Raw genomic sequence first — 44,800 nt, forward strand, 5'->3', positions numbered from 1 at the left:
GCAGACGTTACCCGTGGCGTTGCAGGACACCCGCAAACCGGATGAAGAACCGGTGGATCACTGGCTGCGCATGGCGATGTCCGTGCGTCATGCCGACGTCGGCACCATGGAGTCCTATCTGCTTTTCCATTCCGCCTTCTGGGGCGGCAGCGATGAACAGCAGATGTTAATTATCGACAGCCCGCTGTGTGCGGAATTCAGCGAAGAAGAACGTAATCAGTTTCGCGCCAACGCCCTGTGCGATGCGCTCTCCGGGGATATCGCCGACCGCGATTCGCCCCGCGCCCTTGAGTTACAACAGCGTCTGGCCGGACTCCTGGCGCAGTCTCTTGATCCGGCCAAGCGTATCCGCCTGTTGGATCTGGCCGGAATTTGCGTGGCCTACTGGCAGGATGACGATCAGGCAGGTTTAGCCGTCTATCAGGAACTATTTGCCGTCAGCCCGCAGGCCATGCCGGGAGATTTCGCCACGATGTTTATTTCCCGTGCGGTGCTGGCGAACGGCCACGAAGAAGGCATGCCGGTGCTGACGGCGCTGCTGACCCGCGCCCTCAGCCAGGCGACTCACCCGACGCTGGTGGCCTTTGCCGCCGCCGCGCTCGGATACGGTTTATACGGCTTACCGGCAAAACCGGAACTGTGCGCAGGGCTGATGGATCACGCCTGGTCGCTGATGCAGCAATCCGGCGACGATCGCTTCGCAAAAGATCTGGTGACGCTGGCACACGATATGGCGATCAATGACGATCTGGATGCAGCGCATTTCCTGATGACCGAAATGGCGCGTCACGGCAGCGCCATCCACTGTTATGAGCTGTATTTTTTCTATCGCAACACCTGGCATCAGGACGTCCCCGCGCAGTATCACAACGACAGCAACGCCATGGATTGTGTGCTGAGCGCAGCACGTTCCGGCATGGTTCCGGCGATGTTCACCTGCGCAAACGCCCTGCGCGAAGGCCTCGGTGGTGAACCCGATTACGAGCAGGCAATGCAGTGGTATCAGCGTGCGATGGATGCGGGGCATTTATCTGCCGCCTACTGGCGCGCGAGTTGTGCCCTTGATAACGGTTCAGACGCACAAAAACGTCAGGCGGCCGAGCAGTGGTTGCCGGAGATTTTGCACAACGCAGACCATCCCGATCGCGCCGAAGCGGCCTATACCCTCGGCATGGCGTGGCTGACCGGCACCGGCGTTAAGAAAAATCGTTACATCGCCGGTAAATTTATGGAGTTTGTACTGGAGCTGAATCCTGAATCTGAAGCGGCTAAGCAGGTGCATGATGAGCTTAACGGCTCACTCAGATCGCGGATGAACCTGTGGCAGGATAAGCGGAAAGTTGAAGGTAATGATCCGACACAGGGGTTCAGGGATCTGTTGAAAGAATCGTGAACATTTCGGTTTCTCAATTGCAGTGCTCACCTGACTTTTCGCGCCGAAACCGAGCAGAGAGGAAAGTGCTTTTCCTCTCTGCACTCTCCTCGCTTTTTAAACACGCGGTGTCGCTCAAAATTGACTCAAAACCGTGAACGTTTCGGTTTCTCAATTGCAGTGCTCGCCTGGCTTTTCGCGCCGAAACCGAGCAGAGAGGAAAGTGCTTTTCCTCTCTGCACTCTCCTCGCTTTTTTTAAACACGCGCTGCCGCTGGGTCGATGGACATGATCTGATACTCCCCAATGTGGCGCAAAATCTTGCCGCTGCGCGGTTCCCTCCCCGCGGGATTCGAGCCCTGCGTCTCGAACCCCCGGTCGGCCAGATTTTTGAGCGCGCCATCTAACTCTCAAAAAAAACCAATCTGAGAAGATGAGGTGACGACCTGAAAACTCCTGACTGCTTTTGATTTTCAAAGAATCAAAAAGGGTGAGGTTGCGACCTAAAAATCCCCAGCCGCGCTCAAAAATCACGCCGAAGGAGTGGTGGAAAACCGCGCGTGTTTTTGCGCGGGTTGGAACCCGACGGGAGGGGACTGCGCAGCAGCGGGATTTTGCGGCAATAGCGGAGGGTGCTGAAACATAGCCAGCGAGCGGCAGCGCGCAGTGAAAGAGCCTGGGGGTCTTGGGGGTGGCGGCGATAAGCCACCCCCAAGTCGGTGTGGGCCGACGCCCACGACCTTGACCTTGAACTTGATTAAACCAACACCTTATACATCACACTCGTGGATTCCAGAATTCCCGTAGTGGACATCGCGTAATGCGGAATTGTGCCGCTCAGCTCAAAACCGAGATCTTCATATAAGGTCTGCGCCGGGCTGCCGGTAACGGTATCGAGCACCAGCAGCGTTTTTCCTTCCACCCGCGCCAGCGCTTCTGCCCAGGCCATCAGCTGGCGGGCAATGCCCCGGCGACGTCCGTCGGGATGCACCATCAGTTTGACGATATCGCCCCGATGTGCGCCGTTGGCAGGCTGATCAACCACCAGCTGCACCGTCCCGACAATGATCCCGTCAAGCCGCGCCACCAGCAAACGCCGCTCCCCAAGCTCAAAAGCGGGTAACAGCTTTTGCCAAAACGCCTGCGCCTGCACAAACCCAAACGGCAGCACGAAACCGATACTCGCCCCCAGCGCGACGGATTGCATCAGCGTATCGGCTAACGCCTCCAGATCGGCCACCGTCAATGCACCGCCCTGCACTTCACTGATCACTACTTCACTGACACTTTGCATAGAGTTAAGCCTTATTTCTGACAGAGTTTAAGGACGGGTGATAACGATGGCATAACGCGCATCGGCCGGGCCCGGAACATAAAAAGAGGAGGAGCCATGAAGATGAAAACGCAGACAGTCGCCCGGTTCGAGCCGGTAACTGCGCGTATCCAGTGTGAAATCAAGCAGCCCTTCCAGCATCCAGATGTGCTGCTCAAGACCCGCAACCGGCGGTGAATCGTAGACAATCGTGGCACCGGCTTTAAGATGCCCGGCAATCAGCTCGGCGCGAAATCCCGGCGCCGGTGCAGACACAGAACGGCGCTCAAAGCCGGTTTCGCGGTCATGCCAGACCGGTTGCTGTGCGGCGCGGATAAGTTCTGGCGGATTATCTTCCAGCGCCATCAGCAGCCGTGAGGTGGTCAGCCCGTAGGCCGCACTCAGTTTACCCAGCACAGACGCCGTCGGGCTGGTTTCTGACCGCTCCACCCTTGAAAGCGTTGCCCGGCTGATCCCCGTGCGCTGCGCCAGAGACTCCAGCGACCAGCCCTGTGCGATGCGTAATTCCGCCAGCCGTTCTGCCAGCCGCAGATCGTGACTTTCCTGCCCGTTCTCCATTTCATTACCCCGCCTGATTTCTCAATACAGGGAAATTATCTCTTATCAGGGAAACAGGCAAGTTAATATAATGTAATCCGTTAGTATTAGGTAAGTTGTACAAAAATAATAAAGTTGTACAACTTTGCGACGAGACGCTAGAGTTAACATTAGTTTTATGAATATTTGGGCCAACACATGTCACTTTACAGCATCGGCGAGGTTGCTCGCATTTGTGGTATCAACCCGGTCACGCTTCGCGCATGGCAGCGCCGTTATGGCCTGCTCAAACCGCAGCGTACCGAAGGCGGCCATCGGCTGTTTAATGATGAAGATCTCGACACCATCCGCACCATTTTAGGCTGGATTGAACGGGGTATCCCGGTCGGTCAGGTGAAATCCCTGCTGGAAGGCAAAGTTGAGGCGGTGTCAGGCGACTGGTCGGAATCCGAGCACCGTTTGCTGACGGCCCTGCAAAGAGGCCAGAGCCAGAAAGTGCGTCAGGTGATAACCGAACTCGGGCGCGAATATCCCGCTGCGGCGCTGGTGAACAATGTATTTCGCCCGCTACGCGCCCGGCTCAATCCCGGCGATCACCGCCTGCGCACCCTGCGCAGTCTGTTCGATGGCCTGGTGATCGAACATGCGGTGATGTGCATGAATGCCGCCCGTAAACGTCCTGGGGTGCGGGCTGCGCTGCTGGGCTGGGGCGCAATCGATACCACCGAATTGTGGCTCGAAGCCATCGTGCGGTGTGAAGAAGGGATGCAGGTGGAGGTTCTGCCCGGTCATCTCGAAGACCCGCATCTGGAAAACGTGCTGTGCGATGAAGTCTACCTGTGGGCGGAAGGAAAACTGACGCAAATTCAGCGTTTACGCATGGCGCAGTGGGTCGATCAGGGGCTGACGATTTACCTGCTTGGCAGCGCATCGGTGCTGCTGGCGGCTGAGACAGGAAGTCACGAAGAGGCTGAAATCTGCGCAGTTGCCGATGATGAGACGGTTGTTCCGATACACAAATTAAAGGAAAAATAATGATTAAACATTTTCCTGAACCCCCTCTTTCAGCCGATGTCCTGACGCGACTGTGTGAATTCTACCGTCATCTGGACATGAGCCTGCTGCCCCAGCTTTCGCGCATTTATCACCCGCACGTGGTGTTTATCGATCCGGTCTCCCATTACGACGGCGTAGATGCCCTTGAGCGATACTTCGCACAACTGCTCAAAAAAGTGAATTACTGCCGCTTTGATATTCAGCCTCCGCTGATTCAGGGCGAAGAGGCGTCGCTGTTCTGGCGCATGGAGTATTCCCACCCTTCACTGAAAAAAGGTCAGGCGATGTCTCTTAACGGTGCAAGCCATTTACGCCTTGCCGAAAACCGCATCATTTATCAGCGCGATTATTACGATCTCGGTGCCATGATTTACGAGCACGTCCCGATGCTCGGCGGTGCCGTTCGCGCCATCAAAGCCAGGTTGAAATAATGCGCCGCGTACTGATCACCGGTGCCAGTTCGGGTATCGGTCAGCAACTGGCGCAGGATTACGCTGATGAAGGCTGGGAAGTCACGGCCTGCGGCCGCGATGGCGGCAAACTCGACGCCGTTGCCGGGCACAGCCCGCTTATCGTCCCGCTGAGTTTTGATATCACCGATCTGGCACAAACGCGTCAGGCACTTCAGGGCGTGCAGGCCGATCTGGTGATCCTCTGCGCCGGTACCTGTGAATACCTGGATAACGGCGTGGTGGAAGCCGAAAAAGTCGCACGGGTCATCAACACTAATTTCATGGGCCCGGTGAACTGCCTCGATGCCCTGCTGCCCGGTTTAGCGCCCGGCAGCCGCGTGGCGCTGGTCGGTTCAACCGCCTCCTTGCTGCCGTTCCCCCGCGCCGAAGCCTATGGCGCCTCCAAAGCGGCGCTGGCGTATCTCGCCCGTTCGCTGTCGGTCGATCTGATGTCGCGCAATATCCACATCTCGCTGATCCAGCCGGGCTTTGTCGATACGCCGCTGACCTCACGCAATGACTTTCCGATGCCGATGATGGTCACCGTCAGTCAGGCGTCGGCGCACATCCGTAAAAAGCTGGCGCACGGAGCCAGTGAAATTGCCTTCCCGCCACTTTTTGCCCATTTACTGAAGGCGGCCGCATTGCTGCCGGTGGGCGTGCAAAAATGGTTAAGCCGAAAAATGGTGAGATAAGATGACAACAAAAGTGGCGATCGTCGGCAGCGGTATTTCCGGCCTCAGCTGTGCGTGGTTACTGGCGCAGCGTCAGCCTGACTGTGAAATTACTGTGTATGAATCCGCGGCGACGCTGGGCGGGCACACCGCCACGCAGGACGTGGTGTGCGACGGCAAAGAGTACGCCATCGACACCGGTTTTATTGTCTACAACACCCGCACCTATCCTCATTTTATTGCCCTGCTGAAAGAGCTGGGCATTGAAGGCCAGACCACCGAAATGAGTTTTTCGGTGCGAAACCCGGTGAGCGGGCTGGAGTATAACGGCCACTCGCTGAACAGCCTTTTTGCCCAACGGCGTAACCTGTTTAAGCCACAGTTCTGGCGGTTTATCCTCGAAATTCTGCGCTTTAATAAACTGTGCAAGGCGCGCCTGCTCAATGCGCATAACGATGAAGATACGCTGGCTGACTTGCTGGATCAGAACGGCTTTACCCCGTTTTTCGCCCTGCACTACGTGCTGCCCATGGGCGCGGCGATCTGGTCCTCTTCCCTGAACGACATGGCGAATTTTCCGCTGTCGATGTTCCTGCGCTTTTTCGACAATCACGGCCTGCTGGACGTGGCTAACCGCCCGCAGTGGATGGTGGTGCCGGGCGGCTCGCGGGAATATATCCGCCGGATGCACGAAAAATTACCGCGCAGCGTGACCCTCAGAACCCATACGCCGGTGACTGCCATCACCCGCAGCACTTACGATGTGACGCTGCACTCCGCACGCGGCGAAGAAACCTATGATCAGGTGATTTTTGCCTGCCATTCCGATCAGGCGCTGGCGATTTTAGGCGACAGCGCCACGGCGGATGAACGTGCCATACTCAGTTCGCTGCCGTACCAGGCCAACGACGTGATTTTGCACACCGACACCCATCTGTTGCCGCGTGAAAAGCGTGCGTGGGCGAGCTGGAATTATCAGTTACCTAATTCGCTGAAATCCTCCACCCGTGCCGATATGCGCGATACCAGCCCGGCGCACACCCGCCGCGCCAGCGTGACCTACAACATGAATATTTTGCAGGGTCTGGATGCGCCACACACTTTCTGCGTCTCGCTCAATCCGCTGACGCCGATTGATGAAAGCAAGGTGCTTTTCCGCACCACCTACATGCACCCTGTGCTGAATCTGGAAAGTCACCACGCGCAGCAACAGCGTTTTCGCATTAACGGCCAGCACCGCACCTGGTTTTGCGGCGCGTACTGGTACAACGGATTTCATGAAGACGGTGTCAACAGCGCCCGCGATGTGGTCGCGCAACTGGATTTGCAACTCAGCCGTGAAGCAGAACAACGGACGTCTGAGCAGGCCGCGTCATGAACAGCACGCTGTACGTCGGCACGGTGCGCCATCGCCGGTTTACGCCGGTCGATCACCGCTTCGACTACGACATTTTCATGCCGCTGATCGACCTTGACGAGCTGGATCAACTCCCCGCCGTGGGCATCCGCCTTGAGCGGTTTTCAGCGGCGAGCTTTCGCCGCAAAGATTATCTCGGCGGCGGCGACATCAAAACCAAAGCACAGGACCGGATTGCCGAACTGACCGGAGAACGCCCGGATGGCCGGGTGATGTTGCTGTGCCAGTTGTGCTATTTCGGCTGCTATTTCAATCCGGTCAATTTTTACTACCTGTATGATAAGGCAGGTATTTTGCGCTGGATGCTGGCCGAAGTACGCAATACGCCCTGGAACGAACGCCACACCTACGCCGTGCTCCCTGACGGCTCGCAACCGGTGCCGAAAGCCTTTCATGTGTCGCCCTTTAATCCGATGGACATGGTCTATCACTGGCGTCTGACACCACCCGGAAAAGAGTTACACATCACTATCGAAAATCACCGCAAAGAACGTGAATTCGATGCTGCCCTGTCCCTCAGGGCGCTGCCGCTGACCCGCGAGGCGCTGCGTAAGCAACTGTGGCGACTGCCCCTGATGACCGCGAAAACCGCCCTGACCATTTACTGGCAGGCGGTAAAACTGTGGCTGAAACGGGCACCTGTTTATTCTCATCCTCCTGTTGATAAGGACTGATCATGAGCCAACCCGAAGTGCAACTCGCCCGCGAAGGGGCGACGAACCGGCGCAGCAAGGCTGCACGCGCACTGATCCTCGGCGTGTTAAAACAGCTGCATGGTGCCGGTCTGACCCTGCGGGAAGCCGGCGAGAATTCGCTGTTTTTTGGTGACCCGACGGCGCCGCTGCAAGGGGAAATCGAAGTACATAACCTGCGCGCCTACCGCCGTGTTTTGCTCGGCGGCAGCATTGCGGCGGGAGAAAGTTATATTGACGGCGACTGGACGACGCCCAATCTGACCACCGTGCTGCAACTGCTGGCGGAAAACCTCAAACTGGTTGATAAGCTCGAGGCCCGCCTGAGCTGGGTCACCGCGCCGGTAAACAGCCTGATCCACTTTTTCCGCCGCAACAGTCCGTCGCAGGCACGCAAAAACATTTCAGCCCATTACGATCTGGGCAACGATTTTTACCAGGGTTTTCTCGATGAGAAAATGCTCTATTCGTCAGCCTGGTATCAGGAACCGCAGATGACGCTGGAACAGGCGCAGGAAGCAAAAATGCGTCGCCTGTGCGATCAGCTGCACCTGCATGCAGGGGATCACCTGCTGGAAATCGGTACCGGCTGGGGAGCCATGGCGGAATTCGCCGCCCGTGAATATGGCTGTCAGGTCACCACCACCACGATTTCCCGCGAGCAGTACGACTATGCCTGTGAGCGCATCGAAAAGGCCGGACTGACCGGTCGCGTCACCGTGCTGTTTGAAGACTATCGCGCGCTGCGCGGGCAGTTCGACAAACTGGTGTCGATAGAGATGATCGAAGCGGTCGGCAAACGCTACCTCAAAACCTTTTTCAAACGCTGCAACGCCCTGCTCAAGCCGAACGGCCGCATGGCCATTCAGGCGATCACCATTGCCGATCAGCGTTATGCCTCTTACAGCCGCAACGTCGATTTCATTCAGCGTTACGTGTTTCCCGGCGGTTTTTTACCTTCCATCACCGCCATGAACGACACCATGACCCGCTGCACCGGCCTGGTGGTACGCGATCTGTTCGACATTGGTTTCGACTATGCCCGCACGCTGCATGAATGGCGTGAACGCGTACAACGTTACTGGAATGCCCAGCTGGACGGCACGCAGGACGAACGTTTCCGCCGCCTGTGGCTGTTTTATCTGTGCTACTGCGAGGCCGGATTCCGCGCCCGCACCATCAGCACCGTGCAGCTTATCGCCGAGCGGCGCGCATGAGCACCCTGCGCTTCTGGCTGCTGACGCTGGGCTTTGATGCCTGGTGGACGCTGGCCGTGTGGGGGCGCGAACGCGTTATTGTTTTTCTGCTGATCAGCAGCTTTCTGATGCTGGCCTTTACACCGTCCCGCCGCCGGTTATGGGTGGCGGTGGCCTGCACGCTGGGCATTATTCTTGATTCTGTCTGGTGCATTCTCGGGCTGTTTGAGTTCACCGGTTCGACCGGCGTACCGCCTTGGATGATGGCGCTGTGGCTGGGTTTCAGCGCGTGGTGGTTGTGGCTTCTGGGCTATTTACAGTTCGCCTGGTACTGGCTGATCCCGCTCGGCGCGGTCAGCGGCCCGCTGGCGTATTTCATCGGTATGCGTCTGGGGGCGATGGAACTTCTCGCCTCTCCCGCTCACGTCTGGTTGCTGATGGCAGCGGGCTGGGCGGTGTTCCTGCCGCTTATCAGCCTGCCGGTTTTACTGCACAGGAGAAGACCATGAGACGTATGTTAACGGCCGCACTGGCACTGATGCTTTCCTTCTCTGCATTTGCCTCCACGCCCTGGGCGCAGTGGCAACAGGTTGGCCGCGCCACCTTAACCTGGGGGCCGTTCGAGGTTTATCACTCCTCATTACTGACACCGGGGGGGAAATATGAGGCGCAAAAATGGCCGCAGGCACTGGTTATTGATTATCTGCGCAGCATTGATCGCGAGGAGCTGACCAAAGCCACTGAAGAACAGTGGCAAAAACTGGGCATCGACAGTGAGGCGCAAAAAAATGGCTGGCTGGAAGCCGTTGAAAAGACCTGGCCGGATGTCAGTAATGGCAGCCAGATCGTCTTTCTCGCCACTGAAAAAGGCGGTCAGTTTTACAGCCGCGCCCCCAACAGCGTGATGACAGCGCCCGTCGGCGACACCTTCAGCCCGGCGTTTCGCGATGCATTTCTGGCGATCTGGCTCTCTCCCGCCACGCAGTATCCTGATTTACGCAGCAAGCTCATCGGCGCATCGGCGTCAGATTAAGGTTCATCCGACCGGAGGTTTTATGACAGTTTCCCACTCTGTTCTGCGCAAAGGTTTTCTCGGTCTGATGACAGCCTGCGTGCTGTTACTCACCAGTTGCAGCGCCGACATCAAAGATTACGCACAGACACAACCGAAGCTGGATATTTTCACTTATTTCAGCGGGGACAGCCTGGCTTACGGCATGGTGCAGGATTACACGCATAAACAAACGCGGCGTTTTGCGGTGAAAATTCGCGGCGATGTGGTTGCCGACACGCTGACGCTGCATGAAGATTTTGTCTATGACGATGGCGAGAAACAGACCCGCGTCTGGCACATCCGCAAACTGGCCGACGGCACCTACACCGGCACCGCGGGCGACATCATCGGCACCGCAAAAGGCCAGTCGGCGGGCAATGCGTTTAACTGGAACTACGTGATGGACGTCAAATCAGGCGGCAGCACCTACCGCCTGACGTTCGATGACTGGATTTACCAGCAGGATCAACAGCACCTGTTTAACGTCACCTCGCTGAAAAAATTCGGCGTAGAAGTGGCGCGGGTGACGTTGTTCTTTGAGAAGAAATAGGTCTGCCTCCTCCCCTGCAAAGGGGAGGAGTAAAACACATCGGCTTTCGGTTAAACCTTCACTTCCTTAATGACCGATTTCTTTCGCCCGAAGACAAATTTCCCCAGCGTGACCAGCAGCACCGCGCACAGGATAATCCCCAGCGCGACCCATTCGACCGGTGACAGGGATTCACCGGCGAAACCAATGCCGAGCAGAACGGCGACGATCGGGTTGACGTAGGCGTAGCTGGTGGCGAGGGCCGGACGTACGGTTTTTAGCAGGAACATGTATGCACTGATGGCGATCATCGAGCCGAACACAATCAGATAACCGAGCGCCAGAAAGCCGTGCAGCGAAGGCGTGGCGGCCAGGTGCTCGCCGTTTAACTGGCTGGCGATCAGCAACACCACGCCGGCGACAATCATCTCCGCCGCACCGGCCATCAGGCCTGCTGGCAGCGGCAGACGCGAACTCCACACTGAACCGAATGCCCAGCTTATCGAAGCCAGCAGAATCAGCGCCGCGCCCCACGGATTGCCCCCCAGATTGCTGCCGGTATTGAGCAGCACAATCCCGAACAGGCCAATGCCCACGCCGGTCCATTCCAGACGGCTGTTCGGCATCCCCCACAGGCGGCTAAAGCACAGCGTAAACAGGGGCACGGTCGCCACCATTACCGCCGCAATGCCGGACGGCACCTGCATATGTTCCGCGACGGTCACCAGACCATTGCCCACCGAGAGCAGCAAAATACCCACCGCACCGGCGGCCAGCCACTGTTTCAGACCGGGGAACTTATGCCCGCGCAGCAGCAGAAAAGTGAACATCACGCAGCCGGCGAGAAAGAAACGCAGCCCGGCCATCATCAGCGGCGGCCAGCTTTCCACACCGACGCGGATCACAAAATAGGTAGAACCCCAGATAAAATACAGCGCAAACAAAGCAGCGATTAACGGCAGCAAGGAACGGGAGACTGAAGGCATAGGAATAACTTATTAGCGTGATAACGAAGGCAGACAGTTAACGCTATTGCCCTGATTAACGGCAAGGAAATCTGTGCGATCGCATCAAAATGTTGCTAAAAAGTTTCTGCATATGACAAAACATGCGCTGAGATCAGCGATAAAGTAATCGCCGCATGAATAGTGTGTTGCAGGGGTAACGAAACAATTTATAATTCCCGACTCATTTTCTGAGGTACTGCACATGAACTCGCTTGGCAAAAAATTATTTATCGCATTGTTTGGTCTGATGGCAATTGGCGCGATCGGTGGCGTGATGGTTGCAGGCTACGCCGTGGTTATTCAGGATGACGCCAAACCGGTCAGCGATAACGATGCCCCGTCCGTGGTGCCTGCGCCACCCTCTGCGTCAGCGAACTGATTCGTCTGCTGACCGCTGCTGCCAGCGGTGTAACCAGCGGCTCCAGCGTTCAAACAGCATATCCACGCAAATCGCCAGAAGCGCGACGATCGCCGCACCCTGCAACACATAAGCGGTGTTGAAGCCGCTCAGCCCAATGATGATCGGTGAACCAAGGCTCGATGTGCCGACCGTCGAGGCAATCGCCGCCGTGCCGATATTGATGATAACCGAAGTCCGGATCCCGGCGATGATCACCGGCGCCGCCAGCGGAATCTCCACTTTACGCAACATCTGCCAGCGGCTCATGCCGACACCCTGGGCAATTTCCCGCGCCGAGGCAGACACGGATTCAATACCGGCAATGGTTCCCTGCAATATCGGCAGCAAGCCGTAAAGGACCAGCGCGATAATCGCCGGTTTTTCGCTGAACCCCATCACCGGTACCGCCACGGCCAGCACCGCCACCGGCGGAAAGGTCTGCCCCATCGCCACCAACGTCTCCACCAAAGATCGAAATTCTTTTCCCGCCGGGCGCGTAACGCCAACCCCCGCCGCCACGCCGATCACCACCGCAATCAGGCTGGATATGCCGACCAGCATCAGATGCGCGGCCACCAGCGAGGCAAAACTTTCCTGCTGATAAACCGGCCGGCTCAGTTGCGGAAACATCCAGTGGAACACCCCGCCGAGCGAGGTCATGCCGAAAATCAGCGCCAGCAATAAAGCGAACAACCAGGGTAAAGGATCGGTGATAACCCGCCGTAAACCTCGTTTCATGCCTCACTCCTTTGCGCGGTGAGATCGGCAAAATGCAACACGCCGACCGGTTGCCCCTGCTCATCCACCACCGGCAGCTGCGCAGCCTGCTGCGCAACAAACGCAGACAACGCCTGACTCAGGCTCATCGACGCCCGCAGCGGTTTCTGGCTGCCGGTATAGTGCTCGCCGTGGCGGGTGCGCGAACTGACATCCTGCAACGACAGCAGACGAATGCCCATGTCGCTGCCGCCAAAGAAATCGCGCACGAACGGCGTCGCCGGTTTGGTCAGCAACTCCAGCGGCGTTCCCTGCTGCACCACCTGCCCGTCGTTAAGCAGCACAATGCGGTCGGCCAGCGTCAGCGCTTCATCAATATCATGTGTCACCAGCACAATGGTGCGGTGGGTCATTTTATGGATGCGCGCCACTTCTTCCTGCAACGTGGCGCGGGTCACCGGGTCAAGCGCGCCGAAAGGTTCATCCATCAGCAACACTTCCGGGTCAGACGCCAGCGCACGCGCCACGCCGACGCGCTGTTGTTGCCCGCCGGAAAGCTGATGCGGATAACGCTGACGAAACTGTTTCGGATCGAGATTGAGCAGCGACAATAATTCGGTCACGCGGTCGCGGATTTTCGCCTTCGGCCATTTCAGCAGTTGCGGCACCGTGGCGATATTCTCCTCGACCGTCCAGTGCGGGAACAGGCCAATCGACTGGATCGCATAGCCCATCCGGCGGCGCAGATCCTGCGCGCGGAATTTTTCTATCGGTTCACCGGCAAATAAAATTTCCCCCCGGTCGTGCTCCACCAGCCGGTTAATCATTTTCAGCGTGGTGGATTTTCCGGAACCGGACGTACCGATCAGCACCGTGAATTCGCCTTTGGCCATTTCCAGCGTGAGATCGCGCACGACCGCTTTTCCGGCAAAGTGTTTGCTAACCTGCTTGAAATGAATCATCTGCGTGAAGTTTCCAAAAGTGAGACTGCGAATTTAAACAGGCTGTCGACGACCACCGCCATCAGCACCGCCGGGATGACGCCAAGCAGCACCAGATCCAGTGCACTGCTGAGTAATCCCTGGAACATAATGGCACCGAGGCCACCCGCGCCGATAAGCGCGGCGACCATCGCCATACCCACCGTTTGCACCGCAACAATGCGGATGCCGGTGAGGATGACCGGCAAAGCAATGGGCAGTTGTACGCGGAAAAAAATCTGAACGCGGTTCATGCCCATGCCGCGCGCCGACTCGATCACCGCTTCCGGCACCGAATCCAGCCCGGCGATCACGCCGCGCACCAGCGGCAGCAGCGAATACAACACCAGCGCGATAATCGCCGGTGCCAGCCCGATACCGCTGATGCCATGTTCCGCCAGCCACGGCAGCGCTTTCGCAAGCCCGGCCAGTGGCGCAAGCAGCAGGCCAAACAGGGCGATCGACGGCACGGTCTGAATGATATTGAGCACCGACAGCACAGCGCCGCGCCAGCGCGGTGAGCGGTGGCAGAACAAACCAACCGGCAGGCCGATCAGCACCGCAGGCAGCAGCGTGCCGGACAAAATGCCCAGATGCTGCCACAAGGCGTCGTTAAACACGTCGGAGCGGTTATCGTATTCTTTTAACAGAGAAAGTTCGGCCAGCTGGCCGTACGCCAGCAGCAACACTACCGGCAATATCATCTGGACGTTGAGCACAATCCGCAGGCTGTGGTTGCGGGTAAACCGGGAGATGGCGTCAGAGGCGATCAGCAGACACAGCGCCGAGGCAGCCCAGAAACCGCCGCCGAGCGACGTGCGCGCAATGCTGTCCTCATCGCCACCGGTCAGTTGCACTGCGCTGTGTCCGGCCAGCCACACCAGCGCCGCCAGCAGAATTTCCGCCAGCAACATTACCAGCAGGTGATGTTTTCCGTATAACGTGAGGAAGGCCGCCACCAGCAGCAACAGCGCGGGCAGCAAAATCAGCGTGGAGGTGCCGTGCAGCAGCGTCACTAGTGAAATGCCCTGCCCCGACACCAGCCGGTTCGGCGCATGGCTGAGAAATGCCAGGCCATAACCGGCCAGCAAAAGCAGCAAAACCAGCGTCAGCAGCACGCGGTTTTTGACGAATGAATGATGAGTCAAAACAGTACCTGAGTCCGGAGAGCACGACCCGCAGGCCGTGCTCTGGGCGTCACTGCCCGATTATTTTTTAACGAAACCCTTTTCCTGCAAATACTTCGCCGCGACTTTCTTCGCATCCAGCCCGCCGACCGCGATTTTCGCATTCAGCGTTTGCAGCGTTTTAGTATCCAGCGAAGCGAAGACCGGTTTCAGCAGCGCCGGAATGTTCGGATGGGCTTTCAGCGCGGCCTCACGGATGATCGGCGCAGGTGCATAAATCGGCTGAACGCCTTTCGGATCTTCCAGCGTTTGCAGGCCGAGTGCGGCCACCGGGCCGTCAGTACCGTAAGCCATCGCCGCATTCACACCGGAGGTTTTTTCCGCTGCGGCTTTGATAGTGACCGCCGTATCGCCGCCCGCCAGTGACAGCAGCTGTGCCTGATTCAGCTTGAAGCCGTAGGCATTTTCAAACGCCGGTAACGCATCAGGACGTTCGATAAATTCTGCCGACGCCGCCAGTTTAAAATCGCCGCCGGAGCTGATGTATTTACCCAGATCAGCCAGTGATTTCAGGCCATGCGCACTCGCCAGATCGTTACGCACCGCGATGGTCCAGGTATTGTTCGCCGGGGACGGATCCAGCCAGACGATTTTATTCTGGTCGTAATCGAGCTTTTTCACTTTGTCGAAACCGGCCTGCGCATTTTTCCACGCCGGGTCTTTTTCGTCCGAGAAGAAGAAAGCACCGTTACCGGTGTATTCCGGGTAGATATCAATTTCACCGGCAGAAATCGCGCCGCGCACCACTTTGGTCGTACCCAGTTGCAGCTTGTTGGTGGTCTTGATGCCGTTAGCTTCCAGCACCTGAATAATGATGTTGCCGAGCAGCGATCCTTCGGTATCAATTTTCGACCCCACGCGCACCGTCTCATCCGCCGCATGTGCGGTGAAACTCATTGCCGACAGCGCCAGCAATGCTGCGGTCATTCCCCGCATCCGCCCTGTTCTTGCAGTCATGGTAAGTCCTCTTTTTGATTTTTTGGGTTTATGTCGCCGGGCGACGGTCTGGCAAATTAGCTTTCATCAGTGAAAACAGCGTGCTGACAAGGATAGTTCAATTTTGGGTAAGGGGTCTGATGGTGAGGTATAAAAGCAGGGCGCAACCGGCCTGGGAAATGCGTATTGCTGCACAGCTAATCTGCGAAATGGATAATGCCGGTGGGCACAGCGTGCAGAAGGCGGAAGACGAACTGATGAGGGGTTTTAAGCGCAGGCTTAGATCGCTTTGTTTTAAGTTATAGCCATTTGATGTGATGTCTCAGGTAATCAGGACTTGTGAGCGGCATCACGTCGCCTCTATGCTGGTTTTTTTGTCAAAAAGCGTAAACAAAATCATGTCTGATTCTATTGCGGCCTCTCCCGCCGCCTCTTCAGGGTACTCCGGCGCGGCGGATGCGGCGTCTGATCAACCGGTGGTGATCCGTTCCGCCTCCGATATTACGCAGTTAGTTAACCGCGGCGCCGCGAAACTCAGCGACGCGCGCGTGGTGATTGCCATCGCACTGGGCGGCGTTTTCCTCGACGCTTACGATCTCGGCGCGCTGGCCTTCGGCATGAAAGATATCACCCGCCAGTTCGGGCTGACGCCTTCCGGCGCAGGCTTTGTGGCCTCGGCGATCACCTTTGGGGCGATTGTCGGTGCACTGTTCGGTGGTTATCTGACCGACAAAATTGGCCGTTACCGCGTGTTCATGGCCGACATGTTCTTCTTCGTGATTGCGGCGCTGGCCTGTGCGTTTGCGCCAAATGAATGGGTGCTGGGCGGCTCGCGTTTTGTAATGGGGCTGGGCGTGGGCATCGATTTGCCGGTGGCGATGGCGTTTCTGGCGGAGTTCTCAAAACTGCAGGGGCGCGGCAATAAAGCCTCGCGCGTGGCGATGTGGTGCCCGACGTGGTACGCCGCCATCAGCGTCTCCTATCTGCTGGTACTGCTGCTGTATGCGGTGCTGCCCGCCACGCACACCGACTGGTTATGGCGTCTGATCCTCGGTTTCGGCGCGGTGCCTGCCATTCTGATTATCGCCATCCGCCACCGTTATATGAATGAATCGCCGGTGTGGGCGGCCAATCAGGGCGACCTGCAAGGTGCGGCGGCTATCCTGCGCAAGTCTTATAACATCAATGCCGTTGTTGCCGACGATGCGGATAAAACGCCGCAGGTGAAAGTGCGCAAAGCCGCATGGCGCAACTACGGCACGCTGTTGCAGGGCATTTACCTGCGCCGCACCGTGCTGGCGACCGTCACCGCCGTGGCTTCGTCGTTTGCTTATAACGCCGTGGCGTTCGGGCTGCCGGTGATTTTATCGAGCTTCCTGCAACAGTCGATGATCAGCACCATTCTGTTTTCACTCGGTCTGAACCTGTGCTTTGCCTTCGTCGGCGGGCTGATTGCGGTGCGTTACGTGTCGAAATTTGGCGCATGGAAAATGACCTACGCCGGTTATGCCTGCCAGCTGGTGGCGATGATCGGCCTCGCGCTGGTGGGCCGCCCGGCAGACGGCGGTGAAGCGGCGATCTCCATCGCTATGCTGGCATTATTCCTGTTCGGTCAGGGTTTCGGACCCGGCTCGCACACCATGACTTTTGCCTCGCTGAGTTATCCGACTTCCCTGCGCGGCATGGGCGTCGGCTTCAACCAGACGCTGATGCGCGCCAGCTCAACGCTTTCCCTGTTCCTGTTCCCGGTACTTTCTGCGGCACTGGGCACCGGCGTATTCTGGGTGATCGCGTTAGCACCGCTGGCGGGATTGATCGTGCTGACCGCGATACGGTGGGAACCCTCAGGGTATGATGTCGATGCAGAGGATTTTAATGCCGAAGCCGGGCATTAAGGCGGCTTAATCAGTTCAGAACGAGAAAATTTCGGTTTCTTACGTGCGGTGATCACTTATCACGCTGCGCCGAAACCGCCCAAGAGAGGGAAGTGCTTTCCCTCTCTTGGATCTCTCCCCGCTTTTTCAACACGCGCTCCGCTCGCTGGCTATGTTTCAGTTACCACGGCGACAGGCTGGAAATCTTGCCGCTGCGCGGTGCCTTCGTTTCGGGTTTGCAGCCTCTGGTCTGCAACCTCTCACTCAGCAAGATTTCTGAATCGCCCGCAGCTTTTTAAAGAATGAAGTACGTGAGGTTGTGAAGTAAAAGCCTGAGGCCGGTTCCAAAATTCCGCCGGAGGTAAGATTTCTGAATCGCCCGCACGATCTTAAATTCAAAACCCATTCCCGTTGGCTTTTCAAATCAAAATCAGTGAGGTTTTGAAGTAAAAGCCTGAGGCCGGTTCCAAAATTCCGCCGGAGGCAAGATTTCTGAATCGCCCGCACGATCTTAAATTCAAAACCCATTCCCGTTGGCTTTTCAAATCAAAATCAGTGAGGTTGTGAAGTAAAAGCCTGAGGCCGGTTCCAAAATTCCGCCGGAGGAGAGGCGCAAAACCGCGCGTCTTTTTGCGCGGGTTGTAGCCCGAACGAAGGGAACCGCGTAGCGGCGGGATTTTGCGGCTATCGCTGCGGTACCTGAAACATAGCCAGCGAGCGGAGCGCGCAGTGAAAAAAGCGCGGGAGTCCAGAGGGCGCGCGCTTACGCGTCCTTTGGGCCAGTGTGGGCGGCGAGCCCACGGTCTTGACCTTAAAGCCAGTGTTGAGCGGCTAACTCAACGCATCAAATCACCGCGCTTCTCGGCGCAAAAACATACCCCACGCCACTTTCGATCATCGCCGCCACCAGCTCGAATCCGCCATTCGGTTTACCCTTGGCAAACTCCATTTCGCTGGTAAACACCGGGGATACCCAAAACTGATTCACCGGGTCGCCGTAAATTTTCGGCAGACGCATTTTGTCCGCAGGTCCGCACAAGGCAGAGGAGATCACGTGGCCTTCGAAACCCATCGGGGCCATCGGTGACATCAGCGTGTGGCCTTCACCGAGCCAGCTCAGGGTGGTCCAGGGCACCTGCGCATAGCCGGAAAGTGCGCTCGCCATCTGCACGGCATTCTCTTCGCTGACGTACTCTTTACCGACCGAAAAAGCCAGTTCGATACGACGGTGCTTTTCGGCTTCATCGTTGAAAATAATGTCGATTTGCGGCATCGGGCGGATGCTCATGCCCACGGTGAAGAAATAGTAATTCTCGTCATCCTCATGCTGGGAAATCGCCATCGGCGGCCAGCTGCCCTGATTGATCAGATAGTATTTCAGTGAGGGGCCAAAACGATCTTCGTAAGATTCCAGCAGCTTGCGCTGGATTTTCGGCCAGGGGTTGCTGAACTCATTTTGCCAGTCGCGCCAGAACAGACGGGTTTTTTCCGCCAGTTCGCACTGCATGTTGGTTGAGGCAGAACCCAGCGGGAAAGTCAGCGGGTTCTCTTTGATGCAGCCGGCGGAATAACACACCGAATGATCGATATACAAACTCCAGCCGGGGATCACCGCCAGCAGCAAACCCTGATACCACAACGCGGCACCGTCATCACTTTCGTTCCATAAGATCTGGATCTGCGACGGGTCCAGCGGCGCTTCGCCCTCCAGATTGCGGCAATATTGCGCCGCCAGCATCGGCGATATGCCGTGCTCCATCGCCTGCGTGTCATCGTTTACCGGCGCAGGCACCAGGTTACGCACCCAGCAGGCACGCATTTTCGGAAAACGGTCGCGCAAATCCTCGCGGGCGAATATGTAGAAATACACCACGCGGTTGTCCTGCTCGACCAGCGCGGTCAGGGTTTGTTTGTCGTTACTGACTTCAGCAACAATGTCGGACTGGCGCATATGACCTCGGCAATATTAGGAAGCTTATTATTCCCTGTGATGGCCAGTGTAGAACGTATAAGCAAGCCCGATAACGGGCAATATTCCCAAAAATCCCCGATAAATCATCGAAACACGCGCTTTTTTCACAAAATGAGGCGGTTAACGGCAATACAGACGAAACAGTTGCGCCAGATGTGCCGACATCGGGGTGAGCGTCGTGTCGCGCCGCTGAATCAGATAAAAGGTCGCCGTGGGCAGCGGAACATCCAGATCCAGCGCCACCAGACTCTGACCAATCACCGGATCGCTTATCACATCCACCGACAACACGCTGAGGAAATCCGTTTTGGCGATAAGGCTGGTGCAGGACATAAACGTCTCGCAAATCACGCTGATATTGGGTTCCGCGTCCATTTCACTGAACACTTCGCTGAGCAGTTTGTAGTAACTGCCGCGCGGGGTGGGCAAGGTCCAGTCGCAGTGCAAGAGTTCTTTCATTGAACGTGCGTTTTGCATCGGATGCCCGCGCCGTGCGACCACGCGATACTCTTTATCCATAAGCTTTTCATATAACAGTTCGTTATCAAAGGGGCCCTGATAATAGGTATTGACGGTGAAATCCAGCTCGCCTTGCCGCAACTCCGGGATCATCGACACCAGCTGTCCTTCGGCGATGCGCACCTTCACATTGGGAAATTCGCGGTGAAAACGGTCAATCACTTCCGGCATAACGGTGCGCGCAATGCTGGCACCGACACCGATATTCACCCTGCCGCTGGTGCCGCCCAGACGCTGGGTAATATCCTCCTGCGCCACCCGCAGCTCTTCCAGAATCAGGCTTGCACGCTTGAAAAACCCCTCGCCACAGTCGGTCAGCGTCACCCCCTGACGGCGGCGGATAAACAATCTTGCCCCGAGACTTTCTTCCAGCTCTTTAATCGATTTGGTCAGCGCGGGCTGAGAAAGATTCATCATCCGGCTCGCGGCACGAATACTGCCATGACGCGCGACCGACACAAACGCCCTCAGTTGATGCATTTTAATTTGTGATGGCATGAGATTCTTTGATAACCCCTGATTATCACTAAGAAGATTTTGGCATCTTATATGCCCTGATTGCTTTATGTACATTGAAAATCATCTAAGGCCGGCAAGTCCCCTCCAGATTTAGGTTTCCTCCTTTCTGCCTCCCGCCGCAGAAAGCCTGCATGTCTGAGAAAATAAGAGAGTCCGTGATGGTAAATGAGATTTCTGAACGCGTAGAACAGCTGTTCCCTTCCCTGCAAAAACAACGCCGTGATTTGCACAAATATGCCGAATCCGGCTGGCTGGAATTCCGTACTTCCACGCTGGTGGCCGATCGTCTCGAAAAGCTCGGCTATTCGCTGCAACTGGGCAAAGAGGTGATCGACGCAGAGTCGCGGATGGGTCTGCCCTCCGCCGCCGTATTAGCCGAACAGGAACAGCGCGCGCTGGAACAGGGGGCGATTGCCCGCTGGATGCCGCATTTTTCCGGCGGTTTCACCGGCATTGTCGCCACGCTGAACACCGGGCGTCCCGGCCCGGTGATGGGTTTTCGTGTCGATATGGACGCGCTGGATTTGTGTGAGGTGCTGGAAGACGGGCATCGTCCGTTCCGCGAAGGGTTTGCGTCCGCCAATAACGGCATGATGCACGCCTGCGGCCACGACGGTCACACCACCATCGGCCTCGGGCTGGCGGAAGTACTGATGCAGATGCGCGACCAGCTCTGCGGCACCATCAAACTGATTTTCCAGCCTGCCGAAGAAGGCACGCGCGGCGCGAAATCCATGGTGGAAGCAGGCGTGGTGGACGACGTGCAGTATTTCACCGCCGTGCATATCGGCACCGGCGTACCGGCGAATCACATCGTTTGCGGTAACGATACCTTTATGGCGACCACCAAGCTGGACGTGCATTTCACCGGCGTGGCGTCGCACGCCGGCGGCAAACCGGAAGACGGCCGTAACGCCCTGCTGGCGGCGGCGCAGGCAACGCTTGGGTTACACGCGATCCCGCGCCACAGCGGTGGTGACTCACGCATCAATGTCGGCGTTTTACAGGCCGGTACCGGGCGTAACGTGGTGCCTTCCAGCGCCACGATGAAAGTGGAAACGCGCGGTACGACCAATGAAGTGAACGAATTTATTTATCAGCAGGCGCTGAAAGTGATTTCCGGCGCAGCCGAAATGCATCAGGTGAAATTTGACATCAGACTGATGGGCGCGGCGCAAAGCAGCCCGCCAACGCCTGCCTGGGTGAATTACATCCACCGTCAGGCGGAAAAACTCGGCGAGTTCGAACAAATCATTGACCGTCAGGAAGGCGCAGCCGGTTCGGAAGACGCCACCTATATGATGGAGCGGGTTAAATCACGCGGCGGCGAAGCCTCTTACGTGATTTTCGGCACCGATCTGAGCGCAGGCCATCACAATGAACTGTTTGATTTCGATGAAAAAGTGATGACTCAGGGCATTAAAACGCTGGCGGCGCTGGCGCTGAACATCGCTGAATTCAAAGGAGAGAACTGATGGCGGATCACCACAATATCGTCAGTTTTATCAATGATTTTATCGATAACCAGCAACCTGCACTGGCGAAAATCAGTGATGCCATCTGGGATCACCCTGAAACCCGCTTTGCAGAATCGTTCTCCTCGGCATTGCTGGCCGACACACTGGAAGCCAGCGGATTTGTCGTTGAGCGCGGCGTCGGCGGCATGGACACCGCGTTCATTGCCCGTTTTGGCAGCGGAAAACCGGTGATCGCCCTGCTCGGCGAATTCGATGCGCTGGCCGGTTTAAGCCAGAAAGCCGGTTGCGACGTGGCGCAGCCGCTGGTGGAAAACGGTAACGGCCACGGTTGCGGCCATAATCTGCTGGGCACCGCTGCACTCGGCGGCGCGCTGGCGGTGAAAGCCTGGATGGAGCGCGAAAACATACCGGGCACGGTGCGTTTTTACGGCTGTCCCGGCGAAGAAGGCGGTTCCGGCAAAACCTTTATGGCCCGCGAAGGGCTGTTTGATGATGTCGATGCCGCGCTGACCTGGCACCCGGAAACCTACAGCGGCATGTTCAGCAACCAGACGCTGGCCAATATTCAGGCCTCGTTCAGCTTTAAAGGCGTGTCCTCACACGCCGCCGCCGCACCGCATCTCGGCCGCAGCGCGCTGGACGCCCTGACGCTGATGAATACCGGGGCGAATTTCCTGCGCGAGCACATCATTCAGGAAGCGCGCCTGCATTACGCCATCACCAACGCAGGCGGGATTTCGCCAAACGTGGTGCAGGCCGATGCCGAGGTGCTGTATCTGGTGCGCGCACCGCAAATGGATCAGGCGCAGGCGATTTTCGAGCGCGTGGTGGATATCGCCAAAGGCGCGGCGCTGATGACCGGCACACAGATGTCGATGCGTTTTGATAAAGCCTGCTCCAACTATGTGCCAAACCGTACGCTGGAAAGCACGATGTATCAGTACGTGCAGGCTTTCGGCACGCCGCATTACACCTCCGAAGAGCGGGCGTTTGCGGCGTCGATTCACGCCACGCTGAGCGATCAGGATATCGATAATAATCTGCTGAATATTTCCCGTACCAGCGGCGCAGAAGGCGTGGCATTCGCCGAAACCCTGCGCCACTCCCCGCTGACAGACGCCGTTGCGCCGTATGCCCCGAACGGCAATATCCTCTACGGCTCAACGGATGTCGGTGATGTCAGCTGGCTGGTGCCCACCGCGCAGTGTTTCAGCCCGTGTTTTGCGGTCGGTTCGCCGCTGCATACCTGGCAGATTGTCTCCCAGGGGCGCACCTCCATCGCCCACAAAGGCATGTGTCTGGCGGCAAAAGTCATGTCATCGACCGCCATAGACCTGTTCACTCAGCCGGATTTACTGGCGGCCTGCCAGAAAGAGCGCGACGCACAACGCGCACGGCGTCCGTATCACTGCCCGATCCCGGCGGGCGTAAAACCTTCGCCATTGAAGTAAATCATCAGCAGGTACCCGCTCATGCGCGCCCCGTTCCGGCACGCATGAGCGGCATAAATATAAAAAAAGACAAACACGACAGAGGGTTAACAGATGAGTATTCAGGCGCAAGATTCCGGCCAGAGTCCGGGAGGATTTCTCCAGTGGGTTGAACGTGTGGGTAATAAAATTCCCAACCCGTTTTTATTGTTTGTGTATCTCATTGCCGTGCTGATGGTCGCGAGTGCGGTGATTTCATGGCTGAATATTACGGCGGTAAATCCGAGCAACGGCGAAATCATCCAGGTTAAAAATTTGCTGAGTGTGGAAGGCATTCAGTGGATTTTGCCAAACGTCATCAAGAATTTCAGCGGATTTACCCCGCTGGGTTCAATACTGGCGCTGGTGATCGGTGCCGGGCTGGCGGAACGTGTCGGGCTGCTGCAAAGCCTGATGTACAAAATGGCCTCCAAAGTGAATGCCCGTTACGCCAGTTATATGGTGATTTTTATCGCCTTCTTCAGCCACATTTCATCAGATGCCGCGCTGGTGGTGATGCCGCCGCTGGGCGCGCTGATTTTCCTCGCGGTCGGGCGTCATCCGGTGGCCGGTTTGCTGGCCGCCATTGCCGGGGTCGGCTGCGGTTTTACCGCCAATCTGCTGATTGTGACCACCGATGTGTTGCTCTCAGGCCTGAGTACCGAAGCGGCGAAAGCCATTAATCCGGCGGTGCAGGTCAGCGTGATCGACAACTGGTACTTTATGGCAGCGTCGGTGATCCTGCTGACCATTGTCGGCGCCGTTCTGACGGATAAATTCGTGGAACCGCGCCTGCCGGTGTATCAGGGCGAGCGCAATGAAGAGATGAAAAAGCTGACGCCGGAACAGAACCGCGGCCTGATGGCGAGCGGAATTGCGGCGCTGGTGTTTATCGCCCTGGTGGCGTTGCTGGTGGTGCCTGAGGCCGCACCGCTGCGCAACCCGAAAACCGGTGGCATCATTCCTTCACCCTTTATTCAGGGCATCGTGCCGCTGATCATTTTGTTCTTCTTCGTGATTTCCGTGCCTTACGGCATGGTGACAAAGCAAATTCGCAGCGCCAGTGACGTGCCGGATCTGCTGGTGGATCCGATGAAATCGATGGCCGGTTTTATTGTGATGGTGTTTCCGCTCTCCCAGTTTGTGGCATTTTTCAACTGGAGCAACATGGGGAAATTCATGGCGATCGGGCTGACGGATGTGCTGGAAAATCTGGGCATGACCGGTATTCCGGCTTTCCTCGGGCTGATTTTCCTCTCGGCGTTGCTGTGCATGTTTATCGCCAGCGGCTCGGCCATCTGGTCGATTCTGGCTCCGATTTTTGTGCCGATGTTTATGCTGCTCGGCTTCCACCCGGCGTTCGCGCAAATCGTGTTCCGCGTGGCCGATTCCTCGGTGATCCCGCTTGCGCCGATGTCGCCGTTTGTGCCGCTGTTCCTCGGATTCCTCCAGCGGTACATCAAAGAGGCGAAACTCGGCACCTATTATTCGCTGGTGCTGCCGTATCCGATTGTGTTTTTCGTGGTGTGGCTGCTGATGCTGGTGGGCTGGTATCTGCTCGGATTACCGATTGGACCGGGCGTGTATCCGCATCTGTAACGATCAGTTAAGACGTCCCATACGGCGCATGGCGCGGTGCCATGAGCCGTTTCTTACCGCCCAGCGCAGTACGCTGGCAATGCGGCGGATGGCGAAACGCAACATTTGACGTTTCGGCCTGAAAATGGAAATATCCAGTTGCCTGGCCGCCCAGTCAGGTAATAATTCGATGCCCGCCTGAATCATCAGGCTGCCAACCGGCTTTGCCAGACGGCTTGGGGCGGGGGCATTTTGCAACAATCTCACCACTTCCCGCGTGCGTTCATCACAGCGTAACTGCGGGCGCATGGCCTGCAGATAAGCCTCTACGGCTGCCACGCTGTCCGGAACGTTGGCCGAACCGAGACTTTCCGCCACACGTGCGAATTCCTGATAATAGCGATTCTGATCGTCCAGACTGAGTGCCGGATTGCGGTAACGAAGATGGGATTGCAGAAAACTGTAGGCTTCGGTGACGTGTACCCAGACCAGCAGCTGCGGGTCACTGGCGGCATACGGCGTGCCAAAAGCATCCGTGCCGGTTACGCGTAAATGTATGGATTTTACTTTTTCGATTAACGCATTGGCATCTCGCGTCGGCCCGAAGGTGGTGCAGGAAACAAACTGGCTGGTGCGCCGCAAGCGGCCAAGCATGTCTTCACGAAATGAGGAATGATCCCAGACACCGGCAAGCGCCAGCGGATGAAGCATCTGCAACAGTAAGGCACTGACGCCGCCGCACAGCATAGAAGTAAAATCGCCATGCACCCGCCAGGTCACGCTTTCCGGGCCAAACAGCCCCGGATCGCCCGGCGGATGTTCAAAATCGATACCACCGGATGCCAGGCCCGAAAGACTTAGCACCTGGCGTTCAATTCTCTTTCTTACCCATGCATCAGGACTCATCAATGCGCGGCAGTGCTGACTACGGTTGCCCTGCTCAGCTGTGGCCAGATGTTCATGACCACGTCAATCAGCTGATTCAGCTGGGCGGAAGAGGCGCCATCGCGTGCCTGAACCGAGAAACCCTGAATCGTACAGGCGAGGTATTTCGCCAGCAGGGCGCTGTCAGTCACAGAGGGCATTTCGCCAGCCTGTTTTCTTTTCTCAAAGAACTCAAACAATGAGCGTTCCTGAGAGAGATGGCGTGCGCGCAGCATTTCTGCGATATCCGCAGAGGATGAAGACATCCCGGACGAGGCGCTGATCATAAAGCAGCCGCTCGGCGTGTCGCAGTCTGTAAACAGCTCCGCGATAGCCCGCAGATACTGGCCGATGGTTTCTTCGACGGACAAATCTGTTTTGCTCAATAAACATGAGCTCTTTTCGTAAAAGTTAGTCAGATAATGTTCAACGGCTGCGCGAAATAGCCCTTCTTTATTACCGAATTCGGCATACAGCGTGGGCGCTTTTGCACCTGTCGCTTCAACCAGATCCGCCAGCGACGTGGCCTCATAGCCGTGGCGCCAGAATAAGTTCAAGGCCTTGCTCAGAGCAGTTCCACGGTCAAACTGTTTTGGGCGACCGCGACTTTTCCGGACCAAAGCCGTCTGTTCAGTGCTCATACACCCTCCTTCCATCACCATTGTGATTATGGTTGTTAAAACTAATCGTTATAAAAATAACTTAACGATCATTATTAAAAATAGTTGCGCACAAGTCCAGCGGAGATTATCATTTAATTATCGAGCGATAAGAAAATCACTCAAACCCGCAAAGCTGCACAAGCTATAAGCGTTTTTACACGTAACACACCCAGGACGTAACATCATGAGTAATCTTAAAATCCTTCTTGCAGTTATGGCTTTAACCGCTGTCCCGGTTGCCAATGTTGCCGCACAGCAGGTTATCATGATGCCTTTACTGAGTCAGGAAGTGGCCATGGTCAATGTGACCGGGGACAGCAATTACTGCAAACCCGGTACCTATGTGAGTAAAAAAACCTCACAAGGCCGTATTTCAACTTCTCCGACTCAGCCACCTGCTCCGTCAGCCTCTGGTCATACACCCGCTTCTATCTACTATTAAGGAAGAACCGGGCGACTGACGACTGACTCTCAGCGCAGGAATCACGATAAGGCGGCCCTGGTCGCCTTATCTTTTACTCTTCCGGTAAGAACGCCCCCAGTTTTAACACCCTCCCCCGTCAGAACCAACCATTAACCTAGCGATCATTAATGATTCATTCAGCACAAAATTGGATAAGCAGTTTTCATTCGTGCGGGGAAGTAGTTTAAAAACATAAAATTAACGAAAACCAAACAAACCGGCCTTTTCGTGTGATCTCTGTCACAGCACAATAAGTTAACGCTCATTAAAAAAACATCTTGCACAAACTGTCGCCAACCTCTAACATTTACTTATCGAACGTTAACTAATAAATAACGTTGACCTGAAAACTGAGGCCTCTGAACAAGTGGCCCCGACCAAAAAATAACGCACAGGATTAAACATCATGAAAACTATCGCAATGAGCATCGCAGCACTGACACTCGCCACCGCGTCTTTCTCAACACTGGCAGCAACAGAAGTTCAGTCTGCACCCGCTTCCCAGCAAGTCGTCGGTACCATCAGTGCCTCATCTAATGGTGACCTGAGTACCCTGCAGTCAAAACTGAATGCAAAAGCCACTGAAGCCGGTGCAAGTTCATACCGCATCATCGGTGCTTCCGGTGACAACCATCTGTACGGCACTGCTGAGATCTACAAATAAGCATGATGAACGCGTTAGCAGATTGTTCCGCACAATTAGTTAACGATTAATAAATAAATAAGTTGCGCAGAATGTGATCCAGGTCTAAGATTTACTTATCGAACGTTAATTAATAACGTCGGACTGAATAATCATCTGCTGATAAACAGAATCAAAAGGAAGACATCATGAAAAACATCACTATGACATTCGCGGCAATCGCCCTTGCTACCGCTTCTTTCTCCACCCTGGCCGCGACTGAAGTTCAGTCTGCCCCGGCAGGTCAGCAAGCCATCGGTGTGGTTAGCGCCACGTCCGGTAACAGCCTGACCAGCCTGCAGAACAAGCTGAACGCGAAAGCCAGCGAAGCCGGTGCAAGTTCTTACCGCATCATTGGTGCTTCCGGTGACAACCATCTTTACGGTACTGCTGAGCTGTATAAATAAGCACGCAGGACCTTAGCACCAGGGTAATCAGCATTTAAATTATCCATTAATAACTTAAATGCTAAATCGGACAGAAGACAGCTTTGCACAATAAATGAACGTTGGTAACAACGCCGGGCAAAGCTTAAAAAAACGAATTGAGGAAAATATTATGAAAAACATCACTATGACTCTCGCCGCTCTCGCACTGGCTACCGCTTCATTCTCAACGCTGGCAGCCACTGAAGTTCAGTCTGCACCAGCAGATCAGCAAGCAATCGGTGTTGTCAGCGCAACAGCAGGCAACAGCCTGACCAGCCTGCAGAACAAACTGAGTGCTAAAGCCAGCGAAGCCGGTGCAAGTTCTTACCGCATCATCGGTGCGTCAGGCGACAATCATCTGTACGGTACAGCTGAGCTGTACAAATAAGTCTGATGGTATAAGCAGGCAGTAAGCAGAAGAGGCGGCGTTTGCCGCCTTTTTCATGCCTGCGATCCGACAAATCACTTCACACGCTTTCATCCCCTTCTTTTTGTGCTACATTTTTGTCTTACGTTTCCATTCAGGTTCTTCATTCCAATGTAACGAATTCTCATCGCTGACAGTTTTTATATCCCTGTTGCCTCCAGGCAATACGGGGGTTTCTGTTATTTCAGATGAGAATCTCATTCATGAATTCGTTATTGCATGCGCTGATACGCGCATTACGCAGTCACCGCTGGCTGCGTCTGCTGGGTTGTGCCTTTATTTTATCCTCGCTCGGAAATGGTCTGACGCAGGTGGTGGTTTTTGGTCAACTGCTGCGCTGGCAGGCCTCGCCCGCGACACTGACACTCGCGTATATGCTCGCAACGTTGCCCGGTTTTTTCGGCAGTGTTTGGGGCGAAAGACTTTGCCGGAAAATGTCACCGCTGCGCATTCTGATCCTGTGTGAATTACTCGGTATGCTGGCCCTGATAATGCCGCTGTATGGTGTGCTTACGCATAATATCCCGGCACTGCTGGCCGTTCAGTCTGCGGAGGCTTTATTTAGCGGCATGAGTTATCCGGCGCTGACGCTGTTGTTCAAACGCGGACTTAGCACCGACGAACTGCCGGCAGCAACGGCGCTTGAAACACTGATTTTTTCGGCGCAGGTGTTGCTTGGCACAGGATTGGGCATTTTGCTGTTTGATCTGTTTTCACCGCTTAGCCTGCTGGCCCTGGATGCGCTGAGTTTTGCAGCCTCTGCGGCTCTGCTGGCCGGATCATTAGCCCTATTCAAAACGTGTTCCCCCACTGCTGCCCCGCCTGACACCGATGCGAAACCGTTCCTACACTGGAAAACGTTTACGCCTTTGCAAAAACGAAGCGTCTTGCTGCTACCGGCACTCGCGGCGGTGGGTTCTCCGGCGATGGCATTGTTACCGGCTCTGGCGCAACAAATGCAACCGCAGGATACGGCCAGCCTGGCGCTGCCGTTGTTGTTTGCGCGCAGTCTGGGGCAACTTTGCGGCCCGCTGCTGCTCAATGCAGATAAACTGCGGCATTACGGCGCCAGCAATCTGCGGCTTTTATTATGTCTGACGCTGTTTCTGGGCGGATATTTTCTGTTACCTCACTTTGCCTTATGGCCGCTTGCCGCACTGGCGCTCATCTTCGTTGCGCATCTGGCCTCAAACGTGGTGTTTGCATTGGGGACGTTTGGCGTACTGAGACATTTTCTGGACGCTGATGTTGCGCGGGCCAGCGCCCTCGCCTGGCGCGGACAGGTGTTCATTGCCGCCATCGCTACCGGCATTGCCGGATATCTGGCAGAAAATGCCGGTGCCGCGACAGCACTTTATAGCGTTTCACTCACCAGTCTGGCCGGTGTCGCCCTTCTGCTCTGGCGCTACCGGGCGTAATTAGCATCACAAAACACAAAAGGCAGAGATCTCTCCCTGCCTTTTTCATACTCCCCTGAAATCCGCCGGTCAGTTAGCCGAGCTTTTGAGCTGGTTGTCCTGCTGATGTTGCTCCAGCGCCAGTTCGATCAGGCGGGTGATCAGGTCAGTGTAACCTAAACCACTGGCTGCCCAGAGTTTCGGGTACATGCTGATATTGGTGAAGCCCGGCAAGGTATTGATCTCGTTGATCACCACGTCACCCTGCTCCGTCAGGAAAACATCGACCCGCGCCATGCCGCGACATTCCAGAACCTGAAATGCCTGTAATGCGATTGCACGAATGCGGTCGTGTGTTTCCGGTGGTAAATCCGCGGGTACAGCGATGGATGCGCCGGACTCATTGATATATTTGGTATCGTAAGAATAGAAGTCGTCATGCAGGATCACTTCGCCACACACGCTGGCCTGCGGGTGATCGTTGCCTAATACCGCGCATTCAATTTCGCGGCCTTTGATTGCCGACTCCACCAATACTTTATGGTCGAAGCTGAACGCGTCATCCAGAGCACGAAGGTAACCGGCCTCATCGCTGATTTTACTCACACCGACCGATGATCCCTGATTCGCCGGTTTGATAAACAACGGCAAACCGAGTTGCTGCGAAACACTGGCAAAGGTGTTTTTCTGACGATTCGCGCGGGTCAGACAGACGAATGGCGCGACGGAAAGCCCGGCATCGCGCAGCAAACGCTTGGTCACGTCTTTGTCCATGCTGACCGCCGACCCTAAAACGCCGGAGCCGACAAACGCGATATTCGCCATGCGCAGTAAACCCTGCAAAGAGCCGTCTTCCCCCAGCGTGCCGTGGACAATCGGGAAGATCACATCCACCTGCGACAACGCACTGGCGCTGTGGGTTTCGATTAACTGATTTTCGGTCTGACCGGGGATCAGCGCGACCTGATTATTCGAGCGGTTAAGGGCAATCAGCGAGGGGTTTTCAGCGTTGATCAGGTAGTTGCTGGCATCGTTAATATGCCATTCGCCTTTCTTATCAATACCCAATAACGTCACATCAAAACGTTGTTTATCAATGGCATCGACTATGTTTTTCGCCGACTGCAATGACACTTCATGTTCTGCCGATTTACCACCAAAAATGATGCCTACCCGTAATTTACTCACCTGCTGCTCCTTGCTGCCAGCGTGAGGGCTGGCAGGGAATTTTTCTGTTAACGTTTTGGCTTAAAAACTAGTCAACCACAAATAATTTCGCGCCAACCGGCGTCGATGAACGATGCGCCTCGGCATTGTCCGCCACCTGATAACTCATCCCCGGAGAAAGCGTAAACGTGCGGCCATCCTCCAGGCGCGTATGCAATTCACCTTCCAGACAAAACAGAACGTGGCCCTTGCTGCACCAGTGATCCGCTTCATAACCGGCGGAATATTCCACAATGCGCACGCGTATATCGCCAAATTTCTGGGTGCGCCACAGCGCCATCCCCACATCGCCCGGATGCTGAGTCGGCGTGACCTCGCGCCAGTCGGTGGTGCAAAACGGAATCGCATCAAGCTTCATGAATTTCTCAGTGTCGGAAAACAAGGAAAGCCAGCATAAAAGTGAGCGCTTCATTTATCAATCGCTTGCTAAAACAAAACCACGGGAGACAAAACCGGCTTTGGAAGAAAAGTTACGTAAAGACGATTAATCTCAGAGACAGCCCGCAGCCCTCGCGGGCTGTGGCCTGTAAGCAGGCAGCCAAAATACGGTGAAAAGACTGTGTTGCCGGAGGTGTCTGTGCGACAGACTTCACGTTTTATCGACTATGCTTATTGTTCGAATGAGACAGCGGAAACATAACGCAGAAAGGCGTACGCACCTCAATTCCAACGCGCGGCTGATTTTTAAAGCGGCGCGCCACAAAACAAGGAGCACCACATGCCATATCAAACGATAAATCCGTTCAACAACAAACTCATCAAAGAATACCAGACGCACAACGATAAGCAGGTCGAGGAAACGCTGGCCACCGCGCATGCGTTGTACAAATCCGACTGGGCACAGGGCGATATCCAGCAACGTGTGAAAGTCCTGCATAAGCTGTCGGAAATCATGTCGTCGCGCGTCGATGAACTGGCCAAAATTGTCAGCGTCGAGATGGGCAAGCTTATTGAGCAAAGCCGTGGCGAAGTGCAAATTTGCGCAGATATTGCGAAATTCTATGCCGAAAAAGCGGAAGAATTCCTCAAACCTGTGCCTTATAAGTCAGACCTGGGTGAAGCCTGGGTAGAGCACCATCCAATCGGCGTGATCATGGCCGTCGAACCGTGGAACTTCCCGTTCTACCAGCTGATGCGAGTTCTGGCACCGAACCTGGCTTCCGGTAACAGCGTGATTGTGAAACACGCCAGCATTGTGCCGCACTGTGCGGAAACCTTTGAAAAGCTGGTGACCGAAGCCGGTGCGCCAAAAGGCGCCTATACCAACCTGTTTATTTCGCAGGATCAGGTCGCGTCAATCATTGACGATGACCGCGTTCAGGGCGTGGCGCTGACCGGTTCGGAAAAAGCCGGTGCCGTGGTCGCTGCCCGTGCTGCCGGTAAGCTGAAAAAATCCACGCTGGAGCTGGGCGGGAACGACGTGTTTGCCGTGCTCGACGATGCGGATATCGATAAAGCGGCTAAAGCCGGTGCGCAGGCACGTATCTCCAACGCAGGTCAGGTGTGTACCGCGGCCAAACGTTTCATCATTCATGAAAAAGTCGCCGATGAATTCCTGAAAAAATTCACCGAACACTTTAAAGCGCTGAAGATGGGCGATCCGCTGGATAAATCCACCTCGCTGGGCCCGTTGTCCTCTGCCGATGCGGTGAAAACGCTGAGCAAGCAGGTGGATGACGCCGTAAAACACGGGGCGAAACTGCACTTTGGCGGTAAAAAGGTGACAGACAATCCGGGTAACTTCTTCGAGCCAACGATTCTGACGCACATTACCCGCGACAATCCGGCATATTTTGAAGAGTTCTTTGGCCCGGTCGCCCAGGTGTATGTGGTGAAAAATGACGAGGAACTGGTGAAACTTGCCAATGACTCGCACTACGGCCTCGGCGGTTCGGTCTTCACCAAAGACATGGACCGTGCCCGTAAGCTGGCAAGCCAGATTGAAACCGGCATGGTATATGTCAATTCACCGACAGACACCGCCGCTGAACTGCCATTTGGTGGGGTTAAGCGCTCAGGTTTTGGTCGCGAGCTGTCAGATCTGGGGATCAAAGAATTTGTTAACCAGAAACTGGTCGTGCTGGCTGCGAAATCGTAACTGTTTCAACCAGAGTTCTGTACCCAAAATAATTCAGGCGGCAGCAAGGCAGTAAGTGAAGGAAACCCGATGAGCTGACTTATGCCAGTGATTCGGGTGACTGAATGTCGCCAACGCCCCTGCGGTTTGAATTATGACGGGTAGCCTTGACCCACGACAAAGCGGTATTGCATACAGCCTCTCTATAATCGGGGCTGTTTGTCTTTCCACTGGTGAATCACATGGCGTATGAACTCAATCTCGACTGGCCAGAGTTTTTAGAAAAATACTGGCAAAAACAACCTGTTATTATCAAAAAAGCGTTCACAAACTTTGTCGATCCGATCACTCCGGATGAGTTAGCCGGCCTTGCGATGGAACCTGAGGTGGACAGCCGCCTGGTCAGCCATAAGAACGGGCAATGGCAGGCGAGCAACGGGCCTTTCGAACATTTCGATAATTTGGGTGAAACCGGCTGGTCATTGCTGGCGCAGGCGGTTAACCACTGGCACGCGCCTTCTGCCGAACTGGTTCGCCCGTTCCGGGTACTGCCTGACTGGCGTCTCGACGATCTGATGATCTCCTATTCCGTGCCGGGCGGCGGTGTCGGCCCGCATATCGATCAATATGACGTATTTATCATTCAGGGCATGGGCAGCCGCCGCTGGCGTGTGGGAGATGCTTTGCCGATGCGCCAGTTTTGCCCGCATCCGGCGTTATTACACGTTGATCCTTTCACGCCAATCATTGATGAAGATCTGGAACCTGGCGACATTCTGTATATTCCGCCAGGCTTCCCGCATGACGGTTTCACCCATGAAACGGCGCTGAATTATTCCGTCGGTTTTCGTGGCCCGAACACCCGTGATTTCATCAGCAGCTTTGCGGATTATGCGCTGGAAAACGATCTCGGTGGCAACCACTACAGCGACCCGGATCTGACACTGCGTGAGCATGTGGGCAAAGTTGAAGAGTACGAACTGGATCGTGTGCGCAATATGATGCACGAGCTTATCAATGAGCCGGAATCCTTTAAACAGTGGTTCGGACGCTTCGCCACCACGCCGCGCCATGAACTGGACATCGCTCCCGCTGAACCGCCGTTTGAAGCTCACGAAATTGTCGATGCCCTGACGCAGGGCGACAGCCTGACCCGTCTCAGCGGCCTGCGCGTGCTGAATGTGGGTGGGCGTTTCTTCGTGAACAGCGAAGCGCTGGAAACCGATAACGTGAAGGCGGCAGATGCGTTGTGCCGTTACACCTGCATCAGTAAAAATGAGCTGGGGAACGCGGTACAGGATCCGGAGTTTATCGCTGTACTCACCGATCTGGTGAATCAGGGTTACTGGTTTTTTGACGAGTAAAAACTGACGCGGTTGAAACGAAAAAGGCGGCATCCGACAGGGACGCCGCCTTTTTTATTACGCGTTTTATGGCCGGTAAAGCTCGACCGGCGTTTTCGATCTCCGCACTTCAGGCTCAAACAGCGCTATCTCTTCACCCTGAATATATTTCGCCCGCAGCATCGCGGAAATCTTATCCATTATCATCACAATAGCCACCAGAATAAGCGTGATAAACATCACCACATCCCAGTTCCACAGCCGCATATTTTCCGCGTACACCAGGCCAATCCCCCCTGCCCCGACAAAGCCGAGCACCGCGGCAGAACGGGTGTTGGATTCAATCTGATACAGCGACAGTGCAAGGAAGGTCGGGAACGACTGGGTGAAGATACCAAAGCGGTGGGTTTGAAGCGGTGAAGCGCCCAGCGCCCGCAGGCCACGGCTTGGCGAGCGTTCCACGGCTTCATGCCCTTCGGCGAATAATTTGCCCAGTAACCCTAAATCCTGCATCACTATCGCCAGCACGCCTGCCAGCGGCCCCATGCCGACGGCGCGAACGAAAATCAGCCCCCAGATCGCCATATCCAGCCCGCGCAGCACGTCAAGAAGCCGGCGAACGATCAGCGAAACAGGTCTGAGCAAGGGCGTGTTCATCACGTTTCGCGCAGCCAGAAATGACAACGGCAATGCCAGGAAAGAGGCGGTGATCGTGCCGGCAAAGACTATCGCCAGCGTGATGCCAATTTGCGAAAAATAGTACATAAACGGCCATTCGGAGACGTTGTGCCAGACGAACATGCGCAGGAAATAGCGCCCGACTTCACGGCTGCCGCGCACCACTTCGCTCCACGGAATGCCGAAGTAACTGAAAAAGTAGACGTAATACAGCGTAATCACCACGGCCAGTATCGCGAGGTAGCGCAGATAGCGGCGCTGCGCGGCAAACAAATGTCCGTGCTGTTGTTTCAGGCTGCTGACAACATGAGGTTCAAGCGCATCGGTTAACATCAGAAAGTGCCCTCCACAACGAGTTTGCGCAGTTTTCCTGAGAGATAATCCATTATCGATACCACCAATATAATCAGCAGTAAGGTCATGCTGACCTGATCATAACGGTCGAGTTTGATTGAGGTCATCAGCTCCTGCCCGATGCCACCGGCACCGACCAGCCCGAGAATGGTGGACTGACGGAAGTTGATCTCAAGGCGCATAAAACTGTAAGACAGGAAAATCGGTTTCACCTGCGGCCACATGGCGAAACGCATGCGCTGCAGTCGCCCTGCGCCGCAGGCACGCAGGCCACGCACCGGTTTATCCGAGGCGGTTTCAATGGATTCGTAAAACAATTTGGTCAGGCTGCCAACGGTATGTAATGTCAGGGCGATAAAACCGGGGATTGCCCCCACGCCAAAAGCCATGACGCACATCACCGCCCAGGCCAGTTCCGGCATGGTGCGTAAGAAAGCGACAAACGTGCGGATACTGAATTTTATCCATTTTGGCGAATCGGTATTATTGGCGGCAAGAAATGCCAGAATAATGGCCAGCGCGGTGGATAAAATCGTCGACGAAAGTGCCAGCTGAATAGTTTCCCAGATCAGCGGCAACTGAATATTAAGCCGGTAGCCCCAGTAAGCAAAAGATCCTTCAGTATGGCCATCAGCAAATAACAACGGCCAGTGCAATACCGGCACCGTTTCACCGATATAATCAAAAAAACTCGGCGCGGAAACAATAATGGTTTTCAGATTTAGCTCGGAAACATTGCCTGACCAAAGATATAAAACCAGCATCAATCCTGACCAGATCAGCGCTTCACGCTTTTGTTTCCCGCGCACCTGCTGATAATAACGATTGAAATCTTTATTCAAAATAATATTTCCGGTTTACAGATAATAATAATTCCTCCCCCTGCGAAGGAGGAGGAAACTACGGATTAACGACCGCCTTTAGTCAGCTCGCGCTTCATATCGATTATCTGCTGATATTCCGCCAGCGACGTTTCACCGATGTGTTGTTTACCGCCGACGGCTTTCACGAAGCAGGCGTGGTCTTCTTTATCCAGTTTCTTGATGGCAGAAACCAGTTTGGCTTTAAATGCCGGTGGCAAATCGCTGCGCACTAAAATCGGGCCGTTAGGGATCAGCGGAGATTCCCAGATGATACGGATTTTCTTCATCAGATCCGGATGGTCCATGCGGATCATTCGGTTGAATGCCCCTGAGGTATAACCGGTTTCACGGTCACCAATCATTGAAGCCCAGGTCACCGCGCCTTCGAACTGGCCGTTCAGCACGCCAAGAATGTCCTGCTCATGGCCGCCGGAGAAGGTAACGCTGGAGAAGAAGTTGTTGTATTTATTATCCGTTGTGCCGCCAAACTCTTTCTTGAACGCCTGATTCGGGATCAGGTAACCGGAGGTGGAATCCGGGTCAGCGAAGCCAAAGGATTTACCTTTCAGATCAGAAATTTTCTGGTACGGGCTGTCGGCTTTGACCACGACAACTGAGTGGTAACCGCGGGATTTGTCAGTATCGTCGATCACAATACCCACCAGATCCACTGCTTTCGGGTTATTAATATAAACCGACGCGAAAGACGACGGAGACATACTTAATACCATGTCGACTTTCTTACCTAATAAGCCCTGAATAACACCTGAATAATCGGAGGAATTACGCAGTTTAGTATCCACATTTAATTCTTTATCGAAGAAATCTTTGACGCACTGATTATCCCCGATTTGCTGAGTCGCATTCTGCCCGCCCAAAATACCTAAGTTCAGTTCTTTAGGCGCATCTTCTGCCATGCTGTGCATTGCGGTAAAGGAACCTGCAACAAAGACTGCCAGACGTAATAACTTCTTCATGTAATGGTAACCTTGTGTAGATTGAGAGAAAGTAGAAATAAAGCGTGCCAAAATTGAGTCTTATAATTAAACCGCTACGGCTTCATGTTCCTCACCGTATAACTGATGCAGGATCCCGTCAGTTAACTGATCAGGATGACCATCAAATATAATTTGCCCTTTCGCAATGCCAATAACACGGGTGCAATAATCTCTCACCAGTTCGACCGAATGCAAATTCACCATCACCGCGATATTTTCTTCGCTGACTTTTTTCAGTGCATTCATGATGCGCAGGGTATTTTTTGGATCGAGAGAAGCAACGGGTTCATCGGCCAGCAAAATTTTGGGGTTTTGCATCAGTGCGCGACATATCGCCACCCGCTGCATCTGCCCGCCGGAAAGATTTTCGGCGCGTTGTAACGCATGCGGCAACATGTGCAGCCATTCCAGCAGGGAAATCGCCCGGGCGCGGTCTTCGTCGTTAAACTGGTTAAAGAATGATTTGAACGTTGAGGTATGGCTCAGACGCCCGAGCAGTACGTTAGTCAGTACATCCAGACGCGGGACCAGGCAAAAATCCTGAAAAATCATGCCACAACCGGAACGCCAGCGGCGCAGCGCTTTGCCGGTCAGCCCGGCAAGCTCCTGCTGTTCACCATTTTCGTAATGACACACCACGCTGCCGTCGGTTAACGGAATGGTGCCATTGAGAACGTGCAGCAGCGTAGATTTCCCTGCACCGGAGCGGCCAATCACCGCGACAAACTCACCGGCGTGCAGATCAAAATTAATGTCATCAAGAACCCGCTGGCCGGATTTATAGGATTTCACCAGGCCTTTGACGTCGAGTACTTTGTTCAGATGCTGTGTCCCGGCCTGAGGATATTCAGCCTGTGCCAGCTTAAGTTGTGCTTGCGCCATGATGCTGTCTCTCGGTTGCTTTCATTATCTGGCGTTCATTAAGCGCGAGTTTTATGACACATCAATGACGATTTAATGGACAGCGCATGACAAAAAGGCGCCGGAATAAGTCTATGATTGTAGGGGTGCCAAATGCGCATCACGTCAAAAAAGGAAGATGAAATGGATAATCAGACACTCATCGCCGCATTGAAAGAGATTGCCGGCATCCGCCATGTTCTGACCGGTGACAGCAACACCGAGCGCTACCGTAAAGGGTTTCGCTCCGGCGGAGGCAAAGCGCTGGCGGTCGTATTCCCACAGACATTGCTGCAACAGTGGCAACTGCTGAAAGTGTGCATCGAGGCCGATAAAATCGTCATCATGCAGGCTGCCAATACCGGCCTGACCGAAGGTTCGACGCCCAGCGGGGACGATTACGACCGCGACATAGTGATTTTCAGTACGCTGAAGCTGGATAAGATCCAGTTGCTCGACGGCGGCCATCAGGTGATCGGCTTCCCCGGCAGCACACTCTATAAGCTGGAGAAAATGCTCAAGCCGTACAACCGGGAACCTCACTCGGTGATCGGATCATCCTGCATCGGTGCCTCCGTTGTCGGCGGGATCTGCAATAACTCCGGCGGCTCACTGGTCAAACGCGGCCCGGCCTATACCGAAATGGCGCTCTACGCACAGATAGATGAGCAGGGAGAGCTGAAGCTGATTAATCATCTGGGCATCAACCTCGGTGATACGCCCGAGGAGATCCTGACGCGTCTGGAAAAAGCGGAATATCTTGAAACCGATATCCTGCACGATAAGCGACTGGCGTCCGATAACGAATACGCATCACGCGTTCGTGAAGTGGATGCTGATACGCCGTCACGCTTTAACGCCGACCAGCGCCGGTTGTTTGAGGCCTCAGGTTGTGCCGGAAAGCTGGCGGTATTTGCGGTACGCCTCGACACTTTCCCGGCAGAAACCCAGCAGCAGGTGTTTTACATCGGCACCAATGACACCGCCGTCCTCACTGAACTGCGCCGTCAAATCCTGCGAGACTTCACTCATCTGCCTGTTGCAGGCGAATACATGCATCGTGACATTTTCGATATCACCGAAGTCTATGGCAAAGACACCTTTATGATGATCGACAAGCTTGGCACCGATAAAATGCCGGATATGTTTACCGCTAAAGGTAAATTCGATGCCCACGCCAGCAAAGTGCCTTTTCTGCCGAAAAACTTCAGCGACCGCGTCATGCAATGCCTGAGCAAAGCCCTGCCCAATCATCTGCCTCCACGGATGAAACAATACCGCGATCGTTTTGAACATCATCTGCTGCTGAAAATGTCAGGTCAGGGCATTGATGAGGCCAGAAACTTCCTGACCCGATTCTTCAGTGACGGTCAGGGCGATTTCTTTATTTGTTCTGCCGATGAAGGTAAAAAAGCTTTCCTGCATCGCTTCGCCGCAGCGGGTGCCGCGGTGCGTTATCACGCAGTGCATGAAAAAGAGGTGGAGGACATTCTGGCACTGGACATCGCGCTGCGACGCAATGACCGCGAATGGTTTGAAACCCTGCCGGAGGATATCGATAACCAGCTGGTGGCAAAACTGTATTACGGCCATTTCATGTGCCACGTTTTCCATCAGGATTACATCGTCAAAAAAGGCGCGAACAGCAAGGCGCTGAAACACAGGATGCTTGAGCTTCTCGACGCCAAAGGCGCGGAGTACCCGGCCGAGCATAACGTCGGGCATCTGTATATGGCGAAACCGCACCTGAAAGCCTTCTACCAACAGGCCGATCCCACCAACAGCTTCAATCCGGGAATAGGAAAAACCAGTAAGTTGAAAAACTGGCAGGAATAACAAATCCGGGTACCAGGATTATGCGGGATTAGTTTGTTGCTCCCTCCCCTTCGCAGTGGAGGGAGCAGTGCTGGTCAAAATAGCTGAGTTCCGTAACCCCACATGATCACCGTCAGCGCGAGCAGCAGCTCAAGAACCAGAACACCCATTGCCAGAGTTGAACTGGAGAACAGAAAGCCTTCGCGGCGGTCGATATTCAGGAAATTCGGAATACCGAGATACAGCAGATATCCGCTGTAGCACAAACCAATAATACCGACGAACAGGCACAGCCAGACCATCGGATATAACGCGACGATCCCGCTGAGGAACATCGGTGTGGCAACGTAGCCGGCAAACACGATGCAACTGTTGAGTGTCGGACGACTGTCATAGCGACGCGCCATCCAGTAGATAATTCGCCCCATCAGGGCGACAGCACCGAGCATCAGAACATAAAAAATAACGGCGATGTAGGACGCGGTGAACATGGAAACCAGCAGTTTCTGCCCGTCACCGAAATTCCAGCCAAGCTGCGTGGTTCCGATAAAGGAACAGACAACCGGAATAAGCGCCATCAGAAGAACATGATGAGAATACACATGTGAAACGGTTTCCCGTTCACGCTGGATTTGTTGCAGTTCGGGACCTGGATGGGACAACAGTCCCCAGACATGATTTACCATGAAACACCCCCTTGTACGCCGAAAGCCGCCAGCGGCGTGCGGTGATAAACCTTCGGGAATGCCCGTTACGCTGAGGCACAAGGAAGGTGGCGACCTGTCTAAATTATAGCCGTTATTGTTGATTTTGCAGAGGCGGCCAATTCTGCATGAAGGATCATCGGCCGCCTTGGGTCGCCTTTAATGAATAAAGCGTGCAGCGGTAAAGGTCACGCCAACCAGCACCAGCATCATGCTGATAATCCATCGGGTCTGTTGAATCATGAGATCATAAAACATGGCCTGCATGCCGCTTAGGGAAGCTTCTATTTTCACAAAGCGTTCGTCTACCTTTTCAAACTGCTTATTCACCTGTTCAAACTGGTTATCGATCCGGACCAGATGATCGTCAATCCTCAGCAGGTGTCCGTCGATGCGGGCGATGCTCTGCTCGGTTCTCCCGAGACGCACCCCCATATCTGTCACGGTTTCAGTGAGCGTGACCATCTGGTGTTCCAGCTTGCCGACTCGGAGGTGAGTATCCGTGATCACGTCGGTCAGTTGACTGACCTGCTGTTCCACCTTCCCCACACGCAAATTCAGGCCGGCAAGTTCCTCACCGGTTTTAATTCCCTGCTTTTCAATACTGTTGATCTGATTTTGCAAAAGCTTTTCCATCAGCGATTTCTCCTTGGGTGCTTCCGGCCAGGCTGGTGCGCCTGGGAAATAGAGCGTCGGGTTGACGGGCGATATATCCATTGTGCTGAGTTGATACATAGTTGGTTATCCCTCACATGCGTTCCCTGTTCAGATATCCTTAATCTGCAACCAGTGTGCACTGTATAAATAACCACCTCAAATCAATTTATTGCTCGTTTAACACACCGATTTTAATGTATCTATGTTTGAGGTCGTTGCATTGAGAAAATAAATAATTCATATAAATTAACATGTTACGTGTGGCGGTAACGGTGGTGAGTTACAAGAAAACAAACTTAACCGCTATAACCGACGTCGCAGCATATCCGCCCTGCATCTCGATCCCGTCGCGGGTTACTGTTTACCCCGTTTATGCCCGAGGGAAAGACGGAGTGCTGAATAAAATAATGTATTTTTATCAATGCGTTATGATTATTATGGGCAGTCAGAACACCCGGTAACGCGTTTTAACCGGCGCCAGCCACTCCCCATTCCCCCCACAAACCGTTAACGTAAAAGCTGAATCTCTCCAAGGAGGCCGCTATGCGCATCACCTGCTTACACACCGCCGACAGTAATATTGCCGTTTTCGATAACGCCGCCCGCCAGCTTGGGCTTGATCATCATGAAATAACGCATCTCTCCCGGCCAGATTTACTGGCTGCGGCGGAAAGCACCGGCGGCATGACGGCGGACTTGCAACATCAAACTGCACAACTCCTGCGCAGCCTTGCCAGCCATGCAGACCGTGTGCTGCTGACCTGCTCAACGCTCGGGGCTGCGGCAACGCTTGCAACCGAAAGCAGCCCGGCACCGGTTTTTCGCGTGGATCAGGCGCTGGCAGAGCAGGCGATGAAAACGCCGGGAAACGTGGTGGTGCTTTGCGCGGTGGAAACCACCCTGGACACTACCCGGCGGCTGTTTGAACAGGCAGAAAAGCATCCGCTGGCAGTGCTGGAGGTCCGGCTGGTAGCGGGAGCATGGGAGAAATTTAAGCAGGGAAATCTGGCGGGCTATCTGCAAACGATTGCCGCTGCCGCCGACACCGCTTACCGGCAAGGCGCTGACTGCGTGGCGCTGGCTCAGGCTTCGATGACCGGTGCGGCAGAACTGACACAGATCGGAACGCCGCTCACCGCACCGGTTTGTGGCCTGCGGGCCGCCGTGTCTCAGTAACAGGCAACAAAAAGGCGAAAATCGAAAGAGTGGCTATACTCAAGGTGAAATATCATTGGCTTAGCACATCAGGCCGGTGAAGACTAAGAGTAGATTAAGGAAAAAATATGAAAATTATTCTGTGGATTATCGCCATTATCTTTATCGTCGGCTTACTGACCCTGACAGGGGTATTTAAACTGATCTTCTGATCGGCACGTCTGAACGTTTCTGCGCACAAAAGAAAAAGTCCGGCCACTGCGCCGGACTTTTTTCATCTGATTTCTGCTCATCAACACGCTTTTACGCGACTCAGGCTGACGCGAAAATCAGTCCTGAGCCTCTTCCACGCTCGGCTGCGACTTCTGCTGATCTTTCTGTTTACGGTAGTTTTTCGCAATCTGCGGAACAGGCACCGTTTTACCGGTTTCCATCCAGGTGCGCAGACGGTTGGCATCGGCGAAGGCGGTGAATTTCCCGAAGGCATCCATCACCACCAGCGTCACCGGTTTGCCATTGATGGTAGTGCGCATCGCCAGACAGTGCCCGGCGTCATCGGTATAACCTGTCTTGGTCAGCTGAATGCTCCAGGACGGGTTCATGATCAGATGATTAGTATTCCGAAAAGGCAGTGCATAAGAAGGATGGCTGAACACGGCGGTTTTTTCTGAAGTCGTGCTCAGTTCGCCAATCAGCGGATAGCGTTGCGAAGCCAGCAACAAACGGGTCAGATCGCGCGCGGTGGAGACGTTGCGCGGCGATAAACCGGTTGGTTCGGCGTAACGGGTATGCGTCATGCCCAGCGATTTGGCTTTGGCATTCATTGCTTTAATAAAAGCGCTGTAACCGCCCGGATAGTGCGCCGCGAGACTGGCGGCCGCGCGGTTTTCTGAAGACATCAGCGCCAGCTGAATCATCTGACGGCGGGTAATTTCACTGTTGAGTTTCACGCGGGAGAAGACGCCACGCATTTCAGGGGTATTGCTGATATCAATATTGATGACTTCGTCGAGCGGAAGTTTCGCATCCAGCGTCACCATGGCGGTCATCAGTTTGGTCAGGGAGGCAATCGGCCTCACCTCATCCGGATTTCGCGAGTAAATCACTTCGTGGCTTTTAAGATCAACCACCATGGCACTGCCTGAAGCAATTTGAACCATCGGGGCGGCGGCCTGCTCGTGCTTTGCAGCGAGCGCGGCTGGGGCAGACAACATGCCTGTATTTAAGGCGAATAAGCTCAGAACCAGAAGACGGATTTTCACATGCATTGCTCTGTATTTAAGAAAGTTGTCATAAAATCATGTCGAAACAGCCGCCGAATTATAAGTTAGGCGAATAGTCTTAGCACTCGCAATTTGCAAATCTATTTGTCACAAAGTCTGTCACCCCTCCCCGCAAACCGTGGATTGGCGAGTAAGTGAACACTCGCCACAGAAGTCACAGACGTACGGGGTGAACGGTGCGGAAGGGAAAATCGGTTACAAAAGGGGATAAACCAATTTTTGCAGGCGCGGGATATTCGTCAGTTGGTTTTTTGCGTCAATGACATTCACTTCGGGTACGTATATCGCCGCAATAAAATCAATGTTAATGCCCCCCTGACTGACGGGATGGTCAATAAACGTAGGATGAACAGCCACCGCCTGATTTAACCCATACAACACAGGGAAATTCTGACCGGTTAACCCCATTGATGAATAATTTCCTGCGCTTTCCAAATAATTCTGCAAATAATTCATACTTACGCCTTTAGAAATGGGCTGGTTCTTATAAATATTCTCGACAGAATAACCTCTTTCTCCTGACGTCAGTGAGTGATGGGCAAACCAGCCGGTGCCATCGATCTCTTCCATACTCAGCAAAGCCCGGAAGCGCACCAGGCCGGCGAAGCTCCCGCTGTGGGATCCATGAACATAGCAGACGCCATGAGATAACATTTTCAGATACTGCGGCTGCTCATGCGTTTTAATAATTTTTAACGGGGATATTTTTAATGGTCTTTTCACAAGTCACTCCTTTTTTATTATCAGTCCTTCGTCTTTCGCATGCTTAATAACTCAATATTTATATATAGATGACCTAATTAAATTCACCAACTG

45 protein-coding genes and 1 pseudogene (1 of these 46 running past the window's edge) are annotated in these 44,800 nt (G+C 54.6%); 25 read left to right on the plus strand and 21 right to left on the minus strand.

What is annotated here, in order from left to right; genetic code table 11:
- Positions 1–1,393: the 3' portion of a DUF4034 domain-containing protein gene (locus J1779_RS22815; RefSeq protein WP_217204865.1), read on the plus strand. It extends 596 nt beyond the left edge of the window; only the last 1,393 of its 1,989 coding nucleotides appear in the window; its start codon lies beyond the left edge, outside the window; its stop codon occupies positions 1,391–1,393.
- A gap of 735 nt (positions 1,394–2,128) precedes the next feature.
- On the opposite strand, the gene J1779_RS22820 is transcribed toward J1779_RS22815, so the two are convergent.
- Both J1779_RS22820 and J1779_RS22825 read right to left on the minus strand, forming a co-directional pair.
- The gene (locus J1779_RS22820; protein WP_136375589.1) at positions 2,129–2,665 is read right to left on the minus strand and encodes a GNAT family N-acetyltransferase; all 537 of its coding nucleotides are present in this window, start codon (positions 2,663–2,665) and stop codon (positions 2,129–2,131) included.
- A gap of 27 nt (positions 2,666–2,692) precedes the next feature.
- Positions 2,693–3,262 (minus strand): helix-turn-helix domain-containing protein, encoded by a 570-nt coding sequence (locus tag J1779_RS22825; RefSeq protein WP_217204866.1) that lies wholly within the window; start codon positions 3,260–3,262, stop codon positions 2,693–2,695.
- 177 nt (positions 3,263–3,439) lie between these two features.
- Here J1779_RS22825 and J1779_RS22830 point away from each other — a divergent pair, with 177 nt between their 5' ends.
- From J1779_RS22830 to J1779_RS22870, 9 genes are all read left to right on the plus strand, one after another.
- Positions 3,440–4,276 carry a MerR family transcriptional regulator gene (locus J1779_RS22830; protein WP_217204867.1) on the plus strand — a complete coding sequence of 279 codons (837 nt, stop codon included), beginning with the start codon at positions 3,440–3,442 and terminating at the stop codon, positions 4,274–4,276.
- Entirely contained in the window at positions 4,276–4,728 is a 453-nt protein-coding gene (locus J1779_RS22835; protein WP_122095802.1) for a nuclear transport factor 2 family protein, read from the plus strand. The genes J1779_RS22830 and J1779_RS22835 overlap by 1 nt, the downstream gene beginning before the upstream one ends.
- Positions 4,728–5,444, plus strand: a complete 717-nt coding sequence (locus tag J1779_RS22840; RefSeq protein WP_122095803.1) for an SDR family NAD(P)-dependent oxidoreductase — start codon at positions 4,728–4,730, stop codon at positions 5,442–5,444. Before J1779_RS22835 ends, J1779_RS22840 begins: the two co-directional genes overlap by 1 nt.
- A gap of 1 nt (position 5,445) precedes the next feature.
- Positions 5,446–6,801 (plus strand): NAD(P)/FAD-dependent oxidoreductase, encoded by a 1,356-nt coding sequence (locus J1779_RS22845; RefSeq protein ID WP_217204868.1) that lies wholly within the window; start codon positions 5,446–5,448, stop codon positions 6,799–6,801.
- Positions 6,798–7,514 (plus strand): DUF1365 domain-containing protein, encoded by a 717-nt coding sequence (locus J1779_RS22850; RefSeq protein WP_056778383.1) that lies wholly within the window; start codon positions 6,798–6,800, stop codon positions 7,512–7,514. The genes J1779_RS22845 and J1779_RS22850 overlap by 4 nt, the downstream gene beginning before the upstream one ends.
- A gap of 2 nt (positions 7,515–7,516) precedes the next feature.
- Positions 7,517–8,749 carry an SAM-dependent methyltransferase gene (locus J1779_RS22855; protein WP_217204869.1) on the plus strand — a complete coding sequence of 411 codons (1,233 nt, stop codon included), beginning with the start codon at positions 7,517–7,519 and terminating at the stop codon, positions 8,747–8,749.
- Entirely contained in the window at positions 8,746–9,237 is a 492-nt protein-coding gene (locus J1779_RS22860; RefSeq protein ID WP_217204870.1) for a DUF2878 domain-containing protein, read from the plus strand. The genes J1779_RS22855 and J1779_RS22860 overlap by 4 nt, the downstream gene beginning before the upstream one ends.
- Positions 9,234–9,761: a chalcone isomerase family protein gene (locus J1779_RS22865; RefSeq protein ID WP_217204871.1), complete on the plus strand. Its 528-nt coding sequence runs from the start codon at positions 9,234–9,236 to the stop codon at positions 9,759–9,761. The genes J1779_RS22860 and J1779_RS22865 overlap by 4 nt, the downstream gene beginning before the upstream one ends.
- Before the next feature lie 67 nt (positions 9,762–9,828).
- Positions 9,829–10,332, plus strand: a complete 504-nt coding sequence (locus J1779_RS22870) for a DUF3833 domain-containing protein (protein ID WP_420804217.1) — start codon at positions 9,829–9,831, stop codon at positions 10,330–10,332.
- Between the two features lie 50 nt (positions 10,333–10,382).
- Here J1779_RS22870 and yedA read toward each other — a convergent pair whose 3' ends face one another.
- A complete protein-coding gene (yedA, locus tag J1779_RS22875) occupies positions 10,383–11,297 on the minus strand; it encodes a drug/metabolite exporter YedA (protein WP_056778370.1) in 915 nt (304 codons plus the stop codon).
- A 223-nt stretch (positions 11,298–11,520) separates the two neighbouring features.
- Here yedA and J1779_RS25745 point away from each other — a divergent pair.
- Positions 11,521–11,622 (plus strand): annotated as a pseudogene (locus J1779_RS25745) (hypothetical protein); the annotation flags it as partial.
- 63 nt (positions 11,623–11,685) lie between these two features.
- On the opposite strand, the gene J1779_RS22885 reads toward J1779_RS25745, so the two are convergent.
- Genes J1779_RS22885 through osmF form a run of 4 tightly spaced genes read right to left on the minus strand, consistent with a single transcriptional unit; the run spans position 11,686 to position 15,538 of the window.
- Complete coding sequence (locus J1779_RS22885; RefSeq protein WP_217204873.1) at positions 11,686–12,456, minus strand: ABC transporter permease; 771 nt, start codon at positions 12,454–12,456, stop codon at positions 11,686–11,688.
- The gene (locus J1779_RS22890; RefSeq protein ID WP_056778360.1) at positions 12,453–13,397 is read right to left on the minus strand and encodes an ABC transporter ATP-binding protein; all 945 of its coding nucleotides are present in this window, start codon (positions 13,395–13,397) and stop codon (positions 12,453–12,455) included. The genes J1779_RS22885 and J1779_RS22890 overlap by 4 nt, the downstream gene beginning before the upstream one ends.
- Positions 13,394–14,563 carry an ABC transporter permease gene (locus tag J1779_RS22895; RefSeq protein ID WP_217204874.1) on the minus strand — a complete coding sequence of 390 codons (1,170 nt, stop codon included), beginning with the start codon at positions 14,561–14,563 and terminating at the stop codon, positions 13,394–13,396. The genes J1779_RS22890 and J1779_RS22895 overlap by 4 nt, the downstream gene beginning before the upstream one ends.
- 60 nt (positions 14,564–14,623) lie before the next feature.
- Complete coding sequence (gene osmF / locus J1779_RS22900; protein ID WP_371414303.1) at positions 14,624–15,538, minus strand: glycine betaine ABC transporter substrate-binding protein OsmF; 915 nt, start codon at positions 15,536–15,538, stop codon at positions 14,624–14,626.
- Between the two features lie 398 nt (positions 15,539–15,936).
- Between osmF and J1779_RS22905 the strand changes: the two genes are divergently transcribed.
- Entirely contained in the window at positions 15,937–17,433 is a 1,497-nt protein-coding gene (locus tag J1779_RS22905; RefSeq protein ID WP_122096108.1) for an MFS transporter, read from the plus strand.
- An 823-nt stretch (positions 17,434–18,256) separates the two neighbouring features.
- Here the strand turns inward: J1779_RS22905 and J1779_RS22910 are convergent.
- Positions 18,257–19,363, minus strand: a complete 1,107-nt coding sequence (locus J1779_RS22910; protein ID WP_217204875.1) for a suppressor of fused domain protein — start codon at positions 19,361–19,363, stop codon at positions 18,257–18,259.
- A 141-nt stretch (positions 19,364–19,504) separates the two neighbouring features.
- On the minus strand, positions 19,505–20,401 hold the full coding sequence (locus tag J1779_RS22915) for a LysR family transcriptional regulator (RefSeq protein WP_056778350.1): 897 nt from the start codon (positions 20,399–20,401) through the stop codon (positions 19,505–19,507).
- 179 nt (positions 20,402–20,580) lie between these two features.
- On the opposite strand from J1779_RS22915, the gene J1779_RS22920 reads away from it, so the two are divergent.
- The 3 genes from J1779_RS22920 to abgT all read left to right on the plus strand — a co-directional run bounded on the left by J1779_RS22920 (position 20,581) and on the right by abgT (position 24,968).
- On the plus strand, positions 20,581–21,897 hold the full coding sequence (locus J1779_RS22920) for a M20 family metallo-hydrolase (RefSeq protein WP_217204899.1): 1,317 nt from the start codon (positions 20,581–20,583) through the stop codon (positions 21,895–21,897).
- Positions 21,897–23,351 carry a M20 family metallopeptidase gene (locus J1779_RS22925; protein ID WP_217204876.1) on the plus strand — a complete coding sequence of 485 codons (1,455 nt, stop codon included), beginning with the start codon at positions 21,897–21,899 and terminating at the stop codon, positions 23,349–23,351. The genes J1779_RS22920 and J1779_RS22925 overlap by 1 nt, the downstream gene beginning before the upstream one ends.
- A gap of 93 nt (positions 23,352–23,444) precedes the next feature.
- Positions 23,445–24,968 carry a p-aminobenzoyl-glutamate transporter gene (gene abgT, locus J1779_RS22930; protein WP_122095815.1) on the plus strand — a complete coding sequence of 508 codons (1,524 nt, stop codon included), beginning with the start codon at positions 23,445–23,447 and terminating at the stop codon, positions 24,966–24,968.
- Between the two features lie 3 nt (positions 24,969–24,971).
- Here abgT and J1779_RS22935 read toward each other — a convergent pair whose 3' ends face one another.
- Positions 24,972–25,853 (minus strand): oxygenase MpaB family protein, encoded by an 882-nt coding sequence (locus J1779_RS22935; RefSeq protein ID WP_217204877.1) that lies wholly within the window; start codon positions 25,851–25,853, stop codon positions 24,972–24,974.
- The gene (locus tag J1779_RS22940; protein ID WP_183846274.1) at positions 25,853–26,512 is read right to left on the minus strand and encodes a TetR/AcrR family transcriptional regulator; all 660 of its coding nucleotides are present in this window, start codon (positions 26,510–26,512) and stop codon (positions 25,853–25,855) included. Before J1779_RS22940 ends, J1779_RS22935 begins: the two co-directional genes overlap by 1 nt.
- A 205-nt stretch (positions 26,513–26,717) precedes the next feature.
- Here J1779_RS22940 and J1779_RS22945 point away from each other — a divergent pair, with 205 nt between their 5' ends.
- The 5 genes from J1779_RS22945 to J1779_RS22965 all read left to right on the plus strand — a co-directional run bounded on the left by J1779_RS22945 (position 26,718) and on the right by J1779_RS22965 (position 29,951).
- The gene (locus J1779_RS22945) at positions 26,718–26,975 is read left to right on the plus strand and encodes a hypothetical protein (protein ID WP_122095817.1); all 258 of its coding nucleotides are present in this window, start codon (positions 26,718–26,720) and stop codon (positions 26,973–26,975) included.
- 427 nt (positions 26,976–27,402) lie between these two features.
- Complete coding sequence (gene bhsA, locus J1779_RS22950) at positions 27,403–27,660, plus strand: multiple stress resistance protein BhsA (protein ID WP_056778325.1); 258 nt, start codon at positions 27,403–27,405, stop codon at positions 27,658–27,660.
- A gap of 167 nt (positions 27,661–27,827) precedes the next feature.
- Positions 27,828–28,085, plus strand: coding sequence for a multiple stress resistance protein BhsA (bhsA, locus tag J1779_RS22955; RefSeq protein ID WP_056778321.1), 258 nt, complete (start codon positions 27,828–27,830; stop codon positions 28,083–28,085).
- A 151-nt stretch (positions 28,086–28,236) separates the two neighbouring features.
- Positions 28,237–28,494 (plus strand): multiple stress resistance protein BhsA, encoded by a 258-nt coding sequence (gene bhsA, locus J1779_RS22960; RefSeq protein WP_056779142.1) that lies wholly within the window; start codon positions 28,237–28,239, stop codon positions 28,492–28,494.
- 242 nt (positions 28,495–28,736) lie between these two features.
- The gene (locus J1779_RS22965; RefSeq protein ID WP_217204878.1) at positions 28,737–29,951 is read left to right on the plus strand and encodes an MFS transporter; all 1,215 of its coding nucleotides are present in this window, start codon (positions 28,737–28,739) and stop codon (positions 29,949–29,951) included.
- A 69-nt stretch (positions 29,952–30,020) separates the two neighbouring features.
- On the opposite strand, the gene ddlA is transcribed toward J1779_RS22965, so the two are convergent.
- Positions 30,021–31,118, minus strand: coding sequence for a D-alanine--D-alanine ligase (gene ddlA / locus J1779_RS22970; RefSeq protein WP_056778307.1), 1,098 nt, complete (start codon positions 31,116–31,118; stop codon positions 30,021–30,023).
- A gap of 67 nt (positions 31,119–31,185) precedes the next feature.
- Positions 31,186–31,515 carry a DHCW motif cupin fold protein gene (locus J1779_RS22975; RefSeq protein ID WP_056778304.1) on the minus strand — a complete coding sequence of 110 codons (330 nt, stop codon included), beginning with the start codon at positions 31,513–31,515 and terminating at the stop codon, positions 31,186–31,188.
- A gap of 360 nt (positions 31,516–31,875) precedes the next feature.
- On the opposite strand from J1779_RS22975, the gene J1779_RS22980 reads away from it, so the two are divergent.
- Positions 31,876–33,255, plus strand: coding sequence for an NAD-dependent succinate-semialdehyde dehydrogenase (locus J1779_RS22980; RefSeq protein WP_217204879.1), 1,380 nt, complete (start codon positions 31,876–31,878; stop codon positions 33,253–33,255).
- A gap of 221 nt (positions 33,256–33,476) precedes the next feature.
- Complete coding sequence (locus tag J1779_RS22985) at positions 33,477–34,598, plus strand: ribosomal protein uL16 3-hydroxylase (RefSeq protein WP_122095820.1); 1,122 nt, start codon at positions 33,477–33,479, stop codon at positions 34,596–34,598.
- Positions 34,599–34,664: 66 nt separating this feature from the next.
- Here J1779_RS22985 and phnE (J1779_RS22990) read toward each other — a convergent pair whose 3' ends face one another.
- From phnE (J1779_RS22990) to phnC, 4 genes are all read right to left on the minus strand, one after another.
- Positions 34,665–35,588 carry a phosphonate ABC transporter, permease protein PhnE gene (gene phnE / locus J1779_RS22990; protein ID WP_122095821.1) on the minus strand — a complete coding sequence of 308 codons (924 nt, stop codon included), beginning with the start codon at positions 35,586–35,588 and terminating at the stop codon, positions 34,665–34,667.
- Positions 35,588–36,451, minus strand: coding sequence for a phosphonate ABC transporter, permease protein PhnE (gene phnE, locus J1779_RS22995; RefSeq protein WP_217204880.1), 864 nt, complete (start codon positions 36,449–36,451; stop codon positions 35,588–35,590). Before phnE (J1779_RS22995) ends, phnE (J1779_RS22990) begins: the two co-directional genes overlap by 1 nt.
- A gap of 65 nt (positions 36,452–36,516) precedes the next feature.
- Positions 36,517–37,449: a phosphonate ABC transporter substrate-binding protein gene (phnD, locus tag J1779_RS23000; RefSeq protein WP_122095822.1), complete on the minus strand. Its 933-nt coding sequence runs from the start codon at positions 37,447–37,449 to the stop codon at positions 36,517–36,519.
- 66 nt (positions 37,450–37,515) lie between these two features.
- A complete protein-coding gene (phnC, locus tag J1779_RS23005) occupies positions 37,516–38,352 on the minus strand; it encodes a phosphonate ABC transporter ATP-binding protein (protein ID WP_217204881.1) in 837 nt (278 codons plus the stop codon).
- Between the two features lie 162 nt (positions 38,353–38,514).
- Between phnC and dld the strand changes: the two genes are divergently transcribed.
- On the plus strand, positions 38,515–40,206 hold the full coding sequence (gene dld / locus J1779_RS23010) for a D-lactate dehydrogenase (RefSeq protein WP_217204882.1): 1,692 nt from the start codon (positions 38,515–38,517) through the stop codon (positions 40,204–40,206).
- Positions 40,207–40,280: 74 nt separating this feature from the next.
- Here the strand turns inward: dld and J1779_RS23015 are convergent, their stop codons facing one another.
- Together J1779_RS23015 and J1779_RS23020 are read right to left on the minus strand one after the other, a co-directional pair.
- Positions 40,281–40,871, minus strand: a complete 591-nt coding sequence (locus tag J1779_RS23015; protein WP_136377418.1) for a Yip1 family protein — start codon at positions 40,869–40,871, stop codon at positions 40,281–40,283.
- Positions 40,872–41,048: 177 nt separating this feature from the next.
- Positions 41,049–41,624 carry a hypothetical protein gene (locus tag J1779_RS23020; RefSeq protein ID WP_217204883.1) on the minus strand — a complete coding sequence of 192 codons (576 nt, stop codon included), beginning with the start codon at positions 41,622–41,624 and terminating at the stop codon, positions 41,049–41,051.
- Between the two features lie 465 nt (positions 41,625–42,089).
- On the opposite strand from J1779_RS23020, the gene J1779_RS23025 reads away from it, so the two are divergent.
- Positions 42,090–42,722, plus strand: a complete 633-nt coding sequence (locus tag J1779_RS23025) for an aspartate/glutamate racemase family protein (protein WP_217204884.1) — start codon at positions 42,090–42,092, stop codon at positions 42,720–42,722.
- A gap of 107 nt (positions 42,723–42,829) precedes the next feature.
- Positions 42,830–42,913: a small membrane protein YohP gene (locus J1779_RS25855; protein ID WP_019105993.1), complete on the plus strand. Its 84-nt coding sequence runs from the start codon at positions 42,830–42,832 to the stop codon at positions 42,911–42,913.
- Positions 42,914–43,030: 117 nt separating this feature from the next.
- On the opposite strand, the gene pbpG is transcribed toward J1779_RS25855, so the two are convergent.
- Positions 43,031–43,969, minus strand: a complete 939-nt coding sequence (pbpG, locus tag J1779_RS23030) for a D-alanyl-D-alanine endopeptidase (protein ID WP_217204885.1) — start codon at positions 43,967–43,969, stop codon at positions 43,031–43,033.
- 210 nt (positions 43,970–44,179) lie between these two features.
- Positions 44,180–44,707, minus strand: coding sequence for a hypothetical protein (locus J1779_RS23035; protein ID WP_136377541.1), 528 nt, complete (start codon positions 44,705–44,707; stop codon positions 44,180–44,182).
- Positions 44,708–44,800: the final 93 nt, after the last annotated feature.

Source organism: Rahnella rivi (genome assembly GCF_019049655.1).
In the GTDB taxonomy this organism is placed as follows: Bacteria; Pseudomonadota; Gammaproteobacteria; order Enterobacterales; family Enterobacteriaceae; genus Rahnella; species Rahnella rivi.

Bases quoted from the DNA above. Each gene is read 5' to 3' on its own strand.
- J1779_RS22820 (WP_136375589.1), bottom strand. From the start codon at position 2,665: ATGCAAAGTGTCAGTGAAGTAGTGATCAGTGAAGTGCAGGGCGGTGCA.
- J1779_RS22825 (WP_217204866.1), bottom strand. From the start codon at position 3,262: ATGGAGAACGGGCAGGAAAGTCACGATCTGCGGCTGGCAGAACGGCTG.
- J1779_RS22830 (WP_217204867.1), top strand. From the start codon at position 3,440: ATGTCACTTTACAGCATCGGCGAGGTTGCTCGCATTTGTGGTATCAAC.
- J1779_RS22835 (WP_122095802.1), top strand. From the start codon at position 4,276: ATGATTAAACATTTTCCTGAACCCCCTCTTTCAGCCGATGTCCTGACG.
- J1779_RS22840 (WP_122095803.1), top strand. From the start codon at position 4,728: ATGCGCCGCGTACTGATCACCGGTGCCAGTTCGGGTATCGGTCAGCAA.
- J1779_RS22845 (WP_217204868.1), top strand. From the start codon at position 5,446: ATGACAACAAAAGTGGCGATCGTCGGCAGCGGTATTTCCGGCCTCAGC.
- J1779_RS22850 (WP_056778383.1), top strand. From the start codon at position 6,798: ATGAACAGCACGCTGTACGTCGGCACGGTGCGCCATCGCCGGTTTACG.
- J1779_RS22855 (WP_217204869.1), top strand. From the start codon at position 7,517: ATGAGCCAACCCGAAGTGCAACTCGCCCGCGAAGGGGCGACGAACCGG.
- J1779_RS22860 (WP_217204870.1), top strand. From the start codon at position 8,746: ATGAGCACCCTGCGCTTCTGGCTGCTGACGCTGGGCTTTGATGCCTGG.
- J1779_RS22865 (WP_217204871.1), top strand. From the start codon at position 9,234: ATGAGACGTATGTTAACGGCCGCACTGGCACTGATGCTTTCCTTCTCT.
- J1779_RS22870 (WP_420804217.1), top strand. From the start codon at position 9,829: ATGACAGCCTGCGTGCTGTTACTCACCAGTTGCAGCGCCGACATCAAA.
- yedA (WP_056778370.1), bottom strand. From the start codon at position 11,297: ATGCCTTCAGTCTCCCGTTCCTTGCTGCCGTTAATCGCTGCTTTGTTT.
- J1779_RS22885 (WP_217204873.1), bottom strand. From the start codon at position 12,456: ATGAAACGAGGTTTACGGCGGGTTATCACCGATCCTTTACCCTGGTTG.
- J1779_RS22890 (WP_056778360.1), bottom strand. From the start codon at position 13,397: ATGATTCATTTCAAGCAGGTTAGCAAACACTTTGCCGGAAAAGCGGTC.
- osmF (WP_371414303.1), bottom strand. From the start codon at position 15,538: ATGCGGGGAATGACCGCAGCATTGCTGGCGCTGTCGGCAATGAGTTTC.
- J1779_RS22905 (WP_122096108.1), top strand. From the start codon at position 15,937: ATGTCTGATTCTATTGCGGCCTCTCCCGCCGCCTCTTCAGGGTACTCC.
- J1779_RS22910 (WP_217204875.1), bottom strand. From the start codon at position 19,363: ATGCGCCAGTCCGACATTGTTGCTGAAGTCAGTAACGACAAACAAACC.
- J1779_RS22915 (WP_056778350.1), bottom strand. From the start codon at position 20,401: ATGCCATCACAAATTAAAATGCATCAACTGAGGGCGTTTGTGTCGGTC.
- J1779_RS22920 (WP_217204899.1), top strand. From the start codon at position 20,581: ATGGTAAATGAGATTTCTGAACGCGTAGAACAGCTGTTCCCTTCCCTG.
- J1779_RS22925 (WP_217204876.1), top strand. From the start codon at position 21,897: ATGGCGGATCACCACAATATCGTCAGTTTTATCAATGATTTTATCGAT.
- abgT (WP_122095815.1), top strand. From the start codon at position 23,445: ATGAGTATTCAGGCGCAAGATTCCGGCCAGAGTCCGGGAGGATTTCTC.
- J1779_RS22935 (WP_217204877.1), bottom strand. From the start codon at position 25,853: ATGAGTCCTGATGCATGGGTAAGAAAGAGAATTGAACGCCAGGTGCTA.
- J1779_RS22940 (WP_183846274.1), bottom strand. From the start codon at position 26,512: ATGAGCACTGAACAGACGGCTTTGGTCCGGAAAAGTCGCGGTCGCCCA.
- J1779_RS22945 (WP_122095817.1), top strand. From the start codon at position 26,718: ATGAGTAATCTTAAAATCCTTCTTGCAGTTATGGCTTTAACCGCTGTC.
- bhsA (WP_056778325.1), top strand. From the start codon at position 27,403: ATGAAAACTATCGCAATGAGCATCGCAGCACTGACACTCGCCACCGCG.
- bhsA (WP_056778321.1), top strand. From the start codon at position 27,828: ATGAAAAACATCACTATGACATTCGCGGCAATCGCCCTTGCTACCGCT.
- bhsA (WP_056779142.1), top strand. From the start codon at position 28,237: ATGAAAAACATCACTATGACTCTCGCCGCTCTCGCACTGGCTACCGCT.
- J1779_RS22965 (WP_217204878.1), top strand. From the start codon at position 28,737: ATGAATTCGTTATTGCATGCGCTGATACGCGCATTACGCAGTCACCGC.
- J1779_RS22975 (WP_056778304.1), bottom strand. From the start codon at position 31,515: ATGAAGCTTGATGCGATTCCGTTTTGCACCACCGACTGGCGCGAGGTC.
- J1779_RS22980 (WP_217204879.1), top strand. From the start codon at position 31,876: ATGCCATATCAAACGATAAATCCGTTCAACAACAAACTCATCAAAGAA.
- J1779_RS22985 (WP_122095820.1), top strand. From the start codon at position 33,477: ATGGCGTATGAACTCAATCTCGACTGGCCAGAGTTTTTAGAAAAATAC.
- phnE (WP_122095821.1), bottom strand. From the start codon at position 35,588: ATGTTAACCGATGCGCTTGAACCTCATGTTGTCAGCAGCCTGAAACAA.
- phnD (WP_122095822.1), bottom strand. From the start codon at position 37,449: ATGAAGAAGTTATTACGTCTGGCAGTCTTTGTTGCAGGTTCCTTTACC.
- phnC (WP_217204881.1), bottom strand. From the start codon at position 38,352: ATGGCGCAAGCACAACTTAAGCTGGCACAGGCTGAATATCCTCAGGCC.
- dld (WP_217204882.1), top strand. From the start codon at position 38,515: ATGGATAATCAGACACTCATCGCCGCATTGAAAGAGATTGCCGGCATC.
- J1779_RS23015 (WP_136377418.1), bottom strand. From the start codon at position 40,871: ATGGTAAATCATGTCTGGGGACTGTTGTCCCATCCAGGTCCCGAACTG.
- J1779_RS23020 (WP_217204883.1), bottom strand. From the start codon at position 41,624: ATGTATCAACTCAGCACAATGGATATATCGCCCGTCAACCCGACGCTC.
- J1779_RS23025 (WP_217204884.1), top strand. From the start codon at position 42,090: ATGCGCATCACCTGCTTACACACCGCCGACAGTAATATTGCCGTTTTC.
- J1779_RS25855 (WP_019105993.1), top strand. From the start codon at position 42,830: ATGAAAATTATTCTGTGGATTATCGCCATTATCTTTATCGTCGGCTTA.
- pbpG (WP_217204885.1), bottom strand. From the start codon at position 43,969: ATGCATGTGAAAATCCGTCTTCTGGTTCTGAGCTTATTCGCCTTAAAT.